We start from the raw sequence: 57,671 nt of genomic DNA on the forward strand, positions 1-57,671 counted from the left end.
CCCAGGTGGCCGGCCTGACCACCAACGGCGTGGCCGCGCTGGAAACGGCCGACTTCGCCGCGCTGTCGACCAACGCCATCGCCGCGCTGAGCGCCAACCAGGTCAAGGCCCTGACCACCAACCAGGTCGTGGCGCTGACCACCAACGAAGCCGCCGCGCTGGGCACCGCGCAAGTGGCCGCGCTGTCGACCAACGCCATCGCCGCGCTGGAAACGGCCGACCTGTCGGCGATCAAGGTCGCCGCCATCGGCGTGCTGAGCACCGCCCAGGTCACGGCGCTGACCACCGGCCAGGTGACCTCGCTGGCGACCGCCTCGCTGGCCGCGCTGAGCACCGCCGGCATCGCCGCCCTGAGCACCAACCAGGTCGTCGCGCTGACCTCGAACCAGGTGGCCGCGCTGGGCACCGCGCAAGTGGTGGCGCTGAGCACCAACAGCATCGGCGCGATCGAGACCGCCGACCTGGCCGGCCTGTCCACCGCCGACCTGGCCGCGCTGCGCACCGCCCAGCTGGCTGGCCTCTCCACCGCCCAGGTCAGCGTGCTGGCGACCGCGCAGATCGCCGCGCTGTCGACCGCCGCCTTCGCCAGCGGCCTGACCACCAGCCAGATCGGCGCGCTGACCACCGTCCAGGCCGTGTCGCTGAGCGTGCAGCAAGTGGCCGCGCTGTCGACCCGCAACGTCGCCGCACTGGCGACCTCCAGCGTGGCCGCCCTGTCGACCAACGAGATCGCCGCGCTGAGCGCCGTCCAGCTGGGCGTGCTGAGCTCCGACCAGGGCGTGGCGCTGACCTCGACCCAGGTGGCGGCGCTGACCACCGCGCAAGCCGTGGCGCTGTCGACCAACGCGCTGGCCGCGCTCGACACCGCCGACGTGGTGGCGCTGAGCACCGCCGCGTTCGCCGCGCTGAGCACCCGCCAGATCGCCAGCCTGCGCACGGCCGAAGTGGCCTCGCTGACCACCAACCAGGTGCACGCGATGACCTCGGCGCAACTGCACGCGCTGAGCAGCGACCAGGTGCACGCGATGAGCACCGACCAGACCCACGCGCTGTCCTACCTGACCCCGATCGCGCTGGACCTGAACGGCAACGGCGTGCAAACCACCGCACTGGGCCAGGGCGTGCAGTTCGACCTGCTGGCCAACGGCAACAAGGTCAACACCGGCTGGATCGCCGGCGGCGACGGCCTGCTGGCGCTGGACCGCAACCACGACGGCGTCATCAACGACGGCGGCGAGCTGTTCGGTTCGGGCACCACGCTGGCCAACGGCCAGAAGGCCGCCACCGGCTACCAGGCCATGGCCGAGCTGGACACCAACGGCGACGGCACCATCGACGCCAAGGACAGCGCCTTCGCCGACCTGCGCGTCTGGGTCGACGGCAACGCCGACGGCGTCAGCCAGGCCGACGAGCTCAAGTCGCTGCAGGCGCTGGGCATCACCAAGCTGAACCTGGACGTCAAGCAGGACGGCGCGGTCAACAACGGCAACATCCTGGGTCTGAGCTCGACCTTCGAGACCGCCGACGGCGCCACCCACGCGGCGGCCGACGTGTGGTTCGCCACCACGCCGGTCAGCAAGCTGAGCGGCAACGTCAGCGGCCTGGCCCAGGCGCTGTCCAGCTTTGCCGGCGGCGCCGCGGCGGCCCCGGCCAGCGCCAGGCTGGACCTGCCGGGCGCGGTCGGCAGCAACGTCGCCCAGCTGGCCGACGCCATCAAGCAGTTCAGCGACAAGCCGCTGGGCGCCGAGACCCAGGCGGCCACCGACAGCGAGCTGCGCCTGAAAGCGCTGCAATCGCAGGGCGGCCACGGCTTCCTGGCCTCACCGGCCAAGTAAGACGGATCCGTAGCACGGCAGGAACGGCAGGGCTTAGGCCCTGCCGTTTTGCCCTCCGGACCCGGTTTTTCGTAGCGAAATGCAAGTGTCGTGGAATGCATACGCGTTGCGCGTAGTAAACAAAAAATTTTAATGTACTCAGTAAATTTGTCGCTTTGTACGTTCAGGACGGCTGCCGGCGCAGGGGTTTCCGTCACCGATTAACCAAAACTATGTGATGGTGCCAAGCAATAAAAATGTTAACGGTAGGAAAAATCCCGGTGCTGGTATCCTAAAGTTGGCTTGGATATTGACGTTAAGAACTAAAGTCCAGCGCTTTTCTCGCGTTTAACTCAAGCAATTCCGTAGCAAAATAGCAAGTGGTACCCAATTTAACGTTGGAGCCGGGGGGAAATGATTCCCGTGGGCTCCGACCTTCGTCCGTCTAGAACAGTGCGGCACCCCAAGGAGAATGGAAATGAGCCTCGTAACCAGTTTTTCAACTGACCAGATCGCAGCACTGTCGACGGCTTCGATAGCGGCGCTGGCCACCTCTGATATTGCGGCGCTCAATTCCGCCCAGTTCCGGGCGTTCACCACGGACCAGATCGGGGCCTTCACCACGGCCCAGGTCGGCGCCTTCACCACCGCCCAGCTGTCGGTCGCGCTGACCACCGACCAGACTGTGGCGCTGTCCTCGAACCAGGTGGCGCAGCTGTCGTCGGCCCAGGTGGCCGCGCTGTCGACCAACTCGGTCGCCGCGCTGGAGACGGCCGATTTCGCCGCCCTGAAGACCTCGTCCATCACGGGCCTGACCACCGCCCAGCTGGGCGCGCTGACCACCGACCAAGGCGTGGCCCTGACCGTGGCGCAGGCCGGCGCCCTGGGCAGCGCGCAAGTGGGCGCGCTGAGCACCAATGTGCTGTCGACCCTGGAAACGGCCGACTTCGTGGCCCTGAAGACGGCCGGCATCGCCGCCCTGAGCACGGCCCAGGTGTCGTCGCTGAGCACCGTCGAGGTGAGCGTGATGACCACCGCCCAGGTGGGCGCGCTGAGCACCGCCGACCTGGCCAGCGGCCTGACCACCGACCAGGTGGTGGCGCTGTCGTCCAGCCAGGTGGGCGTGCTGAACAGCGCGCAGGCTGGCGCGTTGTCGACCAACAGCATCGCCGCGATCGAGACCGCCGACATCGGCGCCCTCAAAACCGCCGTGTTCGCCTCGCTGCGCACCGCGCAGCTGGTGGCCCTGACCACCGACCAGATCGGCGCGCTCAACAGCGCCCAGATCGCCGCCATCCCCACCGCCAGCATCGGCACCCTGACCACCGACCAGGTGGTGGCGCTGAGCAGCGCCCAGGCCGCCGTGCTGAGCTCCGCGCAGGTGTCCAACATGGGCACCAGCCAGATCGCCGCCATGGAGACGGCCGACCTGCAGGCCCTGAAGACCTCGGTCATCGGCGCCCTCACCACCAACCAGGTCAAGGCCCTGACCACCGACCAGGTGGTGGCCCTGACCACGACCCAGGCCGGCGCGCTGACCAGCGCCCAGGCCGCCGCGCTGACCACCGACCAGGTCGCCAACATGGAAACGGCCGACGTGGCCGCGCTCAAGACCGCCGCCATCGCTGCGCTGTCGAGCAACCAGGTCGGCGCCCTGACCACCAACCAGATCGGCGCGCTGTCGACCGCGCAGGTGGCCGCCACCACCACCGCCCAGCTGACCGGCCTGACCACCGACCAGATCGTGGCGATGAGCTCGGCCCAGTTCGGCGCCCTCAGCACCGCCCAGTTCGCCTCGCTGTCGACCAACGACATCGCCGCGATCGAGACCGCCGACATCGTCGGCCTGAAGACCAGCCTGATCGCGGCCCTGACCACCAACCAGCTCAAGGCCCTGACCACCGACCAGCTGTCCAACCTGACCGTGTCGCAGGTGGCCGCCATCACCACCGCCAGCGTCGCGGCGCTGACCACCGACCAGGTGGTGGCGCTGACCAGCGCCCAGGCCGCCACGCTGAGCACCGCCCAGGCGGCCGCGCTGTCGACCAACGACATCGTCGCCATGGAGACGGCCGACTTCGCCGCGCTGAAGACCGCTGTCATCGGCTCGCTGTCGACCGGCCAGGTCGCGGCGCTGACCACCGACCAGGTGGTGGCGCTGACCGCCGCCCAGGCCGCCGCGCTGGGCACCAGCCAGGCCAGCGCGCTGTCGACCAACGACATCGTCGCGCTGGAGACGGCCGACGTGGCCGCGCTCAAGACGGCCGTGATCGCCTCGCTGTCGACCAACCAGATCGGCGCCCTGACCACCGACGGCATCCACGCGCTGTCGAGCGCCCAGTTCGCGTCCATGACCAGCACCCAGATGGCCGGCCTGACCACCGACCAGATCGTGGCGATGACCTCGGCCCAGTTCGGCGCCCTCAACACCGCCCAGTTCGGCGCGCTGTCGACCAACGACATCGCGGCGATCGAGACCGCCGACATCGTCGGCCTGAAGACCAGCCTGATCGCGGCCCTGACCACCAACCAGCTCAAGGCCCTGACCACCGACCAGCTGTCCAACCTGACCGTGTCGCAGGTGGCCGCCATCACCACCGCCAGCGTCGCGGCGCTGACCACCGACCAGGTGGTGGCGCTGACCAGCGCCCAGGCCGCCACGCTGAGCACCGCCCAGGCGGCAGCGCTGTCGACCAACGACATCGTCGCCCTGGAGACGGCCGACTTCGCCGCGCTGAAGACCTCGGTCATCGGCAGCCTGTCGACCAACCAGGTCGCGGCGCTGACCACCGACCAGGTGGTGGCGCTGACCACCGCCCAGGCCGGCGCGCTGACCAGCGCCCAGGCCACCGCGCTGTCGACCAACGACATCGTGGCGCTGGAGACGGCCGACGTGGCCGCGCTCAAGACCGCCGTGATCGCCGCGCTGTCGACCAACCAGGTCGGCGCGCTGAGCACCAACGACATCAACGCCCTGTCCAGCGGCCAGATGGCCGCCATGACCACCACCCAGATCGCCGGCCTGACCACCGACCAGATCGTGGCGATGACCTCGGCCCAGTTCGGCGCCTTCAACACGGCCCAGTTCAACGCGCTGTCGACCAATGACATCGCCGCGATCGAGACCGCCGACATCGTCGGCCTGAAGACCAGCATCATCGGCGCCCTGACCAGCAACCAGTTCAAGGCCCTGACCACCGACCAGCTGTCCAACCTGACCGTGTCGCAGGTGGCCGCCATCTCGACCGCCAACATCACGGCGCTGACCACCGACCAGGTGGTGGCGCTGACCAGCGCCCAGGCCGCCGTACTGAGCACCGCCCAGGCGGCCGCGCTGTCGACCAACGACATCGTGGCCCTGGAGACGGCCGACTTCGCCGCGCTGAAGACCTCGGTCATCAGCAGCTTGTCGACCAACCAGGTCGCGGCGCTGACCACCGACCAGGTGGTGGCGCTGACCACCGCCCAGGCCGCCGCGCTGGGCACCAGCCAGGCCAGCGCGCTGTCGACCAACGACATCGTGGCGCTGGAGACGGCCGACCTGGCCGCGTTCAAGACCGCCGTGATCGCCTCGCTGTCGACCAACCAGATCGGCGCCCTGAGCACCAATGACATCCAGGTGCTGTCCACCGCGCAAGTGGGTGCGTTGACCACCAGCCAGGTGACCGGCCTGACCACCGACCAGATCGTGGCGATGACCTCGGCCCAGTTCGGCGCCTTCAACACCGCCCAGTTCGGCGCGCTGTCGACCAACGACATCGCGGCGATCGAGACCGCCGACATCGTCGGCCTGAAGACCAGCCTGATCGCGGCCCTGACCACCAACCAGCTCAAGGCCCTGACCACCGACCAGCTGTCCAACCTGACCGTGTCGCAGGTGGCCGCCATCACCACCGCCAACATCGCGGCGCTGACCACCGACCAGGTGGTGGCGCTGACCAGCGCCCAGGCCGCCACGCTGAGCACCGCCCAGGCGGCCGCGCTGTCGACCAACGACATCGTCGCCCTGGAGACGGCCGACTTCGCCGCGCTGAAGACCTCGGTCATCGGCAGCCTGTCGACCAACCAGGTCGCGGCGCTGACCACCGACCAGGTGGTGGCGCTGACCACCGCCCAGGCCGGCGCGCTGACCAGCGCCCAGGCCACCGCGCTGTCGACCAACGACATCGTGGCGCTGGAGACGGCCGACGTGGCGGTGCTCAAGACCGCCGTGATCGCCGCGCTGAGCACCAACCAGATCGGCGCCCTGAGCACCAATGACATCCAGGTGCTGTCCACCGCCCAAGTGGGCGCGCTGACCACCAGCCAGGTGACCGGCCTGACCACCGACCAGATCGTGGCGATGACCTCGGCCCAGTTCGGCGCCTTCAACACGGCCCAGTTCAACGCGCTGTCGACCAACGACATCGCCGCGATCGAGACCGCCGACATCGTCGGCCTGAAGACCAGCATCATCGGCGCCCTGACCAGCAACCAGTTCAAGGCCCTGACCACCGACCAGCTGTCCAACCTGACCGTGTCGCAGGTGGCCGCCATCTCGACCGCCAACATCGCGGCGCTGACCACCGACCAGGTGGTGGCGCTGACCACGGCCCAGGCCGGCGCGCTGAGCACCGCCCAGGCTGCCGCGCTGTCGACCAACGACATCGTGGCCCTGGAGACGGCCGACTTCGCCGCGCTGAAGACCTCGGTCATCAGCAGCCTGTCGACCAGCCAGGTCGCGGCGCTGACCACCGACCAGGTGGTGGCGCTGACCACCGCCCAGGCCGGCGCGCTGGGCACCAGCCAGGCCAGCGCGCTGTCGACCAACGACATCGTGGCGCTGGAGACGGCCGACGTGGCGGTGCTCAAGACCGCCGTGATCGCCGCGCTGAGCACCAACCAGATCGGCGCCCTGAGCACCGATCACATCCACGCCCTGTCGACCGGCCAGGTTGGCGCGCTGACCACCAGCCAGGTGACCGGCCTGACCACCGACCAGATCGTGGCGATGAGCTCGGCCCAGTTCGGCGCCTTCAACACGGCCCAGTTCAACGCGCTGTCGACCAACGACATCGCCGCGATCGAGACCGCCGACATCGTCGGCCTGAAGACCAGCATCATCGGCGCCCTGACCAGCAACCAGTTCAAGGCCCTGACCACCGACCAGCTGTCCAACCTGACCGTGTCGCAGGTGGCCGCCATCTCGACCGCCAACATCGCGGCCCTGACCACCGACCAGGTGGTGGCGCTGACCACGGCCCAGGCCGGCGCGCTGAGCACCGCCCAGGCGGCCGCGCTGTCGACCAACGACATCGTCGCCCTGGAGACGGCCGACTTCGCCGCGCTGAAGACCTCGGTCATCAGCAGCCTGTCGACCAACCAGGTCGCGGCGCTGACCACCGACCAGGTGGTGGCGCTGACCACCGCCCAGGCCGGCGCGCTGGGCACCAGCCAGGCCAGCGCGCTGTCGACCAACGACATCGTGGCACTGGAGACGGCCGACGTGGCGATGCTCAAGACCGCCGTGATCGCCGCGCTGAGCACCAACCAGATCGGCGCCCTGAGCACCGATCACATCCACGCCCTGTCGACCGGCCAGGTGGGCGCGCTGACCACCAGCCAGGTGACCGGCCTGACCACCGACCAGATCGTGGCGATGAGCTCGGCCCAGTTCGGCGCCTTCAACACGGCCCAGTTCAACGCGCTGTCGACCAACGACATCGCCGCGATCGAGACCGCCGACATCGTCGGCCTGAAGACCAGCATCATCGGCGCCCTGACCAGCAACCAGTTCAAGGCCCTGACCACCGACCAGCTGTCCAACCTGACCGTGTCGCAGGTGGCCGCCATCTCGACCGCCAACATCGCGGCCCTGACCACCGACCAGGTGGTGGCGCTGACCACGGCCCAGGCCGGCGCGCTGAGCACCGCCCAGGCGACCGCGCTGTCGACCAACGACATCGTGGCCCTGGAGACGGCCGACTTCGCCGCGCTGAAGACCTCGGTCATCGGCAGCCTGTCGACCAACCAGGTCACGGCGCTGACCACCGACCAGGTGGTGGCGCTGACCGCCGCCCAGGCCGGCGCGCTGGGCACCAGCCAGGCCAGCGCGCTGTCGACCAACGACATCGTCGCGCTGGAGACGGCCGACGTGGCCGCGCTCAAGACGGCCGTGATCGCCTCGCTGTCGACCAACCAGATCGGCGCCCTGACCACCGACGGCATCCACGCGCTGTCGACCGGCCAGGTTGGCGCGCTGACCACCAGCCAGGTGACCGGCCTGACCACCGACCAGATCGTGGCGATGAGCTCGGCCCAGTTCGGCGCCCTCAACACCGCCCAGTTCGGCGCGCTGTCGACCAACGACATCGCGGCGATCGAGACCGCCGACATCGTCGGCCTGAAGACCAGTCTGATCGCGGCCCTGACCACCAACCAGCTCAAGGCCCTGACCACCGACCAGCTGTCCAACCTGACCGTGTCGCAGGTGGCCGCCATCACCACCGCCAGCGTCGCGGCGCTGACCACCGACCAGGTGGTGGCGCTGACCACCGCCCAGGCCGCCACGCTGAGCACCGCCCAGGCCACCGCGCTGTCGACCAACGACATCGTGGCCCTGGAGACGGCCGACTTCGCCGCGCTGAAGACCTCGGTCATCGGCAGCCTGTCGACCAACCAGGTCACGGCGCTGACCACCGACCAGGTGGTGGCGCTGACCACCGCCCAGGCCGGCGCGCTGACCACCGCCCAGGCCACCGCGCTGTCGACCAACGACATCGTTGCGCTGGAGACGGCTGATCTGGTGGCGCTCAAGACCGCCAACATCGCGACCCTGTCGACCAACCAGATGGGCGCGCTGACCACCGGCCAGGTGACCAGCCTGACCACGGCGCAGATCGGCGCGCTGAGCACCAACAGCCTGTCGGCCGGCCTGACCACCGACCAGGTGGTGGCGCTGACCGCGAGCCAGATCGGCGCGTTCAGCACCAATCAGTTCGGTGCGCTGTCGAGCAACTCCATCGCCGCGATCGAGACCGCCGATGTGGGCGCCTTGAAGACCTCGATGATCGCCGCCCTGCGCACCGCGCAGAGCGTGGGTCTGACCACCGACCAGCTCACCGCGCTGTCGACCGCCCAGGTCGCCGCGCTCGGCACCAGCGTGCTGTCGGCCGGCCTGAGCACCGACCAGGTGGTGGCGCTGACCAGCGCCCAGGTCGCGGTGCTGAGCTCGGCCCAGGTGGCGGCGCTGTCGACCAACGCGGTCGCGGTGCTCGGCACCGAGGACGTGGCCGCGCTGAAGACCTCGTCGCTGGCGGCGCTGACCACCGCCCAGGTCAAGGCGCTCACCACCGACCAGATCGTTGGCATGACCACGGCCCAGTTCAACGCCATGACCTCGGCCCAGGCCCAGGCCCTGACCACCGACCAGATCTCGGTGATCGAGACCAACGACCTGCGTGCGCTGCGCACCACGGCGATCCAGGCCCTGAGCACGCTGCAGATCTCCAAGCTGACGACCGACCAGATCCACTCGATGACCACGACCCAGATCTGCTCCATCACCAGCGCCCAGGTGCCGGGCCTGACGACCGACCAGATCAACGCCCTGCCTTCGCCGCTCGGCACCCCGATCGTGCTCGACCTGAACGGCGACGGCATCAACACCCTGGGCCTGTCGGCTGGCGTGAACTTCGATCTGAACGCCACCGGCACCAAGGTCAACACCGGCTGGGCCGGCGGTGGCGACGGCCTGCTGGCCCTGGACCGCAACCACGACGGCGTGATCAACGACGGCGGCGAGTTGTTCGGTTCGGGCACCACGCTGGCCAACGGTCAGAAGGCGACCAACGGCTACGCCGCGTTGAACGAGCTCGACACCAACGGCGACGGTGTGGTCGACGCCAAGGACAGCGCGTTCGGCGACCTGCGTGTGTGGGTGGATGGCAACGCGGACGGCGTCAGCCAGGCCGACGAGCTGAAATCGCTGGCATCGCTGGGCATCACCAAGCTGAACCTCGATGCCAAGCAAGACGCCTCGCTCAACAACGGCAACATCGTCGGTATCACCTCGACCTACGAGACCGCCGACGGCGCCAGCCACGCGGCAGCGGACGTCTGGTTCCAGACCGGCGCGGCCACGACCAGCCTGACCACCTCGGTGAGCGGCCTGGCCTCGGCGATGTCGAGCTTTGACGCGGCGGCGGCAGCGACCACCACCACGGCCAAGCTGGAAGTGCCGAACAGCGTCAACACGGCGGTGGCGGCGATGGCCGACGCGATCAGCAATTACGACAACAAGCTGACCGCGACGACCAACTCGGCTGCAAGCGAGGAAACGCTGCGCCTGAAAGCACTGCAAGGCGGCAACCACCAGGGCTTCCTGGCTGCCAAGTAAGCAGCTTTCATAGCGACAGCAAGAACGGCAAGGCCTGCGGGCCTTGCCGTTTTTTTTATGCCCCGAACAACAAGGTAAATTGCGCTGTGTTTGCGCCACACAAAAACCTCCCGGAAACACTATGCTGGGTTAGAATCCGAAGGCTGGCACGATAGTGCGCTAATGCAAGCTTTTCCCAGCTCTTTCCCATTCATCAGGCCTATGCACGATAAATTTCCCCATACCGCGATCCAGTGTCTGACAGCGATCGCGCAGCATCACGGTCTGCAAATCAATCCGGAACGCCTGATCGACGACTATGCGTTGCGCGCCGAGGAACCAGGCACCGGCGCGCTGCTGCGGATCGCCTCGGACATCGGCCTCAAGGCCAAGGCCGACCAGCTGACCTGGTCGCGCCTGATGGCGCAGGGCGGCGTGTTCCCGCTGATGGCGCGCCTGGTCGACGGCAACATGGTGATCGCGGTCGGCGTCAAGCCCGGAGAGAACGGGGCCGAGGACCAGGTCGCCGTGCTCAATCCCGTCAACGCCAACGCCGCCGTGGTGATGGTCGGCCGCGCCGACTTCGAGCAGCGCTGGCACGGCGAGGTGTTGTTCATCAAACGCCAGCACAAGTTGAACGACCCCAACCAGCCGTTCGGCCTGCGCTGGTTCATCCCCGAGATCCTGAAACAGAAAGCGGCGTTCCGCGACATCTTCATCGCCGCCATCGCGATGCAGCTGCTGGCGCTGGCCTCGCCGATCTTCTTCCAGCTGGTGATCGACAAGGTGCTGACCCACCAGAGCGTGACCACGCTGCAGGTGCTGGCGGTGGGCATCATCGCCGCGCTGCTGTTCGACGCCACCTTCGGCTTCCTGCGCCAGACGCTGACCCTGGCCGCCTCCAACAAGATCGACATGCGCCTGACGCGCCGCGTGTTCAGCCACCTGCTGTCGCTGCCGATCGACTTTTTTGAAACCACCAGCGCCGGCGTGGTCACGCGCCACATGCAGCAGCTGGAAAAGATCCGCAGCTTCCTGACCGGCCGGCTGTTCTTCACCGCGCTCGACCTGATCGCGCTGCTGGTGTTCGTGCCGATTCTGTTCAGCTACTCGTTCAAGCTGGCCATGATCGTGCTGCTGTTCGCCGGCATGATCGCGGCGGTGGTGATGGCCATGGTGCCGACCTTCCAGCGCCGCCTCAACGCGCTGTACTCGGCCGAGGGCCAGCGCCAGGGCATGCTGGTCGAGACCATCCACGGCATGCGCACCGTCAAGGCGCTGGCGATCGAGCCGTCGCAGCGCCGCATCTGGGACCAGCGCTCGGCCGAGGCCATCACCATGCACTTCCGGGTCGGCCAGATCTCGATCGCCGGCAACGCCGTCACCGACTTCCTCGGCAAGCTGCTGCCGGTGATGCTGATCGTGGTGGGCGCGGCCGACGTGTTCGACAGCACGCTGTCGGTGGGCGCGCTGATCGCCTTCCAGATGCTGTCGGGCCGCGTCACGCAGCCGCTGATCTCCATCGTCGGCCTGGTCAACGAATACCAGGAGACCGCGCTGTCGGTGCGCATGCTGGGCGAGGTGATGAACCGCGCGCCCGAGGGCCGCGCCGGCGCCAACGGCCTGCGCCCCATCCTGCAGGGCGAGATCCGCTTCGACGACGTCACCTTCCGCTACCCCGGCGCGCAGGCGATGGCGCTGGACAAGGCCCGCTTCACCATCGAGCCGGGCACGGTGGTGGGCATCGTCGGCCGCTCCGGCTCCGGCAAGACCACCCTGACCAAGCTGATCCAGGGCCTCTACCCGGTGCAGGAGGGCATCGTCCGCTTCGACGGCATCGACGCCCGCGAGATCGAGCTGTCGCACCTGCGGCGCCAGATCGGCGTGGTGTTGCAGGAGAACTTCCTGTTCCGCGGCACGGTGCGCGAGAACCTGTCGGTGACCAAGCCCGACGCCACCTTCGAGGAGCTGGTCGAGGCCGCCGCCGCGGCCGGCGCCGACGAGTTCATCGAGCGCCTGCCGCTGGGCTACGACACCGTGCTCGAGGAGAACGCCTCCAACCTGTCCGGCGGCCAGAAGCAGCGGCTGTCGATCGCCCGCACCCTGGTGGCCAAGCCGCGCATCCTGATCCTCGACGAGGCCGCCTCGGCGCTGGACCCGGAGTCGGAGGCCATCTTCATCAGCAACCTGTCGCGCATCGCGGTGGGCCGCACGGTGGTGATGATCTCGCACCGCCTGTCGACCCTGGTCAACGCCGACAAGATCATGGTCATGCAACAGGGCCGGCTGGTCGATGCCGGCCGCCACGAAGAACTGCTCATCAGTAGCGACACTTACCAGCACCTATGGAACCAGCAAACAAGTCACCTCTAAGCTTCAAGCGGCGCCGCAAGGACGAAACCGAAATCGCCTTCCTGCCCGATGCGGACGCCATCGAGCGCGGCCCGCTGCCCCGGTTCGTGCGCCTCACGCTGCACGTGATGCTGGCCGCGTTCGTGTTCTTCATCGTCTGGGCCAGCGTCTCGCCGGTGGAGAAGATCGTGGTGGCCCACGGCCGCCTGGTCAATCCGCTGCCCAATATCGTGGTGCAGCCGCTCGACACCTCCATCATCCAGAGCATCGACGTGCGGGTCGGCCAGGTGGTGAAAAAAGGCCAGGTGCTGGCCACGCTGGACCCGACCTTCACCGCCGCCGACGAGCAGCAGCTGCGCGTGCGGCTCGACAGCCTCAACACCCAGGCCGCCGGCCTGCGCGCCGAGCTGGCCGGCCAGCCGGGCGCCGTCACCGGCAGCGGCTCGAGCGCCGACAGCCTGTTGCAGGCGCAGTTGTCGACCGAACGCAAAGGCAACTTCGAAGCGCAGAAGAACAAGATGGACCAGAACATCGCGCGCCTGAAGGCCGGGCTGGAAACCAACAAGCACGACCAGGTGATCCTGGCCCAGCGCGTCAAGTCGCTGCGCGAGGTGGAAGCCATGCAGGAGCAGCTGATGGCCGAGCAGTTCGGCGCCAAGATGCATTTGCTGGAAGCGCGCGACCGCCGCCTCGAAGTCGAGCGCGACATGGACCTGCAGCGCAACAAGGCGGTCGAGATGGCCAGCGAGCTGGCCTCGGCCCAGTCCGAACGCGCCGCGTTCGACAAGAGCTGGCGCCAGAAGGCCATGGAGGACTTGCTGAGCGCCACGCGCGACCGCGACGGCGTCGCCGAGCAACTGTCCAAGGCCGACAAGCGCGCCAAGGCGATCCACATGCTGGCGCCGGCCGACGGCGTGGTGCTGGAGATCGGCAAGCTGTCGGTGGGCTCCATCGTGCGTGAGGCCGAGCCGCTGTTCACCCTGGTGCCGCTGGGCGCCCAGCTGGAGGCCGAAGTGCAGATCGATTCGCTCGACATCGGCTACATCAAGCCGGGCGCGCTGGCCCACATCAAGGTCGACGCGTTTTCGTTCCAGCAGCACGGCATGCTGGAGGGCAAAGTGCGCACCGTCAGCCAGGATTCGTTCAAGCGCGAGGCGGCCGACAAGAACGGCGGCGGGCTCGATGCCTACTACCTGAGCCGGATTCCCTACACGGGCAAGCTGAAGAAGATGACCGACGGCGCCCAGCTGCTGCCGGGCATGACGGTGTCGGCCGAAGTGGTGGTGGGCCACCGCACCGTGATGTCCTACCTGCTGTACCCGCTGACGCGGGCGCTGGACGAATCGATCCGCGAGCCATGATCGTCACCGCGGCCCGCGATCCGCGCGGGCCGCGTCGACAGTGCTAGAACGAGACGTTTTTAGCCTTGTACAAAAACTCGTACTCATCCATTTTCGGATTGCACGCCTGGCCCCAGAGGGCGGGCGCGCGCGAGATCAGTTCGAATTTTTCATAATCGATCGCGAACTCATCGGCCTTGATGCCACCGACGCTGGTGTGATTGATGTGATAGATGAATTTTGAGGAAATACGATTGAAGTGCCCCATGTAGTTCGTTACCGTACTCATGGGCATTTCCGACAGGCTGTATGAATTGAAGCAGAGGTCTATCGTATTGTTTTTTATTTCCTGAATCGCAAAGTTAGGCAGGATCAAGGCGTCATATTTGCTGAGGTCGTCCTTTTCCAGGTCGACTTCGCCGTAGAGCCCGATTTTCTTGTCTGGCGCTCCGCTCAGGAGGAAGAACGCGGCCAAGGCCATGTTTTCAGGTAAATCCACGTCGATGTAAGTCACGTCGGGATTGTCCCGTATCATGAAGTAGGCCAGGCCGCCAAATCCACCGCCAATCTCCAGGACGAACTTATGCTTCGGTCCCTGCACCAGGCGGCTGATCATCGTCGCGTAATAATGCTGATAATCGCAACCTGCGCGATAGAAATTGCCTTCAATAAAGCAGCCGTAGGGATTCCCGACATCCGGCGCGTTGAGGGCGGTGATCGGCATGGTCTTGCCGATCGACGCGATCCATATGTTAAAGCGGTGCATCAGGTCGGCGACATATTTTCCCTTGGCGTCGTCGGTGATGGAGCCGGAAAAATAGTCGGTGAACATGTCGACTGGCATGCCATGCAGCCCGACGCTGCAACGCTCGCGGAAGAAGTTGCTGTAAATTTTAGCCACAGCGTCTACATTTTCACTGGACAAGGCCGCCATGATCTCTTTCATGTAGCCTTCATAGATGGGCAGCCACATATAGCCGACTTGATATTCCTCACCGGCGTTTTTTTGCGCGGCCTTCGACAAGTTATAGGCTTTGATGATGCGTTTGATAACTTGGCGATCAACTTCCATCTTGCGATCCGCGAACCCGTTTTCTATGGATAACAGCATAATTTTTCCCTGCAGTGGTTTAGGATAGGTAAGGCTTACGGCAAACTCAATTTACTCAGCACATCGTCGACATTTTCTGCCGTCAATTCCTGATACAGGGTGTCTCTGTTGTTCAGGATGATTTCATCGCTCAGCTTGGCAAAGTCGACCTGGAGCAGCTTGTCGATGACTTGTTGATCGAAGCGGTTTTTGATCAGCTTTGCCGGATTGCCGCCGACGATGCTGTAGGGCGCGACATCCCGGGTGACCAGGCTGCCTGCGGCGACAATCGCGCCCTGGCCGATGGTCACGCCGGACAGGATGGTGGAGTTGTAGCCGATCCAGACATCGTCCTTCACCACGATAGGGCCCTTGGACCCCGACTCCAGCGTGGCGAAGTATTTGGTTAAGAATGGAAAAGTCGACAATCCCTGATACGGGTGGTTGCCGCCCAGCAGAAACTTCACGTCGTCGGCAATCGACACGAAGTTGCCGATGGTTAAACTCTCATCCTTCGCGCCGAACGCCCACAAGGTCAGGCCGCCGTAGGATCGCCGGCCTGCCGTCACCTTGTTGAAGTTGATGACACCACGCCAGTCGGTGATGCTCACCTCGTTGTGGGCGTTCAGGCGCCGCCAGTGGTCCGCGATCTCCATCTTCCGCACCTGGTCGGGAGCGGGCGCCGCTGGCGCGGCCGGCGCCGGCGTGGCGCTGTCGTCGGACAAAATCAGGCCTTCGATCGCCTCGTAGAAATAGTCGTCATGCAGATAGTCCTGCATATGGATGAAGAATCCATTCTTGTGGAAGCCATTCTTTTTGTCGAAATAGAAGGGGATGATATGCCTGATTAATATTATCTTTTTTTCCAGCTGATAGGTGGCGTCCGTCAGCAGGCCCATGGCCAGATACTTCTTCAGGAAGGCCAGGTAATTCTTGCCAAAAACCTGGGCGATATTGTAGCCACCTATTTTTCCGCCGACCATGCTGGTGAAATAGGCGTCATAGAACACGATGGCGCGCTTGCCCTTTTCCATCAACCGGAACAGGATGTCGGTCTGGATCAGCTGGGTTTTCGCGCTGGCGGTGAAGTCGGGGATCGCCCGGAAATCGTCGCGCCAGATGCAAAATCCCCCCATCCAGGTCGTGAAGTACGACGCGGCCTTGACGAATTCGTCGAGGTTATTGCAAATCGTCAGCTGCCCGCCGTTGACGTTGTTATTGCCATTTGTAAAGAAAAGGACCGGTTTTTCAGCTTCGGTCGCTTTGATCACTTTAACCAGTTCAGCAAGACTTCCATCCTTGACGAACAGATTGTCGTTGTGGAGCTTCAGGCAGGCGCCGGTGCCCCTGGACAAGACCCGCTCCAGATTCAGTTCCGTGCCGACATTTGTCTCGTTCTTGAAATACTTAACCTTGCCGGGGAATTTCTGTTCGAATTCCTGGCCCACGTCCTGGGTGTCATCGGTCGAGACATTATCCGAGATGATGACTTCGATTTCTTCTGTGCTGAGAAATGCATCCTGACAGCTAATGCTCTCCAGTGTCTTCCTTAAGAAGCCGGAACGATTGTAGGTAGGTATGCAGATGGATAATAAAATACCTGAGGAGTTCATGGAAAATCACCTATCGTAAAATTGACTTCTGTCCGGGCGGGATGGCGGAGCACTCACCCAGCCTTGGATCGCCGCGATACCTGCCCCAATTTGCCCGCGGCGTTCAGCGAGGCCTGGGTGCCGACCATCGCGCAGACATCCGGCGACAGGCCGCTTTGCAAGACGATGCCAGCGCGTCCAGCCGGCGACAAGGCCTCCATCATCCAGGAACCAAAGCCGCCGTCGACGAGATGGTCCTCGAGCGTGATAATTTCATCCAAATGCGCGCACGACTCGATCTGCATGGGTTTGTAACGGCTTCCCCAGAGCGGCAGACTGTGCACGGAGCAATCCGCGAAGGCTTCCTGCGCGGCGAGCTGCATGCCAAGCTCCAGCGTCGCGCCGGTCGTCAGTATCGTGGCGCTCCCGGCATGCGCGCCGACGCGCGGAGTGGCCAGCCACTTGCCGGGCGCAACCTCCGGTACTTCGCTGTGAAAACAGGGTTCGCCAGCCTTGCCCAGGCGCAGATAGGAGGGTTGGGGATGGTTCACCAGATAGCGCATGCAGGCGCGCACTTCCATCGGATCGCCGGGCGCCGCGATCAGCATATTCGGCATGGAGCGCAGCAGCGCGTAGTCCTGCACCGCATGGTGGGAATAGCCGAGCGCGCCGTAAGCGAGCCCGCCACCCACCGCGACCACCGTCACCGGCAATTGATGGTAGGCGATGTCATTGCGGATTTGCTCGGCACAACGGAAAGTCGGAAAGTTCGCGATGGAATAGGTAAATACGTGATAGCCCTCGGACGCCATGCCGGCAGCCAGCCCGGTCATATTTTGCTCGGCCACCCCGGCATTGATGAAGCGGTCCGGGAAGCGGTCTGCGAAGGGCTCGATCACGGAGTAGCCAAGGTCGCCGACGATCAGCGCGACATTGTCGTGGATGGCCGCCAGCGCGACCAGCTCTTCAATAAATGCGTTTCTCATGAGGTGGATCCGATTTCGTTAATTGCCTGTGCCAGCTGGGTGGCGTTCGGGCTCTTGTAGTGCCATTCGACCTTGTTTTCCATGAAGCTGACGCCCTTGCCCTTGGTGGTGTGGGCGATGAGCATGCTCGGCTTGCCGGGTTCCCAGGGGAGCGTCGTCAAGGCATGCAGCAAGGCGGCGTGATCATGGCCGTCGATTTCGCGCACTGCCCAGCCGAAGGCGGAGAACTTCTCCGCCAGCGGTTCGAGACGCAGGGTGCTTTCATTCGTTCCCAGGCTTTGCAGCTTGTTGTAATCGACAATGCCGACCAGGTTGTCGAGCCGGTGATGCGCGGCGAACATGATCGCTTCCCAGTTGCTCCCCTCGTCCAGTTCGCCGTCGCTCAGCAGCACGAAGGTGCGCCATGCCGCCGCGCGCCGCTTGGCCGCCATCGCCTTGCCCACGCCGAAGGGCAGGCCGTGTCCCAGCGAGCCGGTGGAAAATTCAACGCCTGGCACCTTGTGGCTGATGTGCGACATCAATCTGGAGCCATTCTGCGCATAGGTCTGCAATTCCTCGATCGGAATAAATTTGCGCAAGGCCAGGGCGGCGTAGACGCTGGCACAGCAATGTCCCTTACTCAGGATGAATCGATCGCGCGAGGGCAGGGCTGGCTCGTCGGGATCCACATGCAGCACTTCTTTGTAGAGCACGGCCAGGATGTCGGCGATGGACAGCGCCCCCCCGATATGCGAAGCCTTGGCCTGTGCGACCATTTGCAGCGCCGTGATCCTGATGTCCCTGGCAAAATGTATAGTATTCATAGTTCGCTTGAAGTCACGAGGCCCGCGCTGGAAGGCGGTTTCTGTTGCGTTCGTATGCCACGGTGGCGGCGATGCCGGCTTCCAGCCCGACCTCGGGCTGCCAGCCGGTCAGTGCCGTCAACCGGCCGGTATCGGCCTCCAGGTGCATCACCTGGTCGGGGCGATAGGGGACGGCGCCGTACTCCGGCACCAGGTCCGACGCCAGGCTCTTGCGTATCGCCTCGACATAATCGCGCAGCGGGCGCGCCGAGCCGGAGCCGAGATTCAACACACCCTGCGCGCCGCTTTCGATGACCGCGCTCACTGCGCGCGCCGCGTCGGCCACGTACAGGTAGTCCCATTGCTGTTCGCATTGGGTCAGGGCCGGCTTGCGGCCGGCGAGGAACTCCTGGATCACGTAGGGAATGAACCAGCCCGGCGCATCTTCCGGCCCGTAGGTGGAGAACACCCGGAGCCATGCGCCGTGGAGGCCGCGCGCCTCGCACAGCGCGAGCGCGGCAATGCCGGCGGCCAGCTTGGACTTTCCGTACAGGGTGGTCGGCAGCAGGGCCGCCTTCTCATCCAAGCGCCGGTTCTGATTGCCGTATTCGGCCTGCGAACCCAGTCCCACCCATTGCTTGCAGCCGACGGCCGCCGCCAGATCGACCGCGTCGAGTGTCAGCGTGAGATTGTCCTTGACCTGGAACGCTTCGTTTCTGTCCTTCCCGCCCACCCCCTGCCATGCGCAATGCACAAACGCGTCCGGTTTCGACCCGGCCAGGGCGGCGATGGTGGCCGGCGAATGCAGCGAGACATAGCTGACGATCCTGACACCGGATACATCGGCCAGGCGAGCGAGGTCCGACTCCTTGCGGACCAGGACCGTGACGGCGGCCCCGGACGCCAGCAGTTCGCGGACGATGGCGGCGCCGATAAATCCCGTTCCCCCGGTGATGACGACATGGCGTGGCATGCTTCACTGGCTCCCGGAAAGGACGTCGAGCAAGGAGTAGAACTGGCTCGGTTCATAACCCAAAGGAATCAGCTCTTTTTGAATCTCGGCCATATAGCCGTAGCTGAACACCAGGATGGCGTCGACCGGATGATCCTTGAAGTACGCGATATCGACCAGCGGGATATGCGATTTCGGCACCAGCAAGCCCGCCTTCTTGGGCTTGCGGTCGATCAGGAACGCCAGTTTGCCGGCGTTCTTCACGGCGGCCAGCGTCATCACGCCACGCCCCCCGGCGCCATAGCCGGCCAGCTTTTTGCCTTGCTGGGTGGATTTGTCGATGAACGCTTCCAGATGGCCGATGCCGGCGGCGATGTCCTGGCCGACCCGGGCATAGAAATCGATGTCCTTGAATTTTTCCGGCGTGCGCGGCTGCACGGCCGATTGCGCCCGGGCCGATGACTTCGGCGTCGCGACGATGATCAGGGAGTTGGCGCGCCGGTCCTCGTCCGGCACCAGGTCGAAATCGATGATGGTATAACCTTCGCGCTCGAACAGGGTCTGCGCGGTTTGTTCCGTCAGGTAGATTGAATGTTCATGTTCGAACAGGCAGTATTCCTGGCGGTCGATGATCTTTTCCAGGTCATGAATTTCGATCACCAGCAGGCCGTCCTCGGGATTCAACAAGCGCAAACAGGTTTCCAGGAAAGGCTTGGGCTTGGGCAGGTGGTCAAAGGTATAGGACAGCATGATCACGTCGATGCGCTGGAAATCCGCCGGCAGGGCGCCGATGGAATTTTCGTCGAACAGTCCCTGGATGCTGGAGACGCCCTTCTCCGCGGCGACCTTGCAAAGGTGCGACGACGGCTCGTAGCCCAGCACGCGGCAACCGGTCTTCTGGAACGCCAGCAGCTGCTCGCCGTCGCCAGAGCCGATCTCCAGCACGTTGACGTCCGGCCTGGACGGATAATATTTGGACCGCAGGTTCTCCGCCAGCAGGCGCATGAAGACGCTGGCCTTGCCCGAGGCGCCCACCGAATACTGATAGTCTTCGTAATAATCGCCGACATCGACGTTGTGCTGGGTCTGCGCCGTCATGCACTCGCGGCAGATATAGACCGGGATGTCGGCGCAAAATTCCCGTCCCTGGTTGGCCGGCGTGACGAAGTCGTCCGTGAAAGGCATGGCGGGAAAGTTCAGGAACTGCTGCAAGTTCGCGCAACCACAGGCGCGGCAATGGTCAATCCGGGTAATGGTGGGGGTACTCATGGCTGGTTCGCTTTCTGGTGAGCTGATTCGTTCTGGTAGGTGCGGATTTGCTGCTGCGTCACCGTTCTCATGTCGGCGCCGGCGATATATTCCTTGGCCCATTCCGTGGTCAGGCGGAGCGCCTGTCCCAGATGGATGTGGGGCTGCCAGCCCAGCTTGTTGCGGGCCTTGGAAATGTCGAGCTTGAGATAGTTGGCCTCGTGCGGCAGGTTGCCCTTGGTCTCGATCCACTGGGCGCCCCCGCCCCATAGTCGCGTCATTTCCTCCGCGATCCAGCCGACCGGTTTGCAATCGGTGTCCTCCGGGCCGAAGTTCCACGCCTGGGCAAAGCGGGGCCCGGCGCCATACAGCTGTTCGGCCAGCATCAGGTAGGCGCGCAGCGGCTCCATCACATGCTGCCATGGCCGGATCGAAGCGGTATGCTGGATCTGCACCGGCACGCCGCGGCCGAAGGCCGACACGATGTCCGGCAACAGGCGGTTGGCCGCCCAGTCGCCGCCGCCGATGACGTTGCCGGCGCGCGCGCTGGCGACCGCCACGCCATGTCTGGCATGGTCGGCCGGGTTGAAGAACGAAGAGCGATAGGAGGCCGTCAGCAACTCCGAGCAGCCCTTGCTGCTGCTGTAGGGGTCGTAGCCGCCCATGGGTTCGTCCTCGCGATAACCCCAGTCCCACTCCCGGTTTTCGTAGCACTTGTCCGTGGTGACGTTGACCACCGCCTTGACGCCGCCGGCCTGCCGCACCGCTTCGAGCAGGTGCACCGTCCCCATGACGTTGGTCGAATACGTCTCGACCGGATGCTCGTAGGAATAGCGCACCAGGGGCTGGGCCGCGAGATGCAGCACGATCTCGGCCCGGCTGGCGGCCAGGGCGGCTTGCAAACCGGACAGATCCCGGATGTCGCCGGTGAGGGAGCGCATGCCCTGCGCGACACGGGCGATCTCGAACAGGCTGGGCCGGGTTGGCGGCGGCAGCGCGTAGCCCGTGACCTCCGCGCCCAAGGCTTGCAGCCAGAGCGACAACCAGCTGCCTTTGAACCCGGTGTGGCCGGTGAGGAAAACCCGCTTGCCCTGCCAAAATCCAGGGTTCATTTCCATACCTTCCAGGGCGCCTTGCCGGATTGCCACAAGCCTTCCAGATAGGTCTGGTCGCGCTGGGTGTCCATGGGCTGCCAGAAGTTGCCGTGGTAGTAGGCGTGCAGCTGGCGGTCCTTGGCCAGGGTCTGCAGCGGAGCGCGTTCCCAGATGGTGGTGTCGTCCTCGATCAAGTCGATGACCTTGGGGGACAACACAAAGAAGCCGCCGTTGATCCAGCCGCCCTCGCCGGGCGGTTTCTCCTGGAAGCTGTTGACCTGGGTTCCATCGATTTCCAGCACGCCGAACCGGCCCGGCGGCTGCACCGCCGTCAGGGTGGCGAGCTTGCCATGCTCCTTGTGGAACTTGACCAGCGCCGAGATATCCACGTCGCTCACACCGTCGCCGTAGGTCAGGCAAAACGCCTCGTCGTCCGCCAGATAGGGCGCCACGCGCTTGATGCGGCCGCCCGTCATGGTGTCGGCGCCGGTGTCGACCAGCGTGACCTTCCACGGTTCGGCGTGGCGCTCGTGCACCTCCATGCTGTTCTTTTGCAGATCGAAGGTGACGTCCGATGTGTGCAGGAAGTAGTTGGCGAAGAATTCCTTGATCACGTAGCCGCGGTAGCCGCAGCAGATCACGAAATCGTTGATGCCGTGCGTTGAATAGGTCTTCAGGATATGCCACAGGATCGGCTTGCCGCCGATCTCCACCATGGGCTTGGGCTTGACAGTGGTTTCCTCGCTCAGCCTGGTGCCCAGGCCGCCTGCCAAAATGACTGCTTTCATGCTATCCCCTGGGTTTGATACTGCGTTGTCGATGTGTTCCGATCAGCCTGTATTGTCGGCCACATCCGTCGTATTCTAAACGAAAAGAAGGGCCGTTTTGGCCCATTAGCCTAATGGATAGGCAGTCCCGCAAATAAAAATCAGGGCGTGGTGGAAAGTAGCAACTGGTAGCCCTGGCGCATGACCTGGTGCAGCTCTTCCAGCAGCGGCGCGGCCAGCGGCGACAGCGCGCCGTACTGGGCGCACAGCAGCGCGGCGCAGGCGCCGAGACGCGAGGCCAGCAGGGTTTTGAAGTGCTGCGGCTCGGCGGCGAACAACTGTTGAGCGTGGGCGTCATACAACAGGCGCAGCTGGTCGAGCGCGCGTTCGAGCGCGTTGGCGGGGCTCGGTCCGGCCGCGTCGGCGGCCGAGGCCGGCAGGCGCCGGGTCGACAGCGCATCCGGCAGGTAGACGCAGGCGCGGCCGGCCAGCGCGGACAGCGCGGTGGCGACGTCGGGCAGGGCGTGGTAGCGGCGGCCCAGGTAGCGGCCGAAGCCGGCGCCGACGGCGCCGCGCCGCAGCAGCAGCGCGGCGGGATGGCACAGCGCGGCGCCGGCCGGGCTGTCGCCCGACAGCAGCATGGCGGCCAGCGAGACGCCGCCGACCGCGGTCTCGACGCCGAGCGGTGGCGTGGCGGGCAGGTCGTTGCCGTCGGCGTCCTGCGGCTGGCGCCAGCTGGCCACCAGGCCGATGCCGGGGTACTGCTGGTAGAACGACAGCATGCGTTTGAGCTTGTCGGCGCGCAGCGTGTCGCCGGGCGCGGCCACGGCGATGTACTGGCCCAGCGACAGCGCCAGGCAGTGGTCGAGGTTGGCGGCCGGCGCCAGGCCGGGCGCGCGGCTGTAGCGCAGCTGCGGGTGGCGTGCCAGCCATGGCGCGACGCGGGCGCGGATGGCGTCGCCGCTGCTGCTGTCGCTGACGATGATCTCGACGTGGCCATGGCTTTGCCCGACGGCGCTGCGCAGCGTGCGTTCGAGCGCGTCGGCGGCCGCGCGCGCGCGCGTGGCGGCCCGCGCGCCACTGCCGGGCCCCGCCGCGGCCGCGTCGCCGCCGGCGGCGATCAGGATGCTCACCAGCGGCAGCGTGGCGTCGCCGTGCGGCGGGCGGTCCGTCGCGCGCCGCAGCGTGCCGCGGGCCACGCGCAGGTACAGCTGCTCGAGGTCGCGCACGAAGCGCGGGCTGTCGAACAGCGCGCAGCTGTCGCGGTTGCGCGCCAGCCGCTTGCGCAACGCCCCCAGCTTGCGCGGCGCTACGGCCAGCGACACCGCCTGGTCCTCGTAGTCCTGCCGGCTGTGCGTGACCAGCTCCGGCAGCCCGGCCGCGTGCAGCAGGCTGCCCGTCATCCGCGCCGCGAAACCGCGCCCGGCGCAGGTCAGCAGCGGCAGCCCGGCCCACAGCGCGTCGCCGGCGGTGGCGCCGGCGTTGAACGGCAGCGTGTCGAGGAACAGATCGGCCGCCTGGCAGCGCGCCAGGTGCTCGGCCGGCGGCGCGCGGTCGGCGAACACCAGCCGCTCGCTCGCCAGCCCATGCCGCAGCGCCGCCACGCGCAGGTTGTCGCGCGCCTGCTCGCCGTCGGCCTGCAGCCACAGCACGCTGTCCGGTACCCGCCGCAGGATGCGCGCCCAGCTGGCGAACTGCGGCGGCGTGATCTTGTGGTTGTGGCTGAAGCAGCAGAACACAAAGCCGTGCTCCGGCAGCCCGCACGCGGCGCGGCCGGGACGCGGCCCGACCGGGCGCCGGCGGCCGTTGATCTGGAAGGTGTGCGGCAGGTACAGCGGCTGCTCGCTGAAGTATGGCGCCAGCTCCGGCGGCAGCACGAAGGCGTCGGCCAGCACGTAGTCGATGCAGTCCATGGCGCTGCTGCCGGGGAAGCCCGGCCAGGCGATCTGCACCGGCGCCGGGCGGTGCGCCAGGATGTCGGGCCGGGCGCCCGAGCCCAAGCCGTGCAGGTCGACCAGGATGTCGATTTCATGCGCGCGTATCAGCTGCGCGGCCTGCAGGTCGTCCATGCCGGCGATGCGCACCTGATGGTCCATGCCCTCGATGACGTGCTGGCGCGGCGCCGGATCCCGCTCGTCGGCCCAGCAGAAGCCATAGACCTCGACCAGCTCGCGGTCATGCAGCGCGTACAGTTCGGTGGCCGGCGCCGAGACCGCGGGCGGGCGCAAGTCCGGCGCCAAATAGCCGATGCGCAGCCTGCGGTGGGTGTAGCCGGCGCGGTCGGCCAGCGGCGCGGCGCCGCGCAGCGCCTTCCCGCCCGCATGGCGGCGCGCCGCCGCCAGCTGCAGCGCCGGATCGTCGCTGGCGCTGAGCGTGGCCAGCGCCGACGCCGCGTCCAGCAACTGCGCCGCGTCCAGTCCCGGCAGCGGCGCGAACACCGGCCAGGCGCACAGCTTCTGGCGCAGCCGCACCCAGGACGTGGCGACGGCCGGCTGGCGCGGATCGAGCAACAGGCTGCGGGTCAGCGCCTCCTCGGCCTGCGGGAGGCGGCGCAGTAGTCCGGACAGGCGGCCAATGTTGTTGAGCAGCTGGGTCCGCAGCGCGCTGGCGCCGGCCGCCTCGAGCGGCTCCAGCGCCTCGTGCCAGAGCGTCAGCGCGGCCTCCGGGCGGCGGCTGCGCTCCATCAATCCGCCCAGGCCGAGGCGCGCCTCGGCGAAATCCGGGTTGAGCTCCAGCGCGTCGCGGTAGGACTGCTCGGCGCCCCGGTCGTCGCCGGCCGAGGCCAGCAGCACGGCCAGGTTGTACAGCGCGGCGTAGTTGAGCGGCGTGTCGCAGCGGCTGAGCCACAGCCGGTACAGCGCGATGGCCTGCTCCTGCCTGCCCTGCCCGCCCAGCAGGCCGCACACGCCGAACAACTCGGTGATCGACAGCACGCCCAGTCCGGCCTGCGCAAACGCCAGCATCGCCGCCTCGGCGATGTTGCCGGCGGCCATGGCGGCGCTGAGCTGCTGGGACATGATGGACGGGGCTAGGCCCGGGGAGTATCGGCGCCGGCGCCGCCACCCGGATCGGCCAGATCCCAGCCGGCGGTGATCTCGGCCGGGTAGCCGCGCTTGAAGTGCGTGGTCCACGGATAGGCCGGATCGCCGCTGCCGTCCTTCAGGCGGATCTTGCTGGCGTCGCACAGGAACTGCGCCGGATTGCCGGCCACCACGGTGTCGGGAGCGACGTCGCGGTGCACCTTGCTGTGCGCGGCCACCAGCGCGCGCTCGCCCACGGTCACGCCCGGCAGGATCACCGACATCGCGGCGATGGCGGCGTAGTCGCCGATGGTGGCGCCGACCAGCACGTTGCTCGGCGGATGGGGATCGTTGGTCAGCACCACGTAGGGCAGCAGCCAGACGAAGTTGCCGACCCTGGACATCTTGCCGATGAAGACGTTGGACTGGCAGCGCACGTAGTCGCCGATCACGCAGTCGCCCTGGATGTCGTTCATGGTGCCGATCTGGAAGGCGACGCCGGCCACGGTCTTCTCGCGCACCACCACGCGGTGGCCGGTGACGAGCTTGTCGCCGAAGCGCGAGCCCTCGTAGAACACCGAATGCGAGCGGATGCGCGCGCCGGCGCCGATCACCAGCGGCTGGCCGTCGGCCAGCGGGGTCGGGTAGCCGATCTCGCAGTAGCCGTCGATGACCGAGCCGGCGCCGATCTCCACGTTGTCGTGGATGATGGTGAACGGGCCGACGCTGACGCCTTCCCCCAGCTTGGCCTTGGGCGAAACGATGGCGCTAGCATGAATCATGTGGTTTCCTGTCTCTTATGCCGCGCAGAACTTGCGCACCGCCGCCACCACTTCCATCGCCTGCTCGGCGGTCATGGTCGGGCCCATCGGCAGGCTCAGCACTTCCTTGTGGATGGCCTCGGCCAGCGGGAAGTCGCCCTGCTTGTAGCCCAGGTGGGCGTAGGCCGGCTGCAGGTGCGGCGGCACCGGATAGTGGACGATGGTGCCGATGCCCTGCTCGGCCAGCGCCTTGGCCAGCGCGTCGCGCTGGGCGTGGCGGACCACGTAGACGTGCCACACCGGCTCGGCCCACTCCGGCACGTGGGGCAGCGCCAGGCCGGGCAGGCCGGCCAGCTCGCGCTGGTAGATGGCGGCGATGGCGCGGCGCTTGGCGTTGTCGCCGTCCAGCTTGGGCAGCTTGACGCTCAGCAGCGCCGACTGCACCTCGTCCAGGCGCGAGTTATAGCCCGGCACCTCGTTGTAGTACTTGACCTTGGAACCGTAGTTGCGCAAGGTGCGGATCTGGTCGGCCAGCTCGTCGTCGCTGGTGGTGACGGCGCCGCCGTCGCCCAGCGCGCCCAGGTTCTTGCCCGGATAGAAGCTGAAGGCCGCCGCGTCGCCCAGCTGGCCCGCCACGCGGCCGCGGTACAGCGCGCCGTGCGCCTGGGCCGCGTCCTCGATCAGCTTCAGGCCGTGCTTGGCGGCCAACGCGATCAGCGGGTCCATGTCGGCGCTCTGGCCGTACAGGTGCACCGGCATGATGGCCTTGGTGCGCGCCGTGATGGCCGCCTCCACGCGCGCCGGGTCGATGTTGAAGCCGTCGGCGGTCGGCTCGACCGGCACCGGCGTGGCGCCGCAGTCGCTCACCGCCAGCCAGGTGGCGATGAAGGTGTTGGACGGCACGATCACCTCGTCGCCGCGGCCGATGCCGTAGGCCTTGAGGATCATGAAGATCGCGTCCAGGCCGTTGGCCACGCCGATGCCGTGCTGGCTCTTGCAGTAGGCCGCGAAGCTGGCCTCGAAGGCGCTGGTCTCGGCGCCCAGGATGTACCAGCCCGAATGCAGCACGCGCTTGAACGCGGCTTCGAGCTCGTCGGCTTGCGACAGGTTGATGGCTTTCAGGTCGAGGAAGGGGACGCTCATGGCAAAACTCGCTTAGTCGTTACTTGGGTTGTTGGTGTGCCGCGGCCACGAACTCGTCGTAGTCGTGGTAGTAGTCTTTCGGGTCGTACAGCGTGGAGGCCAGCACCACGCACACCGCGCCCGATGAGAAGTTCTCGACCTCGCGCCACATCATGCCGGGCACGTACAGGCCGTAGTAGGAGCGGTTGAGCTGGAACTTCCTGCGCTCGTAGCCGTCGTCGACGATCACGTCGAAGCTGCCCGACATCGCCACGAACAGCTGCTGCAGCTCGATGTGGCCGTGGCCGGCGCGCGCCGAGCCGCCCGGCACGTCGTACAGGTAGTACACGCGCTTGATGTCGAACGGGATGTGCACGCCGCCCTCGATCACCGACAGGTTGCCGCGCACGTCGTGGTGCGGCGGCAGTTCGATCAGCCTGCATTGGTCCATCATGATGCCGTCTCCGTTGCCGCGCGCTGCGCCGCCAGCACGTCGCGGAAGCGCTGCTGCGAGCGCCCCACCATCGGGAAGATGCCGCTCAGGCGGGCGGCCACGTCGTCCACGGTCGGCCGCATCACCGCCAGCTCATCGGGCGCGACGATGCCGATGTCGCATGACTCGATCAGCAGGTCGATGTAGTCGGAGAAGCAGTAGCCGAAGTTGGGGTTGCTGTTGATGTTGCTGTTCGATTCCAGCCGCTGGTCGCGGCGGAAGTAGGACAGCTCCTCGTCGATGTAGAACACCTTGCCGTCGCGCGCCAGGTTGAAGTAGGCGGCCACGTCGGCCAGGCCCAGGGTGCAGTCGTGCCGGTGGTAGCGGAACAGGTGGCGGCCGATCTCCCACAGCCGGTCGCGGCGGAACATGATGGAGCTGAACTCGCCGACGAAGTTGCGCATGCCCAGCACCATGCTGCGCTGCATGTCGCGCGCGTCCATGCTGCCGCTGGCCTGGTACGGCCGGCGCAGCTCGGTGCGCTCGTTGTCGACGTTGATCACCTGCGACGACGAGAACACCAGCTGGATCGCCGGGTCCATGTTCATCGTCGCCACCATGCGCTCGACGCAGAACGGATGCAGGATGTCGTCGTCGAACAGCGGCTTGATCAGCTGGCCCTTGGCGGCGAACAGCGCGGTCAGCACGTTCTGCTCGCGCAGCGCGGCGTTGCGCTGGTAGATCAGGTGGCCGGCGTACTTGGCGCACATGTCCTTGATCGCCTCGGTCGGGCAGTTGTCGCTGACCAGGATCTCGATGTTGGGATAGCTCTGTCCCAGCGCCGACTTCAGGCAAGCCTCGAAGTGGGAGGTCTTGTAGGACGGGATGACGATGCTAACTAATGGCAAACTCATATCTATGGCTCCTGTCAGGCGGCGACCGCCAGCACGATGTATTGCCACGGCAGCGCGTCTTCCACCGCCACCACCGGGTCGAGGCCGCTGGCGCCGGCCATCAGGCGGATCGCCGCCAGGTATTTCTCGCGCGCCGGCTCGTCGATGATGCGGGCGCTGCCGCCGGCGATCTGGAAGCCGGCCTGCTGGAACAGCTCCAGCATGGCGCCGCGGGTGAAGATGCGCTTGCGCGATTTCTCGATGCCGGCCGGACCGTAGCGCAGGTCGCCCGCGTTCAGCCGCGCCTGCATGCTCCAGTGCTGGAAGTTGCGGATGGTGGCGACGATCTTGCCGCCCGGCGCGATGCTGGTGCGGATCTTCTGCAGCACGGTCCACGGGTCGTTGAGCGTTTCCAGCGTCTCGTCGATGACCCAGCAGTCGGCGCCGCGCACATGGTCCCACAGGTCGGCGCCGGCGTGTTCGAGGTCGAGGTTGAAGACGAAGTCGCAATGCGGACGGGCGGCCTGGGCCTGGGCCGGCTCGGCCTCGATGCCGGTGTAGTTGCAGATCGGGTTGCGCTGCCGGTAGGCCTTGGCGAAGGCGCCGTCGCGGCAGCCGACCTCGACGATCTTGCGCGCCGCCGGCGGCACGAACTGCAACAGGTCGGCGTTGACCTCGCTGGTGGCGCTGGGCAGGTCGTAGTGGTAGCCGCCGGTGCGGATCACGGTGCCCTGCCAGTCGTGCTTGATGTAGTGGCGCGTGGCCGGCTGCGGGCTGAAGTCCTCGCGCACCCAGTCGATGCTGGCGATGAGCTCGTGGGCGCCGGCGTGGTGCAGGGCCAGCATGGTCTGGATCAGCGGTGCGCCGTGCTTGATCGGCAGCGGCCACTGGCGCACCACTTCGATGTTGGTCAGCATGCAGGCCGGGTGCAGGTAGCGCACCGGGCCGTTGTCCGGACGGTCGTAGCCCTGCTCGTCGACCAGCTGGATGCTGCCCACGCCGTACATGCCCGGCTGCAGCCGCTCGTGCAGCGATTCCAGGAAGCCGGCCTTGAGGATCTCGACGTCGGAATCGAGGAACAGCACCTCGCCCGACAGGCCGAGGTGGTTGATGGCCCAGCTCAGGCCGGGGCCGTGGTGGATGTTGTAGCCGAAGGGGATGAACTCGACGTTGTCGTGGCCGTCGGTGATGGCGCGGATCTTCTCGGCCACGTCCGGGTTGGAGCCGTCGATCACGTACACGCGGTTGGTGTAGCACCGGCGCAGCGTGCGCAGCAGCGCCTCGATCAGGTCCGGCGCGTTGTAGGAGACGGTGACGATGGGGATGTCGGCGATGCGCACCGGCTCGGCGGCCTGCGACGGTTCCTGCGGCCGCACCGCGTGTTCCGGCGCGGCCAGGCGCGGCGCGGCCGGCTTGGCCACCTTCAGCAGCGCCGCCTCCAGGTTGCGCACGAAGCGCGGGCTGTCGAACAGCGGGCAGGTCAGGCGGTTGGCGGCCAGCTGGCGCTTCATCGAGGCGATGCGGGCCGGGGCGTTGGCCAGCGCCACCGCCTTTTCCTCGTAGTCGGCGAAGTTGTCGGTGATCAGCTGCGGCAGGTCGACCGCGCGCAGCAGGCTGCCGGCCATGCGCGACGAGAAGGTCTGGCCGGCGCAGGTGAGCAGCGGCAGGCCGGCCCACAGGGCGTCGCTGGCGGTGGTGCCGGCGTTGAACGGGAAGGTGTCGAGGAACAGGTCGGCCAGCTGGTAGCGCGCCAGGTACTCGGCCGGCACCGCGCGGCTGTTGAAGATCAGGCGGTTGCGGTCGATGCCGGCCTCCTCGGCGTAGCGGTACAGGTTCTCGCGCACCTCGGGGTAGTCGGCCACCAGCCACAGCACGCTGCCCGGCACGCGGCGCAGGATGTTCATCCACACCGTGAACAGGTCGGGCGTGAACTTGAAGTTGTTGTTGAACGAGACGAAGACGAAGGCGTCCTCCGGCAGGTTGACGCTGGCGCGGGTCGGCTTGGGCGCGATCAGGCGCTGGCGGTCGTTGATCTGGAAGGTGTCGGGCAGGTACAGCGGCTGCTCGGTGAAGTCCTTGGTCATCTCCGGGGTGATCAGGAACTCGTCGGCGATCACGTAGTCGACGCCGGGCAGGCCGGTGCTGCCGGGGAAGCCGAGGTAGGTCAGCTGCACCGGCGCCGGGCGGTAGGCCAGGATGTTGGGGCGCGCGCCCAGCGTCAGGCCGTGCAGGTCGACCAGGATGTCGATCTCGTGGGCGCGGATGGTGCGGGCGGCCTGCTCGTCGGTCAGCTTGTCGATGCGGATGTAGTGGTCCATGGCCTTGACCACGCGGGCGCGGATCGGCGAGCCGTCCTCGCGGCTCCAGCTGAAGGCGTAGATCTCGAACTTGCTGCGGTCGTGCAGCTCGTACAGCTCGGCGGTGAGGATGGACACCGCGTGCGAGCAGAAGTCCGACGACAGGTAGCCGATGCGCAGGCGGCCGTGGCCGTAGCCGTGCTGGCCGGTCAGCGGGGCGACGGCGGCGTTGACCTTCTCGTTGACGAAGCGGCGCGCGGCGGCCAGCTGCTGGGCCGGATCGGCCGAGGCGCTGAGCATGGCCAGCGCCGAGGTGCCCTCCATCATGGTAGCGACCGAGATGTGTTCCAGGCCGCTGTAGACCGGCCATTCGCACTGCTTCTGGCGCAGGTGGACCCAGTGGGTCATGACGTTGGCCTGTTGCGGATCGACGCGCAGGCTCAGCGCCAGCATGGCTTCGGCCTCCGGGTAGCGCTTGCGGATTTCCAGCAGGCGGCCGAGGTTGTTCAGGGTTTGCACGTACAGCGTTGGATTGGTCTTGATGTCCGGCTGCACCTCGTCGGACAGGATGGTCTTCCACATCGCCAGCGCGTCGTCCGGGCGGCCGGTGCGTTCGAGCAGCGTGCCCAGGTTGAGGCGGGCTTCGACGAAACCGGGGTTGTGGGTGATGGCCTTGCGCAGCACCGCTTCGGCGCCGGTATCGTCGCCCGCGTTGGACAGCACCACGGCCAGGTTGAAGCAGGCGGCGTAGACCAGCGGCGAGGGCGTGTGGTCGATCCAGGCGCGGTAGAGGGCGATGGCGGCGGGCAGTTGTCCGCTTTCCTGCAACACGGCGGCGGCGCCGAACAGATCGCCGATGGACAGCGCGCCCTTGACGGCCAGCGCCATGACGGTGCCCAGCGGGCTGGTATCGGTGGGAGCGGAGGATACTTGAGTGGTCATAGCTGGGCGTAGGATGGGATGAGCCATAAAAGGGTATGCACTATCATACCTTTTTGCCGCTAACTGAGGGGCAACTTTTGGCTCAGGAGCAAGACTGTAAAACGCCGCCTGCTCAACGGATAGGCAGTGGGGTCAAGTCAGACTTGACCCCACAGGGTTTAGCGGTTGGGGACGCTGAACCAGTTGCCGGTGTTGTGTTGCTGGTCGTCGGGCTGCTTGCTCAGCGCGGCGGCGGCGCCTTGCAAGGCTTGCCGGCTGCGGTAGTGCTGCAGCGCGCCGGCCATCGCTTGTGCGTTGGCGTCGACGGTTGCCGTGTCGGACTGGCACGGCGCCGGCTGTGGCGCCGGCGCCGCGGCGGCGTCGCTGGCGTAGGCGGACAGAGCGCTGCTCAGGCCGCTCACCTGCTGCTGCAGCGTCGCCGCTGCCGTGGTCGCGGTCTTCTGCGCCAGGAACCACACGTCGGCGCTGGCGTGGCTGCTGCCATCCGTGCCGGTGTAGCTGGACGTCAGGCCCACCGCGTTGCCGTTCTGTAGCGTCAGCGCGTGCTCGGCGCCGGTGCCGATGGCGGCGATGCCCAGCTGGTCCAGCGTCTTGAGCTCGTCCGCCTGGCTGATGCCGTCGGAGTTGCCATCCACCCACACCCGCAGCGCGCCGAACGCGCTGTCGGCGCCGGTGATCTGGCCGTCGCCGTTGCTGTCGAGCGACTTGAGCGCGGCGTAGCCGTCGGCCGCCTTGCCGCCGCCGGCCAGCGTGGTGGCGCTGCCGAACAGTTCGCCGCCGTCGTTGATGACGCCGTCGCCGTTGCGGTCCAGGGCCAGCAGGCCGTCGTGGGCGTCGACCCAGCCGGTGTGCACAGCCTTGCCTTCGGCGCGGATGTCGAACTGCACCCCGGCCCCGATGCCCAGCGTTTGCACGCCGTTGCCGTCCAGGTCCAGCACCAGCGGCGTGGCGTAGTTGGTCGACGAGGCGTTCAGCGCCATGGTCTGTGTGACCGACATCACCGCCACCTGGCCGCCGGTGAAGGCGTTGGCCTGGGTGACGCTGAGCGCGGTCAGTCCCGCCGTGGTCAGCGACGGCACCTGGCCGGCCGTGAACGCGGCGATCTGGTCGGTGGTGAAGGCGATCAGCTGGCTGGTCTTCAGACCGGCCACCTGGGCGTTGGTCAGGCCGGCGATCTGCGTGGTCGACAGGTAGCCGATCTGCGTCGCCGTCAACGAACCGAGCTGGCTGGTGCTCCAGGCGCCCAGCTGCGTGGTGGTGAAGGCGTTGATCTGGTCCACCGTCAGCGCGGCGATCTGGGCGTTCTTCAGCGCCGCCATCTGCGTGGTGGTCAGCGCGGCCGCCTGGGTGCCGGTCAGCGCGTTGAGCTGGGTCGAGGTCAGCGTCTGCAGCTGCGAGGTGGTCACCGCCTGCAGCTGGTCGGTGCTGAGCACGGCCATCTGGTCCACCGTCAGCGCGGTGATCTGGCTGAGTTTGATGCTGGCCACTTGCGCCGTGGTCAGCGCCTGGATCTGCGTGTCGGACAGCGCGGCCAGCTGGGTGGTGTTCAGGTAGCCGATCTGCGTGGTGCGCAGCGCGGCGATCTGGCTGGTGCTCAGCGCGAACATCTGGTCGGCCGTCATCGCGCCCAGCTGCAGGCTGGTCAGGGCCTGGATCTGCGCGGTGTTCAGGCCGGCCAACTGGCCGGCCGCCAGGCTGCTGACCTGCAAGGTGCTCAGCGCGGCCACGTCGGCCGTCTGCAGGGCGCCGATCTGGTTGGTCGACAGCGCGACCACGGCGTTGATGCTCAGCGCGGCCGCCTGCGCCGTGCTCAGCGCGCCGAGCTGGTCGGTGCTGAGCACGTTCACCTGCGGCACGTCGATGGCGGCGATCTGCGCGGTTTTCAGACCGTGGATCTGCGCCGTCGTCAGCGCGACGGTCTGGTCGGTGGAGAGGCCGGTGAACTGGCTGGCGGTCAATGCGGCCACGTCCTGCGTGTCGAGCGCGGCCACCTGGCCGGTGCTCAACGCGGCCAGCTGGTCGGCGGTCAGCGTCGGCATCTGCGTGGTGGACAGGCCGGTGATCTGCGCCGTGGCCAGCGCGACGATCTGGTCGGTGGAGAGGCTGCTGGCCTGGGCGGTGGTCAGCGCCGCGATCTGCGCGGTTTTCAGCGCGCGCACCTGGTCGCTGGTCAGGGCCAGCAGATTGTCGGTGCTCAGGCCGTACGCCAGCTGCGCGGTGCTCAGCGCGGCGATGTGGGCGCTGTCGAGCGCCGCCACCTGGCTGCTCTGCAGGCCGGTGGCCAGCTGGCAGGTGCTGAAGGCGGCCAGCTGCGTCAGGCTCAGTGCGTTGAGCTGAGCGCTGCTCAGTTCGCTGACCTGGTCCGTGGTGAAGGCGGCGATCTGGCGCGTGGCCATGGCGTTCAGGTCCACCGTTTCCAGCGCGGCGATCTGGTCGGAAGTCAACGCGGCAACCTGCTGCGTGGACAGCGTGGACGCCTGCGCGGTGCTCAGCGCAACGATCTGGTCGGTGGTCAGCGCCTGCACCTGGCCGGTGCCCAGCGCGACCGTCTGCGCGGTGCGCAGCGCGACGATCTGGTCGGTGGTCAGGACGGCGATGCTGTCGCTGCTCAGGCCGTATGCCAGCTGCGCCGTGCCCAGCGCCGTGATGTGTGCGCTGTCCAGCGCGATCAGCTGGGCGGTGCCGAGGCCGAGGTTGATCTGGCTGGTGGTCAGCGCGGTCAGCTCGGTGGTGGTCAGCGCGTTCAGCTGGTCGCTGCCCAGCGCGGCGATCTGGTCGCTGCCCAGCGCCACCATCTGGCGCGTGCCGAAGGACGACAGGTCGGCCGTTTCCAGCGCGGTGATCTGGGCCGTGGTCAGGGCGGCCACCTGGCGCGTGGCCAGCGAGCTCGCCTGCGCGGTGGTCAGCGCGGCGATCTGGTCGGTGTTCAGTCCGCTAACGAGCTGGTCGGTGGTGAGCGCCGCGACCTGCGCGGTGCTCAGGGTGGCGAGCTGGTCGGTCAACAGCGCCTGCAGCTGGTCGCTGCCGAGCAGCGTGACCTGGGCGGTGGTCAGCGCGGCCAGGTCGACCGTTTCCAGCACGACGACCTGGTCGCTGGTGAGCGCGGTCAGCTGCACGCTGTTCAGTGCGCGCACCTGGGTGGTGCTCAGCGCGACGATCTGGTCGGTGGACAGCGCGCCGAACTGGGCGGCCAGCAGGTGGTTGACGGCGCTGGTGCTCAGCGCGGCGAACTGGTCGGTTCCCAGCGCGGCCAGCTGGTCGGTGCTCAGCGCCGGCGCCTGCACCGAGGTCAGCGCGGCCACTTGCGTGGTGCTCAGCTGGCCGAACTGCGCCGCCGTCAGCGCGCTGATCTCCTGCGTGGTCAGGCCGGTGAAGGCGCTGGTCGACAGGGCGTTGAGCTGGTCGCTGGTCAGCGCGGCGAACTGGGCCGTGCTGAAGGCGGCCAGCTGGTTGCTGTGCAGCGCCACGAAGTCCATGGTGCTGAGCGCGGCGATGTGGTTGGTGCTCAGGCCGCTGATCTGCAGCGTGCTCAAGGCGCCGACCTGGGCCGTGCCCAGGGCCTGGATGTGGTCGGTGCTCAGGGCGGCGATCTGGCCGCTGCCCAGGCCGGCGATCTGCGCGGTGGTCAGCACGCTGACCAGGTCGATGGTCAGGGCGCCGATGTTGGCGCTGCCGATGGCGGCGATCTGCGCGGACTTCAGCGCGACGAAGTCGGCCGTCTCCAGCGCGTCCAGCTGGTCGCTGCTGAGGGCGGCCACCTGCGCGGTGCTCAGCGCGGCCACCTGCATGCTGCTCAGACCCACCATCTGGTCGGTGGTGATGGCGCCGAACTGGGCGGCGTTGAGCGCGCCGATCTGCGTGCTCGACAGCGTGGCGAAGTTGTCGGTGCTGATGGCGGCGATCTGGTCGCTGCCCAGCGCGTTGAGCTGGCGGGTGGTCAGGTTGTCCACCTGCAGCGTGGTCAGCGCGGCGATCTGCGCGGTGGTCAGCGCGGCGGCCTGGGCCGAGGTCAGCGCGTCCATCTGCGCCGTGGTCAGGTTTTGCAGTTGGTCCATCGTCAGCGAGATCAGCTGGTTGGTGGTCAGCGCCTGCACCTGCGCGGTCTTCAGCGCCTGCAGGTCGTCGGTGCCGAGCGCCTGCAGCTGGTCGGTGGACAGCGTCACCAGCTGGTTGCTGCTCAGGGCGGCCGCCTGCGCCGTGGTCAGCGCGCCGATGTGGGCCAGGTCCAGTTGCGAGATCTGCAGGGTGCCCAGGGCCAGGATCTGGTTGCTCAGCAGGGCCGCCAGGTCGGGCAGCTCCAGCGCGGCCAGCTGGTCGGAACTGAGCGCGGCCAGCTGGGACGTGCCCAGCTGCGCGTATTGTTGCGTGGTCAGCGCGATGATCTGGTCGGTGGAGAGGGCGCGCAACTGCGCCGTGGTCAGCGCGTTGAGCTGCGCCGAGCCCAGGTTTTGCAACTGGTCGGCGATCAGGACGTTGAGCTGGTCGCTGCTCAGGGCGGCGATCTGCGCGGCTTTCAGCGCGTCCAGGTCGTCGCTGCTCAGGGCCTGGATCTGCGCCGAGTTCAGCGACAGCAACTGGTTGGTGGTCAGCGCCTGCGCCTGCGCGGTGGTCAGCGCGGCGATGCGGTCGGCCGCCAGCGCCTGCATCTGGCTGGTGCTCAGCACGGCGATTTGCGCGGTCTTCAGCGCGGCCAGGTCGTCGACTTCGATCACGCTCAGTTGCTGCGTGCTCAGTGCGGCCACCTGCGCCGTGCCCATGGCCACGAATTGCTGCGTGGTCAATTCGACGATCTGGTCCGAGCTCAGCGATTGGATCTGCGCGCTGCCCAGGGCGTTCAGCTGGGTGCCTCCCAGGCTTTGCAGCTGGTCGATGCCCAGCGCGGCGATCTGGTCGCTGGTGAGCGCGGCGATCTGCGCGGTCTTCAGCGCCAGCAGCTCGTCGGTGCTGAGCGCCTGCACCTGCTCGGTGGTCAGCGCGGCGACCTGCGCCGTGGCCAGGCTGGCGGCCTGCGCCGTGGTGAGCGCCTGCACCTGGTCGGTGGTCAGCTGGCTGATCTGCAGCGTTTTGAGCGCCGCCAGTTGCGCGGTCTTCATCGCGGCCAGGTCTTCCAGTTCCAGCGCGCGCAGCTGGTCGCTGCTCAGCACGCTGACGCCGGCCGTGCTCAGGCTGCCGATCTGTTTGGTGGTCAGGGCGACGATCTGGTTGGTGCCCAGCGCGGCGATCTGGTCGGTGGTGAGGCCGCCGATCTGGGCCGGGGTGAGCGCCTGGATCTGGTCGGTGGTCAGGTTGCTCAGCATGCCCAGCGCGCTCAGCTGCGCGGCGCTCAGCGCGGCGAAGTCGGACGTGCTCAACGCGCCGATCTGGTCGGATGACAGCGAGGACAGCTGGGCGGTCGACATCGAGCCGACCTGGCCGCTGGTGAGGGCCATGATCTGGTCCGTGCTCAGCAGCGTGATCTGGGCGGTGCGCAGCGCGTTGATCTGCGCGGTCTTCAGCGCGACGATCTCGTCGGTGTTGAGCGCGGCCAGCTGGCCGGCGCTCAGGCTGGCGATCTGGCCGGTGGCCAGCGCCGCGACCTGCAGCGTGCGCAAGGACGCGATCTGCGCGGTCTGCAGTCCGACGAATTGCGCCGTGCTCAGCGAGGCCAGCTGGGCCGGGGTCATCGCCTGCAGCTGGTCGGTGCTGAGCGCGTCGAGCTGGTCGGTGCCCAGCGATTGCAGCTGCGCGGTGCGCAGCGCGGCCAGGTCCTGGGTTTCCAGCGCCTGCACCTGGCCGGTGGTCATGGCCGTCAATTGCTGCGAGCTCAGGCCGGACACCTGGGTGACGCTCAGGCCGGCGATCTGGTCGCTGTTCAGCAGGACGAACTGGTCGGTGCTCAGCGCGGCCACCTGCTGCGTCTTGAGCGCGGCCAGGTCCTGGGTTTCCAGCGCGGCCAGCTGGCTGGCGCTCAGCGCGCGCACCTGGGCGGTGCCGAGGTTGGTCGCCTGCAGCGTGCTCAGCGCGACGATCTGGTCGGTGGTCAGCGCCTGGAACTGGGCGCTGCTCAGGGCCGCCATCTGCGTGATGCTCAGGGCGCGGAACTGGTCGCTGCCCAGCGCGTCGAGCTGGTCGGTGGACAGCGCCAGCACTTGGGCGGTGCGCAGCGCGGCGATGTCGCCGGTGGAGAACACCTGCAGCTGCGCGGTGCCCAGCGCGGCCAATTGGCGCGTGCTCAGGCTGGCGATCTGGGCGGTGGTCAGCGCGGCGGCCTGCGCGGTGCTGAGGCTGGCGATGACGTCGGTGCCCAGGGCGGCGAACTGCGCGGTCCTGAGCGCGGCGAAGTCCTGGCTTTCCAGCGCGTTCAGCTGGTCGCTGCCGAGGGCGGCGATTTGCTGCGTGGTCAGGTTGCTGACCTGGGCGGTGGTCAGCGCGGCCAGCTGGTCGCTGTTGAGGACGGCGATCTGCGCGGTCTTGAGCGCGGCGATCTGCGCCGTGCGCATCAGCGACAGGGCTTGCGTGCCCAGCGCCACCAGCTGGTCGCTGCCCAGCAGGGCGACCTGGGCCGTGGCCAGGCCGCTCACCTGCGCGGTGCTCAGGTTGGCGATCTGCGCGGTGGCGAACGCGGCCAGCTGGGCGCTGCCCAGCGCGGCCAGCTGGGCCGTGGTCAGGGCTTGCACCTGCGACGAGGTCAGCGCGTTCAGGTTGTCCGTGCTCAGGCCGGCGATCTGCGCGGTCTTGAGCGCGGCCAGGTCGCGCGTTTCCATCGCGACGATTTGGCTGCTGCCCAGCGACAGCAGCTGGCGCGTGCTCAGGCTGGCCACTTGCACGGTGGTCAGCGCGACGATCTGGTCGGTGCTGAGCAGGCCGATCTGGTTGCTGCCCAGCGCGGCCAGCTGCGCGGTCCGCAGCGCGGCCAGGTCGTCGGTGACGATGGCCAGCAACTGGTCGCTCGACAGCACGGCGATCTGCTGGCTGCCCAGGCCGCTGGCCTGGGCGGTGCCCAGCGCGGCGATCTGGTCGGTGGTCAGCGCGGCCAGCTGCTTGCTGGTCAGCGCGGCCAGTTGCGCGGTCTTGAGCGCTTGCAGCTGGGCGGTGGTGATGGCGGCCACGTCGGACGTGGCCAGCGCGGCGACCTGCTGCGTTTTCAGCGCGGCCAGGTCTTGCGTTTCCAGCGCGACGATCTGGTCGGTCGACAGCAGCGCCACTTGTTGGGTGGACAGCGCGCCCGCCTGCAGCGAGCTCAGCGCGACGATCTGGTCGGTGCTGACGGCGGCCAGCTGGTTCGAGCTCAGCGCGTTGAGCTGGGACGATTTCAGCGCGGCCCAGTCGGCGGTGGTCAGCACCGCCACCTGCTCGGTCAGGAGGAAACCGATCTGGGCGGTGGTGAAGGCGTTCACTTGCGCGGTGTTCAGCGCGCCCAGCTGGGCGGAGTTGAGCACGTGGATCTGGTCGGACGTCAGTTGCACGATTTGCGTGGTCTTCAGCGCGGCCACCTGGCCGACGGTCAGCGCGGCGATCGCCTTGGTGCCCAGGCCCAGCAGCTGGCTGGTCTGCAGCGCGGCGAAGTCCTGGGTCTCCATCGCGTTGAGCTGGTCGGAACTGAGCGCGTTGAGCTGGGCCGGCGTCAGCGCGCCCGCTTGCGCGGTGGTCAGGGCGACGATCAGGTCGGTGCTCAGCGCGCCCACCTGGAGCGAGGTCAGGGCGGCGATTTGCGCGGTCTTCAGCGCGGCGAAGTCGGCCGTCTCCAGCGCGTTCAGCTGGTTGGTCGACAGGGCGGCGATTTCACGCGTGCTCAGCGCGGCGGCCTGCTGGGTGGTCAGGGCGACGATCTGGTCGGTGGTCAGCGCGGCGACCTGGGCGGTGGTGAAGTTGCTCAGCTGGACGCTGGCCAGCGCGGCGAACTGCGTCGTGGTCAGGGCGGCGACGGCGTTGCTGCTCAGCGCGGCGGCCTGCTGCGATTTCAGCGCCACCAGGTCCTGGGTTGCCATCGCGGCGATCTGGTCGGTGCTCAGCACGGCGATCAGCTGGGTGGCCAGCGAGGCCACCTGCTGCGAGCTCAGGCCGGCGATCTGGACGGTGGTCAGCGCGCCGAACTGGGCGGTGCCCAGCGCGGCCAGCTGCGCCGTCCTCAGCGCGGCCAGGTCGCGGGTTTCCAGCGCGGCCAGCTGGTTGCTGCTCAGGGCGGCGACCTGGCGCGTGGTCAGCGAGGTGGCCTGGGCCGTGGTCAGGCTGACGATCTGGTCGGTGCCGAGCGCGCCGGTCTGCTGCGTGCTCAGCGCGGCCACCTGCGCGGTGGTCAGCGCGGCGACCTGGTCGGTGGTCAGGCTATGGACGTTGTTGGTGCTCAGGCCGGCCAGTTGCTGGGTGCGTAGCGCGGCCAGGTCTTGCGTGTTCATGGCGTCGAGCTGGTCGCTGCTCAGCGCCGACAGTTGCAGCGAGCTCAGGGCGTTGGCCTGCGCGGTCTTCAGCGCGGCGATCTGGTCGGTGCTGAGCGCGGCGATCAGGCTGGTGCCCATGGCGGCCAGCTGCTGCGTCTTCAACGCGGCCAGGTTGGCGGTGCTCAGCGCGCCGAGCTGGCTGGTCGACAGTGCTGCCACTTGCTGCGAGGAGAGGCCGCCGACCTGCGCGGTGCTCAGCACGGCGATCTGGTCGGTGCCGAGCGCGGCCACTTGCGCGGTCTTCAGCGCGCCCACTTGCAGCGAGCTCAAGGCGGCGATCTGGTCGGTGCCCAGCGCGGCGATGCCGTTGGTCGACAGGGCGGCGATCTGCAGCGTGCGCAGCGCGGCCAGGTCTTGCGTTTCCATCGCGGCCAGCAGGGCGGTGCCCAGCGCCGCCAGTTGTTGCGTGGCCAGGCTGGCCGCTTGCGCGGTGCTCAGGCCGGCCAATTGGGCCGTGCCCAGCGCATTGATCTGGGCGGTGCTGAAGGCGGCCACTTGCGCCGTCTTCATCGCGGCCAGGTCGCGCGTTTCAAGCGCGGCCACCTGGTCGGAGCTCAGCACGATGATTTGCGCCGTGCCCAGCGCGGCCACCTGGGCCGTGGTCAGCGCGACGATCTGGTCGGTGGAGAGGCCGCGCAGCTGGCCGCTGCGCATCGCGGCGACCTGGGCCGTGGTCAGCGCGGCGATCTGGTCGGTGCTCAAGACGGCGGTGGTGGCGGTGCTCAGCGCGTTCAGCTGCTGGCTCTTGAGCGCGGCGAAGTCCTGGGTCTCCATCGCGGCCAGCTGGGCGCTGGACATCTGGCCCAGTTGCAGCGTGGTCAGCGCGGCGGTTTGCGCGGTGGTCAGCGCGACGATCTGGTCGGTGCTGAGGGCGGCGAATTGTTTGGTGCTCAGCGCGGCGATCTGCGCGGTCTTGAGCGCGGCGAAGCCCTCGGTGCCCAGCGCGGCCAGCTGGTCGCTGCCCAGGGTGCTGATCTGCTGGGTCGACAGGTTGCTGCTTTGCGCGGTGTGCAGCGCGGCCATCTGCGCCGTGGTCAGCGCGCCCAGCAGGGTGGTGCCGAGCGCCAGCAGTTGCTGCGTGCCCAGCGCGGCGATGTCGTCGGTGGCGATGCTGGCCAGCTGGTTGCTGCTCAGTGCGGCGACCTGGCGGGTTTGCAGCGCGGCGGCCTGGCTGCTGCCCAGCGCGACGATCTGGTCGGTGCTCAGCGCGCGCACTTGCGCGGTGGACAGCGCCACCAGCTGCGCGCTGCGCAGCGCGGCGATGTCGCCGGTGCCGACCATGGCCAGCTGCTGCGTCCCCAGCGCGGCCAGCTGCACGGTCGCCAGTGCTGCGAACTGGTCGGTGGTGAGGCCGTTGACCAGCTGGTTGGTGCTCAGGCTGACGATCTGGCCGGTGGTCAGCGCCGCGATTTGTTTGGTGGTGAGGCCGTAACCCAGCTGCGCCGTGTCGAGCACCTGCAGGTTTTGCGTGGACAAGGCCCGTAACTGGCTGGTTCCAAAAGCGCCGAGCTGCTCGGTGCGCCATGCGGTCATCTGCAAGGTGCTGAGCAAAATGATGTCCGCAGTCGTCAGCGTTGCGATCTGATCGGTGCGAAGGCTGACGATTTGGTCGGTCGTTAAACCAGGTACGAGTGATGGCATGTTAAGTTATCTCCTTACGGAAATATATAGTACCGCCAATCGAACCCATGCGGAGAGTACAGCCCCAAAAGTAGTTTAAATCTTAGCCTGAAAACAATGACTTAGCGCCGTTTCAGTCATCGAATTGTCATCAATTCTCACCGCCAAAAATAATCATTTAGGAAACACTGTAAGATCATGTTTTGCGATGAACCCTGAGCCTCCCCGCCATGTTGCTGACGCCCGCCACATTTACGCCGCTGATCCGCCCCGCCGTGCATGATCATTCGCTAACTTTCGTGTTCCATCGCGGAGAGTTGCTTTTGCGCAACGAAGTCCTGGGTTTGCCCGACCAGCAGGCGCTGGCGGCGCTGAATTTGCCGCCGGAGCGCTTCCATGCCTTGGGCGAGTGGCAAGGCCGTTACTATCAACTGGCGTGGGTCGATCAACCGGAACTACCGGGGCCGGAGTACGGCTACCACGGTTTGCGTGCGCTGTTCGGCCTCGTCGACGACGGTTTCGTGGCCCTGGCCGGCCGCGCTTTCCAGCTGGCCGACTGGGCCCGCACCCATCGCTATTGCGGCGCCTGCGCGACGCCGATGCGCCAGCTCGAAGGCGAGCGCTGCTACCAATGCCCGGCCTGCGGCATGAGCGCCTATCCGCGCATCTCGCCGGCGATGATGGTGTTGATACGCAAGGGCGAGCAGGTGCTGCTGGCCATGCACGCCAACGCGCCGTACAAGCGCTACACGGCGCTGGCCGGCTTCCTGGAGGCGGGCGAGTCGATCGAAGAGGCGGTGCACCGCGAGGTGTACGAGGAAGTCGGGCTGCGGGTCCACAACTTGCAATACTTCGGCAGCCAGTCGTGGCCGTTCCCGCATTCGCTGATGATTGCCTACACGGCGGACTACCTGGACGGCGAGATCCGCGTCGATCCGGGCGAGATCGCCGACGCCCGCTGGTTCGGGCCGGGCGACAGCGAGTGGCCGGACATGACGGCCACCATATCGATCGCCGCCGAGCTGCTGAAGGCCAACCGGCCGGGAGCCTAGCGGGTGCGCCGCCGCGGATTTCTATATACTGTCGGCAATCGTAAAAAAAAGGTGTTTCATCATGTCTCAAAAAGAATTCTCGGAAGGCGACTGGCGTCGTCTGCTCGCCAGTTTCGGTGAAGATCCCGACCGTCCGGGCCTGGTGGAAACGCCGGCGCGCGTCAGCAAGGCATGGAAACACTGGACCTCCGGCTACGGCCAGGACCCGGTCGAGCTGCTGAAGGCCTTCGAAGACGGCGCCGAGCAGTACAACGAACTGATCGTGGTGCGCGGCATCCCGGTCTACAGCCATTGCGAACACCATCTGGCGCCGTTCTTCGGCAAGGCCACGGTCGGCTACGTCCCGAACGGCAAGATCGTCGGCCTGTCCAAGCTGACCCGCCTGGTCGACTGCTTCGCCAAGCGCCTGCAGGTGCAGGAACGCATGACCATGCAGATCGCCAACGCGCTGATGGAAGTGCTGGAGCCGAAGGCGGTTGGCGTGGTCGTCAAGTGCCGCCACCTGTGCATGGAAAGCCGCGGCATCCGCACGCCGGGCGAAGAAACCGTCACCTCGGCCATGCTCGGCGAGCTGCAGCCCAACCTGGCGATGCGCACCGAATTCCTGGCCCTGGCGCGCGAGAACTAAGCGGCATGGCGGCGATCGCATGGCAGCAAGGCGGCCTGGCCGCCGCATTCGCCCTGGCGGCGGCGCAGCAGCGGCCGCTGTTCCTGTACTGGGGCGCGGTCTGGTGCCCGCCCTGCAACCGGGTCAAGTCCGATATTTTCGCGCGTGACGACTTCGTTCAGCGCTCGACCTCGGTGGTGTGCTGCCAGCTCGATGGCGACAGCGCCGGCGCGCAGGCCTTGGCCGCGCAGTACGGCTTGCGCAGCTATCCGACGCTGCTGCTGTACGCGCCGGACGGCGGCGAAATCACGCGCCTGCCGTGCGAGCTGGACGGCGAGCTGTTCACGGCCGCGTTCGACGTGGCGCTGGCCGTGCATGCGGCCGGTTCGTCCGCCTCGGCCGCGCTGGCGGCGGCCTTGTCCGGTGAGCGCAAGCTCAGCGCCGGCGAATGGTCGCTGCTGAGCCATTATTCCTGGGATACCGACGAAGGCCGCTTGCTGGGCGCGCGCGCGCTGGCGCCGACGCTGCTGGCGCTGGTGCGCGCCTGCGACGACGCCGACGCCGACGCCGGCGTGCGCCTGCAACTGCACGCGCAGCTGGCCACGGCCGGCAAGGATGTCGACGCGGCGGCCAACGCCGCCTTGCTGCTGCAGGTGTTTGCCGATGCGCGGCTGGCGCGCGCCAACATGGACCTGCTCGGCAACAGCGGCGTTGCCCTGATCAAATTCGCCACACGACGCGAAGAACTGGTGGCGGCGCTGGGCGCCACCGCCGCGCAATGGGCCGACGATTTCTGGCTCAGCGCGCCGGACCGCCTGATGGCGGTGCGCCTGCAAATGCGCCTGGGCCGCCTGCTGGCGCCGACGCAGGGCTTGCAGCAGCAGGTGCGGCTGCGGGTGGAAGCGGCGCTGGCCGAGTCGACCGATCCGTACGAACGCCACACGCTGGTCAACACCGCGGTCAGCGCCCTGAACGACGCCGGCCTGCCGGCGCAAGCCGAGCAAGTGCTGCTGGCCGAACTGCCGCGTTCGCATTCACCCTACTACTTCATGCTGAGTCTGGCTTCCAGCGCCAAGCGGCGCGGCGACATGGCGGCCATGCTGGACTGGTACGACCAAGCATGGCAAGCGGCCGTGGGTCCGGCGACGCGCCTGCAATGGGGCGTCACCTACCTGCTGAGCCTGATGGAACTGGCGCCGCAAGACAGCGCCCGCATCGCGCAAGCCGAGCAGGGCCTGCGCGCCGACATCGCCACCGCCGGCGCCGACGCCCACCACCAGCGCAACCAGTCCCAGCTACAAAAACTCCGGGGGCTGGTCCTAATGCCGTTCGGTTAAGCGACGTCGTTCCCGCGAAGGCGGGAACCCATGCTGAATTTGGCCAGCAAGCGCTCTATGGATTCCCGCTTGCGCGGGAATGACGTTGGTTGATTTCGCCTTGATTAACGGCATTTCGGCATCGGGGTCAGGTTGACTCCGGGTTTGCGTCTCGGTGTTAGCGCTTGAACTCGGCGTTGTCTTTCCATTGCGGGCGGTCTTTGCCTTGGGCGGTCTGGTAGCCGGCTTTGAACAGCAGTTCGATGTCTTCCACCGCGCCGCTGGTGTCCCATTTGGCTTGCACCGTGTCGTTGACGGTGTGGTACTGGTGGGCGCTGTAGTTGAGCAGCTTTTCGCGGCCGTAGCCGGCTGCCTTGCCGACGAAGTTGGAACTGCTGCGCAGATACACCACCGGCACGCCGCCCCTGGCGAACTCGAACTGGTCGCCCCGGTAGAAACTGCCGTAGTCGGCGTTGCTGTCCGGCCGCACGCTGCGCCCCTGGCCGCGCGCGATGCCGGCGACCAGATCGTCGGTGTTGGATTTGCCCATGCCGCTCAGCTCGACATCGCGGGTGCGGCCCCACATGTTCAGGCCGTCCACGTTGATGTCCAACAGCGTCTTGTTCAGCGGGTACAGCGGATTGCGCGCGTAGTACTGCGCACCCAGCAGGCCGCGTTCCTCGGCCGTGGTCAGCACGAACACGATGGTGCGCTTGGGCGCCACCGGCAGCGCCTTGTACACGCGGGCGATCTCCAGCAGCGCGGCGACGCCGGTGGCGTTGTCCATGGCGCCGTGGAAGATCTGCTGCGTGCGCGGACCCGGCAGGCTTTCGTCGATGCCGAAATGGTCCCAGTGCGCGCTGTAGACGATCACTTCATTCTTCAGCAGCGGATCGGAACCGGCGATCTTGCCCACCACGTTGTGCGAGCCCACTTCGCGCCAGGCGTTCAGCGCCGTGACGTTGAGCTTGACGCCCAGCGCCACCGGCTTGAACGTGCGCGACAGGGCCTGCTGCTTGAGCGCGTCGAAATCCAGGCCGCCGGCCTTGAACAGCTCGCGCGCGCGCTCGCCCTGCAGCCAGCCGGGGATGGCCGGGAAGGCCGGGTCCGGCGTCTTGCTCTTCAAGGCGAAATTCTCGCGGCCCCAGCTGTTGCGCACCACCTCGTAGGGATAGGTGGCCTGCTTGGTCTCGTGCACGATCAGCGCGGCGGCCGCGCCCATCTTGGCCGCCATCTCGAATTTGTAGTTCCAGCGGCCGTAGCGGGTGATCGCGTTGCCGCCGAACATGGCCGGGTCCAGCAGCTTGGGATGCTTGGGGTCCGGCAGCGGCGGGTCGTTGATCAGCATGACCAGGGTCTTGCCCTTCAGGTCGACGCCCTTGTAGTCGTCCCACTGGAATTCCGGCGCCTGCACGCCGTAGCCGACAAACACCAGCTCGGAGTTGGCCACCTCGATTTTCTTGTCGGTGCGCGCGGTCCAGGCGACATAGTCGTCGCCAAAGGTCAGCTGCTTGCTCTGGCCGTCCTTGACGTAGCTCAGCGTCGGATGGCTGGAAATGGCCACCAGCGGCACCGCCTGCAGATAGGTGCCGTCCGGGTTGCCCGGCTCCAGGCCCAGCTTCTTGAACTGCTGCTGCAGGTAGTCGATGGTGACGGTTTCGCCGCGCGTGCCGGGCGCGCGGCCTTCGAACTCGTCGGAGGCCAGCATGGTGATGTGCTGTAACAGGCGGTCGCCGTCGATGCCGGCAAGCGCGGCCTCGACCGGTTTTCCGGCTTTGGGCGCGGCGGCGTGGGCGTGGCCGACGCCTAACGCCAGCAGCGCCATCGACAGTAGGTATCTCATGTGGAAAGGATTGTTAAGAAGGAATGCCTCATTCTGACACAGTTTGTTGCTCAAGGACACTGGCAAGCCAGTCGACAAACACCCGCACCCTCGGCGACAGGTGCCGATTATGGGCGTACACGATGTTCAGCGGCAGCGGCGCGGGCCGCCATTGCGGCAGGATTTCCTCCAATTGGCCCGAGGCCAGCAGCGGCGCCAGGCTCTGGCGCGGCATCTGGATCAGGCCCAGGCCGGCCAGGCAGGCGGCCAGATAGGCTTCGGTGCCGCTGACCGAGACCTGGCTGCGCATGGCCTGGGTGCGCTCGACACCGTCGGCGTCCACGTATTCCCAATCGAGGTCGCGCCCGCTCTGGCTGGAGAAGAAGTTGACCGCCGTGTGCTGGCGCAAGTCGTCCAGCGTGCGCGGCCGGCCGTGGCGTTCCAGGTAGGCCGGCGTGGCGACGTTGATCTGCTCCATCGAGTCGATGCGGCGCGCCACCAGCGTGGAATCGCGCAAGGTGCCGCCGCGCACCGCGCAATCGATGCCCTCGCCGACCAGGTCGACGAAGCGGTCGTTCGAGCCCAGCCGCACCTGGATGTGCGGGTGGCGCTGGAAGAAGGCCGGCAGCGCCGGGATCACGTACAGGTGGGCCAGCCGCTCCGGCAGGTCGACCCGCACCGCGCCGGACAGCAGCCGGCCTTCGCCGGCGAACAGGCCGTTGAGGTTGTCCAGGTCGTTGAGCAGGGCGGTGCAGCGCTCCAGGTACTGCGCGCCCTCGACCGTCAGGCTGACCTTGCGCGTGGTGCGCTGGAGCAGGCGCACGCCCAGCTGCTGTTCGATGGCCTGCACGGCGTTGGTGACGCTGGGCTTGGGCAGGTCCAGCTGCTCGGCGGCCTGGGTAAAACTCTTGCAGTCGGCCACCGCCTTGAAGATCTGCATGGCCTTGAATTGGTCCATGATTGTTATCTGTGCTCGAATAAAGTAATAGGATTTACGGTATTTATTGCCGCAATCGATAATAGCATAATGGCTCCACTCGCTCACCACCCTGGAGATTCATCATGATGCAAACCCGCAAACTCGGCCGCACCGGCCCGCAAGTCGCTCAACTGGGCCTGGGCCTGATGGGCATGTCCGACCTGTACGGCCCGGCCGACCGCAAGGAAAGCCTGGCCACCATCCGCGCCGCCATGGACGCCGGCGTCACCCTGCTCGACACCGGCGATTTCTACGGCATGGGCCACAACGAACTGCTGGTGGCCGAGGCGCTGGCCGCCGGCGGCCGCGAGCAGGTGCAGATCAGCGTCAAGTTCGGCGCCATGCGCGACCCGGCCGGCAACTGGATCGGCATCGATACCCGCCCGGCGGCGGTGAAGAACTTCGCCGCGTATTCGCTCAAGCGCCTGGGCGTCGAGCACATCGACATCTACCGCCCGGCTCGCCTCGATCCCAACGTGCCCATCGAGGACACGGTCGGCGCCATCGCCGAGCTGGTCCAGGCCGGCCACGTCAGGCACATCGGCCTGTCCGAAGTCGGCAGCGAGACCCTGCGCCGCGCCCACGCCGTCCATCCGATCGCCGACCTGCAGATCGAGTATTCGATGATCTCGCGCGGCATCGAGAACGGCATCCTGCAGACCTGCCGCGAGCTGGGCATCGCCATCACCGCCTACGGCGTGCTGTCGCGCGGCCTGATCAGCGGCCACTGGAGCAAGCAGCGCCAGGGCGAGGCCGACTTCCGCGGCCTGGCCAGCCCGCGCTTCCAGGGCGAGAACCTGGACCGCAACCTGGAACTGGTGGAAAAGCTGCGCGCCATCGCCGGCGAACTGGGCGTGTCGGTGGCGCAGGTGGCGATCGCCTGGGTGGCGGCGCAGGGCCAGGACATCGTGCCGCTGGTGGGCGCCCGCACCCGCGTGCGGCTGGAGGAGGCGCTGGCGTCGACCCGGGTGCAGCTATCGGCCGCCGACCTGGCGCGGCTGGAGCAGGCGGTGCCGGCGGGCGCCGCGGCGGGCAACCGTTATGACGCGCATTCGACCACGGTGCTGGACAGCGAAAAAGGCTGATAGATCGGCTTATTGATCAGATTATCGGATGGGTTTGACCGGATATTTGCGCTTTTATATCTGAAAAATTAATCCTAATATGACTCCATCGACGACGCAAAGCCGGTTGGCACCCAGAACCGGGTGCCACACTTAATCTGACCAGGAGCATCAAAATGAACGCCAAATCCATCATCGCATCGGTCTCCCTTCTGCTGGCTGCTGGTGCAGCTTTCGCGCAGAGCCCTGTGGAGCAGAACGAAGTCACCGCGGACATCGCCAACATCAAGTCTGCGCCCAGCACGGTCACTCGCGCCCAGGTGAAGGCTGAAACCATCGCCGCCATCCAGGCCGGCGCGCTGGAGCAGAACGAAGTCACCACCGACGTCGCCTACGTGGCGCCGCGCGGCAAGACCGGCCGGGTGGAGGCGCAACTGGCCGCCAAGACCGTCCAAGGCCGCAACGCCCAGTAAATCGGTGCAGGTTTTCCCAGCGGGCGCCACGCTGCAGAGCGCGGCGCCTACTGTGTTTTTTTGATGCAAAATTTGTAAATAAGCGACATTCGCACGAGACAATTCAGGTATTCTGGTTTCCATAAGACAATACGGAGACTCTGTACCATGAATAAGTTGTCCTTCCAACAGAAGCTCTGGGTACCGTTGATTTGCAGCCTGCTGTGCATCACCGCCATCTTCATCTATCAGACCATGCAGATGCGCGACGTGCGCATCGAAGAGCGCCAGATCGACCTGATGAACCTGGACGACGCCGGCATGAGCATCCTCAAGCTGTACGGCGAGAAGGCCAGCTCCGGCGCCCTGAGCAAGGAAGACGCCCAGAAACAGGCGATGGCCGTGATCGCCGGCCTGCGCTTCGGCAAGGACGGCTACATCACCATCACCCAGGGCACCCGTTCCTTGATGAATCCGTTCAAGGCGGAAAACAACGGCAAGGACATGGCCGATTTCAAGGACCCCAACGGCGTCTATCTGTACCGCGACATCGCCGCCGCCGGCGCCAAGCCGGAGGGCGGCGGTTTTGTGCGCTATTCCTGGACCCGGCCGAACACCAAGGAGCCGGTGCCGAAGATGAGCCGCGTGGTGCACTTCGCGCAGTGGGACTGGGACCTGGTCACCGGCGCCTACGTCGACGATATCGACACCGCCTTCTACCAGTCGCTGTACAAGTCGGCCGGCGTGCTGGCGCTGGTGTGCCTGGTGCTGTGGTTCATCGTCAGCATGGTCAACAAGAGCCTGCGCCACACCATCGGCGGCGATCCCGAATACGTCAGCGAGATCGCCCAGCAGATCGCCGGCGGCGACCTCAGCGCCAACATCAAGACCCATGATTCGGACCGCGCCAGCATTTTGTACGGCATGAAGTCGATGCAGGCGCGGCTGGCCGACACCATCGGCGAGATCCGCCGCAGCGCCGACACCATCGCCACCGCGTCCGGCGAGATCGCCTCGGGCAATATGGATTTGTCGGCGCGCACCGAGTCGCAGGCCAGCTCGCTGGAAGAGACGGCCGCGTCGATGGAGGAGCTGACCTCGACCGTGAACCAGAACGCCGACAACGCGGTGCAGGCCAACCAGCTGGTGCTGTCGGCCTCGTCGGTGGCGGAGAAGGGCGGGCACGTGGTGTCGAAGGTGGTGCAGACCATGGACACCATCAATGCCTCGGCCACGCGCATCGTCGACATCATCAGCGTGATCGATGGCATCGCCTTCCAGACCAACATCCTGGCGCTTAACGCCGCCGTCGAAGCGGCGCGCGCGGGCGAGCAGGGACGCGGCTTCGCGGTGGTGGCGTCCGAGGTGCGCAACCTGGCGCAGCGTTCGGCCGGCGCGGCCAAGGAGATCAAGGAGCTGATCAACGCTTCGGTGGAAAGCATCAACGCCGGCAGCGTGCTGGTGGCGGAAGCCGGCACCACGATGGACCAGGTGGTGGCCAGCGTGTCGCGGGTGACGCAGATCATGTCGGCGATCACCGAGGCGTCGAGCGAGCAGAGCACGGGTATCGGCCACGTCAACATGGCGATCACGGAGATGGATTCGGTGACGCAGCAGAACGCCGCGCTGGTGGAACAGGCCGCGGCCGCGGCCGGCAGCATGCAAGAGCAGGCCGGCTTGCTGGCCGAGCTGGTGAGCCGGTTCAAGCTGAGCGGCGACCAGGGCGCCGGCGGCAAGCGCCCGGGCAGCCGCCTGGCCTTGCGCTGATTATTTTGCTGGTGCGCTAACGTCGGCGCCGGCCGGTTCAAGGACGGCGGCTTCGAACACCAGCTTCTTGCCGTCCACCCGGAACACCCCGATCAATTCGCCGCCGTCGCCTTTGACGTCGGGGTATTGGGTGCAGCTCTGGGTTTCAACCTGCCACATCTCCTTGCCGGCCCGCAGCGTCCAGACGTTGTCGCCGCCGGACAGCAGTTCAATCTCCACGTCATCGGCCGGCAGCTCGGTCAACTCGATCCGTCGCAGACATTCCGGCAGCCGCTGCATGATCAGCTCGACGCTGCTCTGGCTGCTCCAGAAGTGCTTTTGCGCGCGGTGCAGCGTCAAGGCGTGGTTGCCGGTGCTGCCATCCGCGTAGTACGAAGCCGTGTCGTCGACGCATGCGGTCAGCATCAGGGCGGTCAGGACGATCAGGATTCTGCGCATGGGCCGGGCTTCCGTTAGTGGTGGGTGCCCACCATTATAGCGGCCCCCGGCGCCGCGCCGGCATATCAGAAGCGGTAGCCGACGCCGACGCCGACCAGCAGCGGATCGACCTTCACGCGACTGACCTTGGCGCCGCTGATGAAGACGTCGCTGCGGATCTGGACTTTCTTCACGTCGAAGTTGAGCGACCATTTTTTGTCGATGGCGTAATCCACGCCCGCTTGCAGCGCCAGGCCGAAGCTGTCGTGTTCCAGGCCGCCCTTGCCGCCCAGCAGATCGACCTTGGACATGGTGGTGTAGTTCACACCCGCGCCAACGTAAGGCTTGAACGGCGAATTGAGTACGAAGTGATACTGCATCAGCAGCGTAGGCGGCAGGTGCTTGAAGGTGCCGATGTTTTTGCCGTCCAGTGCCACGTCATGTTTTTGCGGGTAGGTCAGCAACAGTTCGGCCGCCAGGTTGGGCGTGAAGAAGTAGGAGATATCGACATCGGGGATGGTCTTGCTGCTGACGGTCAGGCGGTCGGATGCGCCGACGCCGCCGACAGGATCGGACTTGTCGGCCGTATCCAGATGCACGGCGCGCACCCGCACCAGCCATGGGGATTCTTCCGCCATGGCATTGCTGCCAGCCGCCAGGCTCAGGGTGGCCAATGCTGCCGCTGCTAAAAGCTTGCTCATTTCACTTCCTCTTTTCGTCGTTAAGTAACGGAGAGAAGTCTATTGATGCAGCGCAGTAAAAACTTTGATCCACGTCAAAATACAAAATATTTTTCAAAATTGTGTAAGCAATCGGGAAGTGGCCGCGACAGAGTCATGCAGCACCAACCCAACTTACCTCTTTTGGAGAATCACATGAACCACATCACTCGCATCGCAGCAATGGCAGCAACCGTCGCAACCATGGCCATGTCGGCATCGGCCATCGCCGCCACCACCACCATCAGCGCCGACGACACCGTGCATTGCGCCGGCATCAACAGCTGCAAGGGCACCAGCGATTGCGCTACCGCGGAAAACGCCTGCAAGGGCCAGAACTCCTGCAAGGGCCACGGCTTCCTGGCCACCAAGGCCGGCGCCTGCTTCGCCAAGAAGGGCAAGATCGTCGACCTGGACAAGTAATCATCCATGCAGCGCCGGCACGGCCGGCGCTCCCCAACCATGACATCCACACTACCATCGCCAGGCTTCGGCCTAGGCCTGCGCCCCGCGCACTACCACGACATCCTCGCCACGCCGCCCGCTGTATCGGGCATCGACTGGTTCGAGATCCTGTCCGAAAATTACATGGTCCCCGGCGGCAAACCGCTGGCGATGCTGGATCGCATACGCCGCGACTATCCGGTGGTGATGCATGGCGTGTCGATGTCGATCGGCACGCCGCAAGGACCGTCCGACGCCTACCTGCGCGAGCTGAAGACGTTGATGCGGCGCGTCGAGCCGTTGTGGGTGTCGGACCACCTGTGCTGGACCGGCACGCACGGCGTCAATATGCACGACCTGTTCCCGCTGCCGTACACCGAGGAGGCCGTGGCCACCGTGGTGCGCAATGTGCGGCGCGTGCAGGATTACCTGGAACGCCCGCTGTTGCTGGAGAATGTGTCGAGCTACCTGTCCTTCGAGTCGGACACTTTCCAGGAATGGGACTTCGTCGCCGCCGTGGCCGAGGAGTCCGACAGCCTGATACTGCTGGACGTGAACAATGTCTACGTCAGCTGCGTCAATCACGGTTTCAATCCGATGACTTACCTGGACGCGTTGCCGGCGCAGCGCGTGCAGCAGATCCACCTGGCCGGCCACAGCGTGCAGGAAGGCTGCATCATCGACACCCACGATCAGGCGGTGGCCGATCCGGTGTGGGGCTTGTACGCGCAGGCCTTGCGCCGTTTCGGCAAGGTGGCGACGATGATAGAGCGCGACGACAAGATTCCGCCGCTGTCCGAGCTGTCGGCGGAGTTGCGGCGCGCGCGCGCCCTTGCGGAGGCGGCATGAACCCGCTCGAACGTTTGCAGCTGGACTTCCAGCGCTACATCCTGACCGACGAGGCGCCCGGCGCCATCCATGCCGCCGTGCGCGAGCAGTATGGCCTGGGCGCCGGCTCGCGCCTGGCGATCTATCACCGCGCCTATCGCAGCCGCTTGCGCCAGGCGCTGTGCGAAGCCTACGACAAGACCTGGACCTTCGTCGGCGACGACATGTTCGCCGAACTGGCGAACAGCTATCTCGCGGCGCATCCGTCGCAGCACGCCAACCTGCGCTGGTTCGGCGCCGGCCTGGCCGCGCATGCGGAAACGGCGCTGCCGGACTATCCCTTCATCGCCGAACTGGCGGCACTCGAATGGACGCTGGGCCTGGCCTTCGATGCACCGGACGTCGCGCCGCTGGCGGCCGTCGACGTGGCGGCCATACCGCCCGCGGAATGGGGCGATCTGCAATTCGGCCTGCATCCGTCGGTGCACCTGCTGGACATGCACTGGAACGCGGTCGCCCTGTGGCAGGCGCTGGCCGCTGAAGCCGAGCCGCCGCAGGTGCAGCAATCCGACAACGCGACGCACTGGCTGGTGTGGCGCCAGGGAGAGCAGCCGCATTTCCGTTCGCTGGCGGCGGCGGAGGCGCAAGCCCTGTACCGCATCGCCGAGGGGGCGAGCTTCGGCGAAGTGTGCGCGGCGGCGGGCGAGGAAGCGATGCTGGCGCTGGCTGGCTATCTACAGCATTGGCTGGCGCAGGGCGTGCTGGTCAGGCACTAGCCAGCCATGCCTTGCTGGCCTGCCATTGGGATTGCGTCAGTTTGGTCATCGCGGTGGCGGCGGCCAGCATGGGCTGGCGCCAGCCGTCGTCGTGGCCGTGGGCGATCAGTTCATCCGCACCGGCGGCGCCGGAACGGCCTGCGGCGCGCAGTTGGTCCCAGGCCAGGTTGCGGCCCATGGTGGCGATCACTTCTTCCAGGCGACTGAGCTTCTTGCCCCACGCATCGAGCGCCACGCGGTCTTCCGACGGTTGCAGACCGCGCAGCACGCAGGACTTGCCGTCCAGCGGTATCGCGTGCAGGAAGGCGTGATCGACCGCCTGCATGCGCCGCTGCACCGCCACCACGCGGCTGGCCTGGTCGGGCCACGCCGGTTGCTTGATCTTCCACGCGGCCAGGCGCGGCGCCAGCGCGGATGGCTTGCATTCCTTGATGTCGAGCAGGTAGTTCCCGTCCGGCGAACCTTTGCCTTCGACCAGCACGACAAAGCGCATCAATCCCAGGCTGCCGGTGCCGGCGATGCGGCGCCCCGCCTGCAGCATGGTGTAGAAGCCGGGGTTGTCCTGCTGCTGGGCGAAGTGCGGCAGGAATCCGGTCAGCAGTTCGAGCTGGCCGGGCAGCAGCGGCAAGGCCTTGTCGCCGTCGAGCCTCAGGCTGCGGCGCTGGTTTTTGCAGGTGGTGCGCTGGTCGAGGAAATCGGCGCGCTTGCGGTTTTTCAGATCGCACAGCAGGTCCTGGATCAGGCCCACGCTGGTTTCGCGTTCCACCCAGCGCGGCTTGCCGTCGGCGAGCGCGGCGCGGTAGGCGTCCAGGCAGTGGGCGCTGAGGTCCTCCGCTTCCGGCGCCGACACCCGCAACGCGTCGGCGCCGCACTGGATGCTGGCCAGCAGGCGCACCAGGTCCCAGCTGGCCGGCGCCAGCGCGCCTTCGTCGAAATCGTTTATATCAAAATAGACCTGGCGGTTATCGCCCTTGTAGCTGCCGAAGTTTTCCACATGCAGATCGCCGCAGGCCCAGGCCAGCGGCGCGCTGCGGAACAGCGGCTGGTCGGGCAGGGCGTCGTAGAACAGGTGGTCGGCGCCGCGCAGGAACAGGAAGGCGCTTTGCGCCATCTTCTGGTATTTCATGCGCAGCAGTTGCGGGTCGCGGTCCTGGTTGTGGGCTTGCAGGGCGGCGACCAAGGCGTCGGTGTTCATGCTGGTCTCCTAACGGTAGCGCGCCAGGATCTGGTCGATGGCGCCTTCCTTGAGCATGGCGTCGATGACCCGGTTGGCGTCGGTGAACGGGACTTGCGATTTGCGCGAGAACGCGCACTGCGCCTTGAAGGTGGCGAACACCAGCTCCGGCCGCAGTTTCAGTGTGGGATGGATGCGCTGCAGGTAGAACAGCGTGTTCTCGCCGGCCAGCGTGTATTGCGCCTTGCCGGCCACCATCTGCTGCACGTTGACGTCCATGCTGGCCGAGTCGATGCGGAAGAAGCGCTTGCCCAGCACCTTCTCGAGGCGCGGATAGCGGTAGCCGGCGACGGTGCCGATCGGCCTGTCGCGCAGATCGTTGAGCGAGCGCAGGCGGGGGGCGTCGGCGCTGGCCACAATCAATTCGGTGTCGGGCAGCAGCGGCGTGCTCCAGTCGTAGTCGCCGTCGATCCAGACCGGCATCACGTAGCACATGGCGTCGGCGCGGCCGCTGCTCAGCGCCGGGGTGACGCCGGGCACGTCGACGCTGAGGTAGACCGCGCGCAGGCCCAGGCGCTGCGCCAGGGCGTCGCCCACGTCCTTGAGGATGCCGCCGTCCAGCGCGCCATTGCTGAAGCGGACGATGGGCATGGTCTGGTCCAGCGGCGCCAGCATCACCAGTTCGCCGGTCGCGGCATGCGCGCTCATCGGCGAAAGCGCCGCTACCAAGATGGATAGGCAGGACAGGGCAGACTTTGGCATCGACACCTTCCAGTGACTGGGGGAGGAATCATTATAGACGCAGTCCTGGCGGGGTGTTCCGATTCCCTCCAGCCGCTTTTTTCGGGATTAGAGCTTCGGCTCTAATCCCGGCGGCGCACCTTTACCTTTTGTGCCGTTGTGCAAGAATGATCAGCACGAACTCATTGAACGGTAATAACAAAAACATCGTGTTCACCCCACTCGCTAGTGCCCTCGCGGCAACCGCAGCAACTCCCCCACACGCCAGCCTGACCATTGCCAGCCCGCCGCGCTAGCTGCGTCAGACCGCACCCGCTACACCTGCATCCACAACTTTTTCCACAACCGAAAGGTTCGTATGTTTACCCTGCTTGGCAGTGAAGTGACCGTTGTCGTCCTGATTCTTTTAATCGCCGTCCTGGTCAAGTTTTCCGGGATCATCAAGTACATCCCCAACGACCGGGTCGGGGTGATAGAAAAACTATGGAGCTCGTCCGGTTCGGTGCAGAACGGCCTGCTGGCGCTGAACGGCGAGGCCGGCTTGCAGCCTGATTTGCGCCGCGGCGGCTTCCATTTCTTCGCGCCGTTCCAGTATCGCGTGCACATCCATCCGATGGTGTCGGTCACGCAGGGCACCATCGCCTACGTGTTCGCCCGCGACGGCCTGGACCTGCCGGCCGGCCAGACGCTGGCCGACAACTCGCGCATCGTCGACTTCCGCAATGTGCGCGACTTCCTGCGCGACGGCGGCCAGAAAGGCCCGCAGCGCATGGTGCTGCGCGAAGGTACGCACATCATCAATCCCGCGCTGTTCGTCGTGATGACGGAAGAGACGACCTATTCGATGTCGCTCGACGCGCTGGAAAAAGCCTACTACCAGCAGATGCGCGGCGTGCTCGACGAGCGCGGCGGCTTCAAGCCGGTGGTGATCAAGGAAGTCACCGGTTCGCATGACTCCGACCAGCTGGCCGTGGTGACGGTGCAGGACGGCCCCGGCCTGCTGAAGGACGAGCTGCTGGCGCCCGATGTGGGCGACACCCACAACGCCTTCCAGGAGCCGGAGAAGTTCCTCGCCGCCGGTGGCCGCCGCGGCCGCCAGGAGCGGGTGTTGGTGGAGGGTACCTACTTCATCAACCGCTTGTTCGCGACGGTGGAGTTCATCAAGAAGACCATCATCCCGGTCGGCTTTGTCGGCGTGGTGGTGTCGTACACGGGCCGCGTGGGTACCGACTTGTCGGGCAGCGAGTATTCGCACGGCGAGCTGGTGGAGACCGGCTGCCGCGGCGTGTGGCGCGATGCGCTGATGCCGGGCAAGTACGCGTTCAACACCTACGCCGGCAAGATCGAGCTGGTGCCGACCACCAACTTCGTGCTGATGTGGAAGTCCGGCGAGAGCGGCTCCAACTTCGACAAGAACCTGCGCGAGATCACCCTGATCACCAAGGACGCGTTCGAGCCGCAGCTGCCGCTGTCGGTGGTGGTGCACATCGACTACCGCAAGGCGCCGATGGTGGTGCAACGCTTCGGCAACGTGGCGCAGCTGGTCGAGCAGACGCTCGATCCGATGGTGTCGTCGTACTTTAAAAACGTTTCGCAGACCAAGACCTTCATCGACCTGATCCAGTCGCGCAGCGA

General features: G+C 66.6%; 35 protein-coding genes (1 of these 35 running past the window's edge). 14 read left to right on the top strand and 21 right to left on the bottom strand.

Going from position 1 to position 57,671, the window contains the following annotated elements; genetic code table 11:
- The 4 genes from AC07OK_RS18150 to AC07OK_RS18165 form a co-directional block, all read left to right on the top strand.
- The coding region (locus tag AC07OK_RS18150) for an SPM autocatalytic domain-containing protein (RefSeq protein WP_494691611.1) at positions 1-1,835 on the top strand (1,835 nt) is incomplete at its 5' end.
- Between the two features lie 457 nt (positions 1,836-2,292).
- Positions 2,293-10,191, top strand: a complete 7,899-nt coding sequence (locus AC07OK_RS18155; protein WP_494691612.1) for a beta strand repeat-containing protein — start codon at positions 2,293-2,295, stop codon at positions 10,189-10,191.
- 201 nt (positions 10,192-10,392) lie between these two features.
- On the top strand, positions 10,393-12,543 hold the full coding sequence (locus AC07OK_RS18160) for a peptidase domain-containing ABC transporter (RefSeq protein WP_494691613.1): 2,151 nt from the start codon (positions 10,393-10,395) through the stop codon (positions 12,541-12,543).
- Positions 12,516-13,883: an HlyD family type I secretion periplasmic adaptor subunit gene (locus AC07OK_RS18165; protein WP_494691614.1), complete on the top strand. Its 1,368-nt coding sequence runs from the start codon at positions 12,516-12,518 to the stop codon at positions 13,881-13,883. The genes AC07OK_RS18160 and AC07OK_RS18165 overlap by 28 nt, the downstream gene beginning before the upstream one ends.
- 43 nt (positions 13,884-13,926) lie before the next feature.
- On the opposite strand, the gene AC07OK_RS18170 is transcribed toward AC07OK_RS18165, so the two are convergent.
- From AC07OK_RS18170 to AC07OK_RS18240, 15 genes are all read right to left on the bottom strand, one after another.
- Positions 13,927-14,973, bottom strand: coding sequence for a putative sugar O-methyltransferase (locus tag AC07OK_RS18170; RefSeq protein WP_494691615.1), 1,047 nt, complete (start codon positions 14,971-14,973; stop codon positions 13,927-13,929).
- A gap of 35 nt (positions 14,974-15,008) precedes the next feature.
- The gene (locus tag AC07OK_RS18175) at positions 15,009-16,565 is read right to left on the bottom strand and encodes a glycosyltransferase (RefSeq protein ID WP_494691616.1); all 1,557 of its coding nucleotides are present in this window, start codon (positions 16,563-16,565) and stop codon (positions 15,009-15,011) included.
- 53 nt (positions 16,566-16,618) lie between these two features.
- The gene (locus AC07OK_RS18180; RefSeq protein WP_494691617.1) at positions 16,619-17,530 is read right to left on the bottom strand and encodes a transketolase family protein; all 912 of its coding nucleotides are present in this window, start codon (positions 17,528-17,530) and stop codon (positions 16,619-16,621) included.
- Entirely contained in the window at positions 17,527-18,333 is an 807-nt protein-coding gene (locus AC07OK_RS18185; RefSeq protein WP_494691618.1) for a transketolase, read from the bottom strand. The genes AC07OK_RS18180 and AC07OK_RS18185 overlap by 4 nt, the downstream gene beginning before the upstream one ends.
- Positions 18,334-18,346: 13 nt before the next feature.
- Positions 18,347-19,285, bottom strand: a complete 939-nt coding sequence (locus AC07OK_RS18190) for an NAD-dependent epimerase/dehydratase family protein (RefSeq protein ID WP_494691619.1) — start codon at positions 19,283-19,285, stop codon at positions 18,347-18,349.
- Positions 19,286-19,288: 3 nt separating this feature from the next.
- Positions 19,289-20,533 carry a methyltransferase domain-containing protein gene (locus AC07OK_RS18195; protein WP_494691620.1) on the bottom strand — a complete coding sequence of 415 codons (1,245 nt, stop codon included), beginning with the start codon at positions 20,531-20,533 and terminating at the stop codon, positions 19,289-19,291.
- A complete protein-coding gene (gene rfbG / locus AC07OK_RS18200; RefSeq protein ID WP_494691621.1) occupies positions 20,530-21,624 on the bottom strand; it encodes a CDP-glucose 4,6-dehydratase in 1,095 nt (364 codons plus the stop codon). Before rfbG ends, AC07OK_RS18195 begins: the two co-directional genes overlap by 4 nt.
- On the bottom strand, positions 21,621-22,394 hold the full coding sequence (gene rfbF, locus AC07OK_RS18205; RefSeq protein WP_494691622.1) for a glucose-1-phosphate cytidylyltransferase: 774 nt from the start codon (positions 22,392-22,394) through the stop codon (positions 21,621-21,623). The genes rfbG and rfbF overlap by 4 nt, the downstream gene beginning before the upstream one ends.
- Positions 22,395-22,534: 140 nt before the next feature.
- Complete coding sequence (locus tag AC07OK_RS18210; RefSeq protein WP_494691623.1) at positions 22,535-25,390, bottom strand: O-linked N-acetylglucosamine transferase family protein; 2,856 nt, start codon at positions 25,388-25,390, stop codon at positions 22,535-22,537.
- Positions 25,391-25,401: 11 nt separating this feature from the next.
- The gene (locus AC07OK_RS18215) at positions 25,402-26,175 is read right to left on the bottom strand and encodes an acyltransferase (RefSeq protein WP_494691624.1); all 774 of its coding nucleotides are present in this window, start codon (positions 26,173-26,175) and stop codon (positions 25,402-25,404) included.
- Between the two features lie 15 nt (positions 26,176-26,190).
- A complete protein-coding gene (locus tag AC07OK_RS18220) occupies positions 26,191-27,297 on the bottom strand; it encodes a DegT/DnrJ/EryC1/StrS family aminotransferase (RefSeq protein WP_494691625.1) in 1,107 nt (368 codons plus the stop codon).
- Positions 27,298-27,316: 19 nt separating this feature from the next.
- The gene (locus AC07OK_RS18225; RefSeq protein ID WP_494691626.1) at positions 27,317-27,730 is read right to left on the bottom strand and encodes a sugar 3,4-ketoisomerase; all 414 of its coding nucleotides are present in this window, start codon (positions 27,728-27,730) and stop codon (positions 27,317-27,319) included.
- Positions 27,727-28,623 carry a glycosyltransferase gene (locus AC07OK_RS18230; RefSeq protein ID WP_494691627.1) on the bottom strand — a complete coding sequence of 299 codons (897 nt, stop codon included), beginning with the start codon at positions 28,621-28,623 and terminating at the stop codon, positions 27,727-27,729. Before AC07OK_RS18230 ends, AC07OK_RS18225 begins: the two co-directional genes overlap by 4 nt.
- Before the next feature lie 14 nt (positions 28,624-28,637).
- Positions 28,638-31,841, bottom strand: coding sequence for an O-linked N-acetylglucosamine transferase family protein (locus tag AC07OK_RS18235; protein ID WP_494691628.1), 3,204 nt, complete (start codon positions 31,839-31,841; stop codon positions 28,638-28,640).
- 158 nt (positions 31,842-31,999) lie between these two features.
- Positions 32,000-41,899: a beta strand repeat-containing protein gene (locus AC07OK_RS18240; protein ID WP_494691629.1), complete on the bottom strand. Its 9,900-nt coding sequence runs from the start codon at positions 41,897-41,899 to the stop codon at positions 32,000-32,002.
- A 209-nt stretch (positions 41,900-42,108) separates the two neighbouring features.
- Here AC07OK_RS18240 and nudC point away from each other — a divergent pair, with 209 nt between their 5' ends.
- From nudC to AC07OK_RS18255, 3 genes are all read left to right on the top strand, one after another.
- Complete coding sequence (nudC, locus tag AC07OK_RS18245) at positions 42,109-42,930, top strand: NAD(+) diphosphatase (RefSeq protein ID WP_494691630.1); 822 nt, start codon at positions 42,109-42,111, stop codon at positions 42,928-42,930.
- A gap of 61 nt (positions 42,931-42,991) precedes the next feature.
- Complete coding sequence (gene folE, locus AC07OK_RS18250) at positions 42,992-43,558, top strand: GTP cyclohydrolase I FolE (protein WP_116993960.1); 567 nt, start codon at positions 42,992-42,994, stop codon at positions 43,556-43,558.
- A gap of 5 nt (positions 43,559-43,563) precedes the next feature.
- Positions 43,564-44,874 (top strand): thioredoxin family protein, encoded by a 1,311-nt coding sequence (locus AC07OK_RS18255; RefSeq protein ID WP_494691631.1) that lies wholly within the window; start codon positions 43,564-43,566, stop codon positions 44,872-44,874.
- A 157-nt stretch (positions 44,875-45,031) separates the two neighbouring features.
- On the opposite strand, the gene AC07OK_RS18260 is transcribed toward AC07OK_RS18255, so the two are convergent.
- Both AC07OK_RS18260 and AC07OK_RS18265 read right to left on the bottom strand, forming a co-directional pair.
- Complete coding sequence (locus AC07OK_RS18260; protein ID WP_494691632.1) at positions 45,032-46,696, bottom strand: M20/M25/M40 family metallo-hydrolase; 1,665 nt, start codon at positions 46,694-46,696, stop codon at positions 45,032-45,034.
- 28 nt (positions 46,697-46,724) lie between these two features.
- Positions 46,725-47,633 carry a LysR family transcriptional regulator gene (locus tag AC07OK_RS18265; RefSeq protein WP_494691633.1) on the bottom strand — a complete coding sequence of 303 codons (909 nt, stop codon included), beginning with the start codon at positions 47,631-47,633 and terminating at the stop codon, positions 46,725-46,727.
- Positions 47,634-47,740: 107 nt separating this feature from the next.
- Here AC07OK_RS18265 and AC07OK_RS18270 point away from each other — a divergent pair, with 107 nt between their 5' ends.
- From AC07OK_RS18270 to AC07OK_RS18280, 3 genes are all read left to right on the top strand, one after another.
- Positions 47,741-48,739, top strand: a complete 999-nt coding sequence (locus AC07OK_RS18270; protein WP_494691731.1) for an aldo/keto reductase — start codon at positions 47,741-47,743, stop codon at positions 48,737-48,739.
- Positions 48,740-48,894: 155 nt separating this feature from the next.
- A complete protein-coding gene (locus AC07OK_RS18275; protein WP_494691634.1) occupies positions 48,895-49,191 on the top strand; it encodes a DUF4148 domain-containing protein in 297 nt (98 codons plus the stop codon).
- A 147-nt stretch (positions 49,192-49,338) separates the two neighbouring features.
- Positions 49,339-50,937: a methyl-accepting chemotaxis protein gene (locus AC07OK_RS18280; RefSeq protein WP_494691635.1), complete on the top strand. Its 1,599-nt coding sequence runs from the start codon at positions 49,339-49,341 to the stop codon at positions 50,935-50,937.
- On the opposite strand, the gene AC07OK_RS18285 is transcribed toward AC07OK_RS18280, so the two are convergent.
- Together AC07OK_RS18285 and AC07OK_RS18290 are read right to left on the bottom strand one after the other, a co-directional pair.
- Positions 50,938-51,375 (bottom strand): hypothetical protein, encoded by a 438-nt coding sequence (locus AC07OK_RS18285; protein WP_494691636.1) that lies wholly within the window; start codon positions 51,373-51,375, stop codon positions 50,938-50,940. It abuts the gene before it with no gap.
- Positions 51,376-51,440: 65 nt separating this feature from the next.
- Entirely contained in the window at positions 51,441-52,055 is a 615-nt protein-coding gene (locus AC07OK_RS18290; protein WP_494691637.1) for an OmpW/AlkL family protein, read from the bottom strand.
- A 174-nt stretch (positions 52,056-52,229) separates the two neighbouring features.
- Between AC07OK_RS18290 and bufA2 the strand changes: the two genes are divergently transcribed.
- From bufA2 to AC07OK_RS18305, 3 genes are read left to right on the top strand one after another with little or no spacing between them, the layout of a single operon-like run.
- Positions 52,230-52,496, top strand: coding sequence for a BufA2 family periplasmic bufferin-type metallophore (bufA2, locus tag AC07OK_RS18295; RefSeq protein ID WP_008453189.1), 267 nt, complete (start codon positions 52,230-52,232; stop codon positions 52,494-52,496).
- Between the two features lie 39 nt (positions 52,497-52,535).
- Complete coding sequence (gene bufB, locus AC07OK_RS18300) at positions 52,536-53,366, top strand: MNIO family bufferin maturase (RefSeq protein ID WP_494691638.1); 831 nt, start codon at positions 52,536-52,538, stop codon at positions 53,364-53,366.
- On the top strand, positions 53,363-54,121 hold the full coding sequence (locus tag AC07OK_RS18305) for an HvfC/BufC N-terminal domain-containing protein (protein WP_494691639.1): 759 nt from the start codon (positions 53,363-53,365) through the stop codon (positions 54,119-54,121). The genes bufB and AC07OK_RS18305 overlap by 4 nt, the downstream gene beginning before the upstream one ends.
- Here AC07OK_RS18305 and AC07OK_RS18310 read toward each other — a convergent pair.
- Both AC07OK_RS18310 and AC07OK_RS18315 read right to left on the bottom strand, forming a co-directional pair.
- Positions 54,111-55,316: a DUF2252 domain-containing protein gene (locus tag AC07OK_RS18310; protein ID WP_494691640.1), complete on the bottom strand. Its 1,206-nt coding sequence runs from the start codon at positions 55,314-55,316 to the stop codon at positions 54,111-54,113. The two genes, AC07OK_RS18305 and AC07OK_RS18310, sit on opposite strands and share 11 nt — an antisense overlap.
- Positions 55,317-55,325: 9 nt before the next feature.
- Positions 55,326-56,003 carry a substrate-binding periplasmic protein gene (locus tag AC07OK_RS18315; protein WP_494691641.1) on the bottom strand — a complete coding sequence of 226 codons (678 nt, stop codon included), beginning with the start codon at positions 56,001-56,003 and terminating at the stop codon, positions 55,326-55,328.
- A 391-nt stretch (positions 56,004-56,394) separates the two neighbouring features.
- Between AC07OK_RS18315 and AC07OK_RS18320 the strand changes: the two genes are divergently transcribed.
- A protein-coding gene (locus tag AC07OK_RS18320; protein ID WP_494691642.1) for an SPFH domain-containing protein crosses the window boundary here: on the top strand, positions 56,395-57,671 show its 5' portion. The gene runs 652 nt beyond the window's last position; the window shows 1,277 of its 1,929 coding nt (coding positions 1-1,277); it begins with the start codon at positions 56,395-56,397; its stop codon lies off the right edge, out of view.

This window comes from Duganella sp. GW821-FHT07G03, from assembly GCF_059418605.1.

Bases quoted from the DNA above. Each gene is read 5' to 3' on its own strand.
- rfbG (WP_494691621.1), bottom strand. From the start codon at position 21,624: ATGAACCCTGGATTTTGGCAGGGCAAGCGGGTTTTCCTCACCGGCCAC.
- nudC (WP_494691630.1), top strand. From the start codon at position 42,109: ATGTTGCTGACGCCCGCCACATTTACGCCGCTGATCCGCCCCGCCGTG.
- AC07OK_RS18210 (WP_494691623.1), bottom strand. From the start codon at position 25,390: ATGTCCCAGCAGCTCAGCGCCGCCATGGCCGCCGGCAACATCGCCGAG.
- bufB (WP_494691638.1), top strand. From the start codon at position 52,536: ATGACATCCACACTACCATCGCCAGGCTTCGGCCTAGGCCTGCGCCCC.
- AC07OK_RS18290 (WP_494691637.1), bottom strand. From the start codon at position 52,055: ATGAGCAAGCTTTTAGCAGCGGCAGCATTGGCCACCCTGAGCCTGGCG.
- AC07OK_RS18175 (WP_494691616.1), bottom strand. From the start codon at position 16,565: ATGAACTCCTCAGGTATTTTATTATCCATCTGCATACCTACCTACAAT.
- bufA2 (WP_008453189.1), top strand. From the start codon at position 52,230: ATGAACCACATCACTCGCATCGCAGCAATGGCAGCAACCGTCGCAACC.
- AC07OK_RS18170 (WP_494691615.1), bottom strand. From the start codon at position 14,973: ATGCTGTTATCCATAGAAAACGGGTTCGCGGATCGCAAGATGGAAGTT.
- AC07OK_RS18185 (WP_494691618.1), bottom strand. From the start codon at position 18,333: ATGAATACTATACATTTTGCCAGGGACATCAGGATCACGGCGCTGCAA.
- AC07OK_RS18215 (WP_494691624.1), bottom strand. From the start codon at position 26,175: ATGATTCATGCTAGCGCCATCGTTTCGCCCAAGGCCAAGCTGGGGGAA.
- AC07OK_RS18160 (WP_494691613.1), top strand. From the start codon at position 10,393: ATGCACGATAAATTTCCCCATACCGCGATCCAGTGTCTGACAGCGATC.
- AC07OK_RS18190 (WP_494691619.1), bottom strand. From the start codon at position 19,285: ATGCCACGCCATGTCGTCATCACCGGGGGAACGGGATTTATCGGCGCC.
- AC07OK_RS18220 (WP_494691625.1), bottom strand. From the start codon at position 27,297: ATGAGCGTCCCCTTCCTCGACCTGAAAGCCATCAACCTGTCGCAAGCC.
- AC07OK_RS18155 (WP_494691612.1), top strand. From the start codon at position 2,293: ATGAGCCTCGTAACCAGTTTTTCAACTGACCAGATCGCAGCACTGTCG.
- AC07OK_RS18260 (WP_494691632.1), bottom strand. From the start codon at position 46,696: ATGAGATACCTACTGTCGATGGCGCTGCTGGCGTTAGGCGTCGGCCAC.
- AC07OK_RS18255 (WP_494691631.1), top strand. From the start codon at position 43,564: ATGGCGGCGATCGCATGGCAGCAAGGCGGCCTGGCCGCCGCATTCGCC.
- AC07OK_RS18315 (WP_494691641.1), bottom strand. From the start codon at position 56,003: ATGAGCGCGCATGCCGCGACCGGCGAACTGGTGATGCTGGCGCCGCTG.
- AC07OK_RS18165 (WP_494691614.1), top strand. From the start codon at position 12,516: ATGGAACCAGCAAACAAGTCACCTCTAAGCTTCAAGCGGCGCCGCAAG.
- AC07OK_RS18310 (WP_494691640.1), bottom strand. From the start codon at position 55,316: ATGAACACCGACGCCTTGGTCGCCGCCCTGCAAGCCCACAACCAGGAC.
- folE (WP_116993960.1), top strand. From the start codon at position 42,992: ATGTCTCAAAAAGAATTCTCGGAAGGCGACTGGCGTCGTCTGCTCGCC.
- AC07OK_RS18235 (WP_494691628.1), bottom strand. From the start codon at position 31,841: ATGACCACTCAAGTATCCTCCGCTCCCACCGATACCAGCCCGCTGGGC.
- AC07OK_RS18270 (WP_494691731.1), top strand. From the start codon at position 47,741: ATGCAAACCCGCAAACTCGGCCGCACCGGCCCGCAAGTCGCTCAACTG.
- AC07OK_RS18225 (WP_494691626.1), bottom strand. From the start codon at position 27,730: ATGATGGACCAATGCAGGCTGATCGAACTGCCGCCGCACCACGACGTG.
- AC07OK_RS18195 (WP_494691620.1), bottom strand. From the start codon at position 20,533: ATGAGTACCCCCACCATTACCCGGATTGACCATTGCCGCGCCTGTGGT.
- rfbF (WP_494691622.1), bottom strand. From the start codon at position 22,394: ATGAAAGCAGTCATTTTGGCAGGCGGCCTGGGCACCAGGCTGAGCGAG.
- AC07OK_RS18305 (WP_494691639.1), top strand. From the start codon at position 53,363: ATGAACCCGCTCGAACGTTTGCAGCTGGACTTCCAGCGCTACATCCTG.
- AC07OK_RS18275 (WP_494691634.1), top strand. From the start codon at position 48,895: ATGAACGCCAAATCCATCATCGCATCGGTCTCCCTTCTGCTGGCTGCT.
- AC07OK_RS18280 (WP_494691635.1), top strand. From the start codon at position 49,339: ATGAATAAGTTGTCCTTCCAACAGAAGCTCTGGGTACCGTTGATTTGC.
- AC07OK_RS18285 (WP_494691636.1), bottom strand. From the start codon at position 51,375: ATGCGCAGAATCCTGATCGTCCTGACCGCCCTGATGCTGACCGCATGC.
- AC07OK_RS18240 (WP_494691629.1), bottom strand. From the start codon at position 41,899: ATGCCATCACTCGTACCTGGTTTAACGACCGACCAAATCGTCAGCCTT.
- AC07OK_RS18180 (WP_494691617.1), bottom strand. From the start codon at position 17,530: ATGAGAAACGCATTTATTGAAGAGCTGGTCGCGCTGGCGGCCATCCAC.
- AC07OK_RS18265 (WP_494691633.1), bottom strand. From the start codon at position 47,633: ATGGACCAATTCAAGGCCATGCAGATCTTCAAGGCGGTGGCCGACTGC.
- AC07OK_RS18230 (WP_494691627.1), bottom strand. From the start codon at position 28,623: ATGAGTTTGCCATTAGTTAGCATCGTCATCCCGTCCTACAAGACCTCC.